General features: G+C 62.6%; 55 protein-coding genes (2 of these 55 only partly in view). 36 read left to right on the forward strand and 19 right to left on the reverse strand.

The window, feature by feature from the left end; genetic code table 11:
• The 3 genes from BC360_RS23965 to ubiE all read right to left on the reverse strand — a co-directional run.
• Window positions 1-361, reverse strand: the 5' portion of a protein-coding gene (locus BC360_RS23965) for a GNAT family N-acetyltransferase (protein WP_065783238.1). The gene continues 149 nt to the left of window position 1, outside the view; 361 of the gene's 510 nt are visible here — the first part of the coding sequence; it begins with the start codon at window positions 359-361; the stop codon falls past the left edge of the window.
• 224 nt (window positions 362-585) lie between these two features.
• Window positions 586-2,160 carry a 2-polyprenylphenol 6-hydroxylase gene (gene ubiB / locus BC360_RS23970; protein WP_065783239.1) on the reverse strand — a complete coding sequence of 525 codons (1,575 nt, stop codon included), beginning with the start codon at window positions 2,158-2,160 and terminating at the stop codon, window positions 586-588.
• 4 nt (window positions 2,161-2,164) lie between these two features.
• Window positions 2,165-2,941: a bifunctional demethylmenaquinone methyltransferase/2-methoxy-6-polyprenyl-1,4-benzoquinol methylase UbiE gene (gene ubiE, locus BC360_RS23975; RefSeq protein WP_065783240.1), complete on the reverse strand. Its 777-nt coding sequence runs from the start codon at window positions 2,939-2,941 to the stop codon at window positions 2,165-2,167.
• 173 nt (window positions 2,942-3,114) lie between these two features.
• Between ubiE and mutM the strand changes: the two genes are divergently transcribed.
• The 4 genes from mutM (at window position 3,115) to dnaA (ending at window position 7,777) form a co-directional block, all read left to right on the forward strand.
• On the forward strand, window positions 3,115-4,005 hold the full coding sequence (mutM, locus tag BC360_RS23980) for a bifunctional DNA-formamidopyrimidine glycosylase/DNA-(apurinic or apyrimidinic site) lyase (protein WP_065797136.1): 891 nt from the start codon (window positions 3,115-3,117) through the stop codon (window positions 4,003-4,005).
• A 53-nt stretch (window positions 4,006-4,058) separates the two neighbouring features.
• Window positions 4,059-4,832 (forward strand): enoyl-CoA hydratase, encoded by a 774-nt coding sequence (locus BC360_RS23985; protein ID WP_065797137.1) that lies wholly within the window; start codon window positions 4,059-4,061, stop codon window positions 4,830-4,832.
• A 192-nt stretch (window positions 4,833-5,024) separates the two neighbouring features.
• A complete protein-coding gene (gene rpsT, locus BC360_RS23990; RefSeq protein ID WP_053248916.1) occupies window positions 5,025-5,291 on the forward strand; it encodes a 30S ribosomal protein S20 in 267 nt (88 codons plus the stop codon).
• Between the two features lie 938 nt (window positions 5,292-6,229).
• Entirely contained in the window at window positions 6,230-7,777 is a 1,548-nt protein-coding gene (dnaA, locus tag BC360_RS23995) for a chromosomal replication initiator protein DnaA (RefSeq protein ID WP_083222711.1), read from the forward strand.
• 57 nt (window positions 7,778-7,834) lie between these two features.
• Here dnaA and gcvA read toward each other — a convergent pair whose 3' ends face one another.
• On the reverse strand, window positions 7,835-8,719 hold the full coding sequence (gene gcvA, locus BC360_RS24000) for a transcriptional regulator GcvA (protein ID WP_139110175.1): 885 nt from the start codon (window positions 8,717-8,719) through the stop codon (window positions 7,835-7,837).
• 143 nt (window positions 8,720-8,862) lie between these two features.
• On the opposite strand from gcvA, the gene BC360_RS24005 reads away from it, so the two are divergent.
• From BC360_RS24005 to BC360_RS24040, 8 genes are all read left to right on the forward strand, one after another.
• Window positions 8,863-9,825, forward strand: a complete 963-nt coding sequence (locus BC360_RS24005) for a DMT family transporter (RefSeq protein WP_065797138.1) — start codon at window positions 8,863-8,865, stop codon at window positions 9,823-9,825.
• A 199-nt stretch (window positions 9,826-10,024) separates the two neighbouring features.
• Complete coding sequence (locus BC360_RS24010) at window positions 10,025-10,399, forward strand: YciI family protein (RefSeq protein ID WP_065797139.1); 375 nt, start codon at window positions 10,025-10,027, stop codon at window positions 10,397-10,399.
• On the forward strand, window positions 10,396-11,670 hold the full coding sequence (locus tag BC360_RS24015) for an RNA polymerase sigma factor (RefSeq protein ID WP_065797140.1): 1,275 nt from the start codon (window positions 10,396-10,398) through the stop codon (window positions 11,668-11,670). The genes BC360_RS24010 and BC360_RS24015 overlap by 4 nt, the downstream gene beginning before the upstream one ends.
• Window positions 11,671-11,747: 77 nt before the next feature.
• Window positions 11,748-12,230, forward strand: a complete 483-nt coding sequence (locus BC360_RS24020; protein WP_065797141.1) for an SRPBCC family protein — start codon at window positions 11,748-11,750, stop codon at window positions 12,228-12,230.
• 63 nt (window positions 12,231-12,293) lie between these two features.
• Window positions 12,294-13,160 carry a nuclear transport factor 2 family protein gene (locus tag BC360_RS24025; RefSeq protein WP_065797142.1) on the forward strand — a complete coding sequence of 289 codons (867 nt, stop codon included), beginning with the start codon at window positions 12,294-12,296 and terminating at the stop codon, window positions 13,158-13,160.
• Window positions 13,161-13,201: 41 nt separating this feature from the next.
• Window positions 13,202-13,615, forward strand: a complete 414-nt coding sequence (locus BC360_RS24030) for a DoxX family protein (RefSeq protein WP_065797143.1) — start codon at window positions 13,202-13,204, stop codon at window positions 13,613-13,615.
• Window positions 13,616-13,642: 27 nt separating this feature from the next.
• On the forward strand, window positions 13,643-14,011 hold the full coding sequence (locus tag BC360_RS24035) for a DUF1801 domain-containing protein (RefSeq protein ID WP_065783249.1): 369 nt from the start codon (window positions 13,643-13,645) through the stop codon (window positions 14,009-14,011).
• Window positions 14,012-14,123: 112 nt separating this feature from the next.
• Window positions 14,124-14,738, forward strand: a complete 615-nt coding sequence (locus BC360_RS24040; protein ID WP_065797144.1) for a glutathione S-transferase family protein — start codon at window positions 14,124-14,126, stop codon at window positions 14,736-14,738.
• A 40-nt stretch (window positions 14,739-14,778) separates the two neighbouring features.
• On the opposite strand, the gene hemW is transcribed toward BC360_RS24040, so the two are convergent.
• From hemW to rph, 4 genes are all read right to left on the reverse strand, one after another.
• Window positions 14,779-15,960, reverse strand: a complete 1,182-nt coding sequence (gene hemW, locus BC360_RS24045; protein WP_065783251.1) for a radical SAM family heme chaperone HemW — start codon at window positions 15,958-15,960, stop codon at window positions 14,779-14,781.
• A gap of 119 nt (window positions 15,961-16,079) precedes the next feature.
• The gene (rdgB, locus tag BC360_RS24050; RefSeq protein WP_065797145.1) at window positions 16,080-16,727 is read right to left on the reverse strand and encodes an RdgB/HAM1 family non-canonical purine NTP pyrophosphatase; all 648 of its coding nucleotides are present in this window, start codon (window positions 16,725-16,727) and stop codon (window positions 16,080-16,082) included.
• Window positions 16,728-16,763: 36 nt separating this feature from the next.
• Window positions 16,764-17,183, reverse strand: coding sequence for a VOC family protein (locus BC360_RS24055; RefSeq protein ID WP_065783253.1), 420 nt, complete (start codon window positions 17,181-17,183; stop codon window positions 16,764-16,766).
• 17 nt (window positions 17,184-17,200) lie between these two features.
• Complete coding sequence (rph, locus tag BC360_RS24060; protein ID WP_065783254.1) at window positions 17,201-17,920, reverse strand: ribonuclease PH; 720 nt, start codon at window positions 17,918-17,920, stop codon at window positions 17,201-17,203.
• Between the two features lie 261 nt (window positions 17,921-18,181).
• Between rph and hrcA the strand changes: the two genes are divergently transcribed.
• Both hrcA and grpE read left to right on the forward strand, forming a co-directional pair.
• The gene (gene hrcA / locus BC360_RS24065; protein WP_065783255.1) at window positions 18,182-19,261 is read left to right on the forward strand and encodes a heat-inducible transcriptional repressor HrcA; all 1,080 of its coding nucleotides are present in this window, start codon (window positions 18,182-18,184) and stop codon (window positions 19,259-19,261) included.
• Between the two features lie 164 nt (window positions 19,262-19,425).
• Window positions 19,426-20,037: a nucleotide exchange factor GrpE gene (grpE, locus tag BC360_RS24070; protein ID WP_065783256.1), complete on the forward strand. Its 612-nt coding sequence runs from the start codon at window positions 19,426-19,428 to the stop codon at window positions 20,035-20,037.
• Window positions 20,038-20,102: 65 nt separating this feature from the next.
• Here grpE and BC360_RS24075 read toward each other — a convergent pair whose 3' ends face one another.
• Together BC360_RS24075 and BC360_RS24080 are read right to left on the reverse strand one after the other, a co-directional pair.
• Window positions 20,103-21,338 carry a D-arabinono-1,4-lactone oxidase gene (locus BC360_RS24075; RefSeq protein WP_065783257.1) on the reverse strand — a complete coding sequence of 412 codons (1,236 nt, stop codon included), beginning with the start codon at window positions 21,336-21,338 and terminating at the stop codon, window positions 20,103-20,105.
• 14 nt (window positions 21,339-21,352) lie between these two features.
• Entirely contained in the window at window positions 21,353-22,120 is a 768-nt protein-coding gene (locus BC360_RS24080; RefSeq protein ID WP_065783258.1) for an SDR family NAD(P)-dependent oxidoreductase, read from the reverse strand.
• Between the two features lie 239 nt (window positions 22,121-22,359).
• On the opposite strand from BC360_RS24080, the gene BC360_RS24085 reads away from it, so the two are divergent.
• On the forward strand, window positions 22,360-23,166 hold the full coding sequence (locus BC360_RS24085) for a helix-turn-helix transcriptional regulator (protein ID WP_065783259.1): 807 nt from the start codon (window positions 22,360-22,362) through the stop codon (window positions 23,164-23,166).
• Between the two features lie 19 nt (window positions 23,167-23,185).
• Here BC360_RS24085 and ptsN read toward each other — a convergent pair whose 3' ends face one another.
• From ptsN to lptC, 6 genes are all read right to left on the reverse strand, one after another.
• Window positions 23,186-23,650 carry a PTS IIA-like nitrogen regulatory protein PtsN gene (ptsN, locus tag BC360_RS24090; RefSeq protein WP_053248898.1) on the reverse strand — a complete coding sequence of 155 codons (465 nt, stop codon included), beginning with the start codon at window positions 23,648-23,650 and terminating at the stop codon, window positions 23,186-23,188.
• Window positions 23,651-23,822: 172 nt separating this feature from the next.
• Window positions 23,823-24,392, reverse strand: coding sequence for a ribosome hibernation-promoting factor, HPF/YfiA family (gene hpf / locus BC360_RS24095; protein ID WP_065783260.1), 570 nt, complete (start codon window positions 24,390-24,392; stop codon window positions 23,823-23,825).
• A 291-nt stretch (window positions 24,393-24,683) separates the two neighbouring features.
• Entirely contained in the window at window positions 24,684-26,243 is a 1,560-nt protein-coding gene (rpoN, locus tag BC360_RS24100; protein WP_065797146.1) for an RNA polymerase factor sigma-54, read from the reverse strand.
• A gap of 143 nt (window positions 26,244-26,386) precedes the next feature.
• Entirely contained in the window at window positions 26,387-27,205 is an 819-nt protein-coding gene (gene lptB, locus BC360_RS24105; protein WP_053248895.1) for an LPS export ABC transporter ATP-binding protein, read from the reverse strand.
• A gap of 13 nt (window positions 27,206-27,218) precedes the next feature.
• A complete protein-coding gene (locus BC360_RS24110; protein ID WP_065783263.1) occupies window positions 27,219-27,779 on the reverse strand; it encodes an LptA/OstA family protein in 561 nt (186 codons plus the stop codon).
• A gap of 14 nt (window positions 27,780-27,793) precedes the next feature.
• Complete coding sequence (gene lptC, locus BC360_RS24115; protein ID WP_065783264.1) at window positions 27,794-28,462, reverse strand: LPS export ABC transporter periplasmic protein LptC; 669 nt, start codon at window positions 28,460-28,462, stop codon at window positions 27,794-27,796.
• A 261-nt stretch (window positions 28,463-28,723) separates the two neighbouring features.
• On the opposite strand from lptC, the gene sppA reads away from it, so the two are divergent.
• The 3 genes from sppA to BC360_RS24130 all read left to right on the forward strand — a co-directional run bounded on the left by sppA (window position 28,724) and on the right by BC360_RS24130 (window position 30,544).
• A complete protein-coding gene (gene sppA, locus BC360_RS24120; protein WP_065797147.1) occupies window positions 28,724-29,683 on the forward strand; it encodes a signal peptide peptidase SppA in 960 nt (319 codons plus the stop codon).
• Between the two features lie 129 nt (window positions 29,684-29,812).
• Window positions 29,813-30,115 carry an integration host factor subunit beta gene (locus BC360_RS24125; RefSeq protein WP_025425688.1) on the forward strand — a complete coding sequence of 101 codons (303 nt, stop codon included), beginning with the start codon at window positions 29,813-29,815 and terminating at the stop codon, window positions 30,113-30,115.
• A gap of 84 nt (window positions 30,116-30,199) precedes the next feature.
• A complete protein-coding gene (locus BC360_RS24130; protein WP_065797148.1) occupies window positions 30,200-30,544 on the forward strand; it encodes a DUF1049 domain-containing protein in 345 nt (114 codons plus the stop codon).
• Window positions 30,545-30,671: 127 nt separating this feature from the next.
• Here the strand turns inward: BC360_RS24130 and BC360_RS24135 are convergent, their stop codons facing one another.
• Window positions 30,672-31,130, reverse strand: coding sequence for an SRPBCC family protein (locus BC360_RS24135; RefSeq protein WP_065797149.1), 459 nt, complete (start codon window positions 31,128-31,130; stop codon window positions 30,672-30,674).
• 316 nt (window positions 31,131-31,446) lie between these two features.
• On the opposite strand from BC360_RS24135, the gene BC360_RS24140 reads away from it, so the two are divergent.
• The 5 genes from BC360_RS24140 (at window position 31,447) to BC360_RS24160 (ending at window position 37,281) form a co-directional block, all read left to right on the forward strand.
• Window positions 31,447-32,601 carry a class I SAM-dependent rRNA methyltransferase gene (locus BC360_RS24140; protein ID WP_065797150.1) on the forward strand — a complete coding sequence of 385 codons (1,155 nt, stop codon included), beginning with the start codon at window positions 31,447-31,449 and terminating at the stop codon, window positions 32,599-32,601.
• Window positions 32,598-33,458 carry a TrmH family RNA methyltransferase gene (locus BC360_RS24145; RefSeq protein ID WP_025425692.1) on the forward strand — a complete coding sequence of 287 codons (861 nt, stop codon included), beginning with the start codon at window positions 32,598-32,600 and terminating at the stop codon, window positions 33,456-33,458. Before BC360_RS24140 ends, BC360_RS24145 begins: the two co-directional genes overlap by 4 nt.
• On the forward strand, window positions 33,455-33,946 hold the full coding sequence (gene lspA, locus BC360_RS24150) for a signal peptidase II (protein ID WP_065797151.1): 492 nt from the start codon (window positions 33,455-33,457) through the stop codon (window positions 33,944-33,946). Before BC360_RS24145 ends, lspA begins: the two co-directional genes overlap by 4 nt.
• A gap of 56 nt (window positions 33,947-34,002) precedes the next feature.
• Complete coding sequence (locus tag BC360_RS24155) at window positions 34,003-36,270, forward strand: hybrid sensor histidine kinase/response regulator (RefSeq protein WP_065797152.1); 2,268 nt, start codon at window positions 34,003-34,005, stop codon at window positions 36,268-36,270.
• A 120-nt stretch (window positions 36,271-36,390) separates the two neighbouring features.
• Complete coding sequence (locus BC360_RS24160; protein WP_065797197.1) at window positions 36,391-37,281, forward strand: GNAT family N-acetyltransferase; 891 nt, start codon at window positions 36,391-36,393, stop codon at window positions 37,279-37,281.
• A gap of 91 nt (window positions 37,282-37,372) precedes the next feature.
• On the opposite strand, the gene BC360_RS32235 is transcribed toward BC360_RS24160, so the two are convergent.
• Complete coding sequence (locus BC360_RS32235) at window positions 37,373-37,549, reverse strand: hypothetical protein (RefSeq protein WP_161491392.1); 177 nt, start codon at window positions 37,547-37,549, stop codon at window positions 37,373-37,375.
• Window positions 37,550-37,629: 80 nt separating this feature from the next.
• Window positions 37,630-39,915, reverse strand: a complete 2,286-nt coding sequence (locus BC360_RS24165) for an NADP-dependent malic enzyme (RefSeq protein ID WP_065797153.1) — start codon at window positions 39,913-39,915, stop codon at window positions 37,630-37,632.
• A 103-nt stretch (window positions 39,916-40,018) separates the two neighbouring features.
• On the opposite strand from BC360_RS24165, the gene mutS reads away from it, so the two are divergent.
• The 13 genes from mutS to BC360_RS24230 form a co-directional block, all read left to right on the forward strand.
• On the forward strand, window positions 40,019-42,763 hold the full coding sequence (gene mutS, locus BC360_RS24170) for a DNA mismatch repair protein MutS (protein ID WP_065797154.1): 2,745 nt from the start codon (window positions 40,019-40,021) through the stop codon (window positions 42,761-42,763).
• A 202-nt stretch (window positions 42,764-42,965) separates the two neighbouring features.
• Entirely contained in the window at window positions 42,966-45,809 is a 2,844-nt protein-coding gene (locus tag BC360_RS24175; RefSeq protein ID WP_083222713.1) for a [protein-PII] uridylyltransferase, read from the forward strand.
• Window positions 45,806-47,410, forward strand: a complete 1,605-nt coding sequence (murJ, locus tag BC360_RS24180) for a murein biosynthesis integral membrane protein MurJ (protein WP_065797155.1) — start codon at window positions 45,806-45,808, stop codon at window positions 47,408-47,410. The genes BC360_RS24175 and murJ overlap by 4 nt, the downstream gene beginning before the upstream one ends.
• Before the next feature lie 244 nt (window positions 47,411-47,654).
• Entirely contained in the window at window positions 47,655-48,719 is a 1,065-nt protein-coding gene (gene trpS, locus BC360_RS24185) for a tryptophan--tRNA ligase (protein ID WP_065797156.1), read from the forward strand.
• 52 nt (window positions 48,720-48,771) lie between these two features.
• Window positions 48,772-49,263: a universal stress protein gene (locus BC360_RS24190; RefSeq protein ID WP_065783276.1), complete on the forward strand. Its 492-nt coding sequence runs from the start codon at window positions 48,772-48,774 to the stop codon at window positions 49,261-49,263.
• A gap of 106 nt (window positions 49,264-49,369) precedes the next feature.
• A complete protein-coding gene (locus BC360_RS24195) occupies window positions 49,370-49,936 on the forward strand; it encodes a NifU family protein (RefSeq protein ID WP_065783277.1) in 567 nt (188 codons plus the stop codon).
• A gap of 122 nt (window positions 49,937-50,058) precedes the next feature.
• On the forward strand, window positions 50,059-50,718 hold the full coding sequence (gene tsaB, locus BC360_RS24200) for a tRNA (adenosine(37)-N6)-threonylcarbamoyltransferase complex dimerization subunit type 1 TsaB (protein WP_065797199.1): 660 nt from the start codon (window positions 50,059-50,061) through the stop codon (window positions 50,716-50,718).
• A gap of 6 nt (window positions 50,719-50,724) precedes the next feature.
• Window positions 50,725-51,222, forward strand: a complete 498-nt coding sequence (locus BC360_RS24205) for a GNAT family N-acetyltransferase (protein WP_065797157.1) — start codon at window positions 50,725-50,727, stop codon at window positions 51,220-51,222.
• A gap of 93 nt (window positions 51,223-51,315) precedes the next feature.
• Complete coding sequence (locus BC360_RS24210) at window positions 51,316-52,107, forward strand: lysophospholipid acyltransferase family protein (RefSeq protein ID WP_065797158.1); 792 nt, start codon at window positions 51,316-51,318, stop codon at window positions 52,105-52,107.
• 71 nt (window positions 52,108-52,178) lie between these two features.
• Entirely contained in the window at window positions 52,179-53,576 is a 1,398-nt protein-coding gene (gene miaB, locus BC360_RS24215) for a tRNA (N6-isopentenyl adenosine(37)-C2)-methylthiotransferase MiaB (protein ID WP_065797159.1), read from the forward strand.
• Window positions 53,577-53,602: 26 nt separating this feature from the next.
• Window positions 53,603-54,658 (forward strand): PhoH family protein, encoded by a 1,056-nt coding sequence (locus BC360_RS24220; RefSeq protein ID WP_065783281.1) that lies wholly within the window; start codon window positions 53,603-53,605, stop codon window positions 54,656-54,658.
• 18 nt (window positions 54,659-54,676) lie between these two features.
• Window positions 54,677-55,183 (forward strand): rRNA maturation RNase YbeY, encoded by a 507-nt coding sequence (gene ybeY, locus BC360_RS24225; protein ID WP_065797160.1) that lies wholly within the window; start codon window positions 54,677-54,679, stop codon window positions 55,181-55,183.
• A gap of 11 nt (window positions 55,184-55,194) precedes the next feature.
• Window positions 55,195-56,091, forward strand: partial view of a hemolysin family protein gene (locus BC360_RS24230; RefSeq protein ID WP_065797161.1) — the 5' portion only. The gene runs 267 nt beyond the window's last position; 897 of the gene's 1,164 nt are visible here — the first part of the coding sequence; the start codon lies at window positions 55,195-55,197; the stop codon falls past the right edge of the window.

A 56,091-nucleotide genomic window follows, 5' to 3' on the forward strand; every position in this document is an offset into this window, starting at 1 on the left:
GGCTGATGCCGAGCCAGTTGTCGGCAGCATCGATCAGCGATGTAAGCAACGCCTTACCGATGCCTTCGCCACGATGGTTGTCATCGACGCTGATCCCGAGCATGGCGGAGTGACGCCTGCGCCCCTTGTTGCGATGGAGACCGGCCATGCCGACAATTCGGCCGTCGCGCTCGGCAACGATCACCGTGTCGTCCTCCGACAGGCCCTCCATCCACTTGCGTGTCTGCTCCGGGGTCGAATAGGGCAGTCTGAGCGTGCCGGAGCGGATGCCCGGCTGGCTCATCAGCGCGGCGATCGCTTCCCAATCGACGATGCGCGCCGCTCGGATCTTGAGTATCGGGGAGGTGTTGGCTTCGGTCATTGTTTCCTCTCTGGCTCTTGGGCCTCCGAGGAAACAGGACCAAACCCTGCTCGCCTCGGCAGGGTTGGTCGGGGGACAGTCCGCTTAACGCACGTGGTCTCCCGCACACCCCAGGGTATGCGTGCAAAGCACCAATGCGAGCATCGAACGATTGTCCATGCCGGAACGATAACAAGCGGGAGTGGAATTGCAAGCCGGTTTCGCGACCCGAATGCAGATGGCGCTCAGGTGACCTGCCAGGCGATGTAGATCAGCGTGGCGGCGATCAACCACAGCGCCACACGGCCGGAACGCGTGTGGCGTGCCTCGGCCTTGCCGATGGCATGCGCCGTCTCGGCATCGAAGCGCAGGCCGTTTTCGCCCATGGCCATGATTTCGCTGGAGAATTTTTCCGTGCGGGCAGCGATTTCCGGCACCGCTTCCGCCAGCCGAAGCGCCGCATGCAGGCCGTCGCGCAGATCGGTGACGATGCGCTTCGGCCCGAGATTGTCGCGGATCCACTTGCCGACGACGGGCTCGGAGGCCTTCCACATGTTGAAACGCGGATTGAGCGTGCGGGCGACGCCCTCGACGACGACCATGGTCTTTTGCAGCATGACGAGCTCCGGCCGTGTCTGCATGTCGAAGAGTTCGGTCACTTCGAACAGCAGGGTCAGCAGCTTCGCCATCGAAATGGTTTCCGCCGGCTGGCCGTGGATCGGCTCGCCGATGGCGCGGATCGCCTGGGCGAAGCTTGCCGCGTCGTGATGCGCGGGCACGTAGCCCGCCTCGAAATGCACATCGGCGACGCGCTGGTAGTCCCGGGTGATGAAGCCGAACAGGATTTCCGCGAGGAAACGGCGTTCCTTCCTGCCGAGGCGGCCGACGATGCCCATGTCGACGGCAACGATATGGCCGGCATCGTCGACGAAAAGGTTGCCCTGGTGCATGTCGGCATGGAAAAAGCCGTCGCGTAGCGTGTGGCGCAGGAACGACTGGATGAGCGTTTCGGCCAGCGTATTGAGGTTGTGGCCGGCGGCTTTCAGTCCGTCGATGTCCGACATCTTGACGCCGTCGATCCATTCCATGGTGACGACATCGCGGCCGGTTCGTTCCCAGTCGACCTTCGGCACGCGGAAGCCGGAATCGTCCTTGGTGTTCTCGCCAAGCTCGGAAAGCGCTGCCGCCTCGAGCCGAAGATCCATTTCGACTTTGGTCGTCTGCTCGATCGTCTTGGTGACTTCGACCGGCTTCAGTCGCCGCGTATAGGGCAGGAAACGCTCCTGCATGTGGCTGACGAGATACATCGCCTCGATGTCGGAGGCGAAGCGCTGACGAATGCCGGGACGGATGACCTTGACTGCGACCTTCTCGGGCTTGCCGTCGCGCATGACGACGGCGGGATGCACCTGGGCGATCGAGGCGGCCGCCATCGGCTCGGAAAATTCAGCGTAGAGGTCGTCGACCTTACGGCCGAGCGACCCTTCGATCGCGGCCTTGGCCGCGCTTTGCGGGAAGGTCGCCATGCGGTCCTGCAGAAGCGACAGGTCGGCGGCAAACTCCGCGCCGACGACATCGGGACGGGTGGCCAGGAACTGGCCGATCTTCACATAGGAGGGCCCGAGACGGGCAACGGCGCGCGACAGCCGGTCGCTGCGCTCCTCGCCGGCCACCTTGCGGCGGGCGAAAAGTCCAGCTGCCTTCTGGGCGAAGCGGGCAAAGGGCGGCAGGTGTTCGGCCGGGATCGCGGAGACGACGCCTTCGCGCACAAGAACCCAGCCGATCCGCGTCAGGCGGACATATGCTCCAGCTGTACTCATAAGATCAGATTTTCCAGCCGGAATGCAGCGCTGCGATGCCGCCGGTGTAATTGGTGAAGGAGACACGGGAGAAGCCGGCCTCCTTGATCATGGCGGCAAAATCGCGCTGGTTCGGGAACTTGCGGATCGATTCCACCAGATACTGATAGGGCGCCTCGTCGCCGGTAATGAGCTTGCCGAACTTCGGGATCGCGTTGAACGACCAGGCGTCGTAGAAGCGGTCGAGAAGCGGCATCTCCACTTCGGAGAATTCGAGCACCAGCAGACGGCCGCCGCGCTTCAGCACACGATAGGCTTCCTTCAGCGCGACATCGATGCGCGGCACGTTGCGGATGCCGAAGGCGATGGTATAGGCGTCGAAGGAATTCGCCTCGAACGGCAGTTCTTCGGCATTGGCCTCGACGAAATCGAGGTTGGCCGAGAGCTTCTTCTTTTCTGCCCGCTCTGCACCGACGGCGAGCATCGAGCCGTTGATGTCGAGAACGGTCGAATGCGCCTTGCGGTCGGAGGCTTCGATGATGCGGAAGGCGATATCGCCGGTGCCGCCGGCAACGTCGAGCGTTCTGTAGCCCTCGCGGCGCGGCGGATTGAGTGCGGCGATCATCGCATCCTTCCAGGCGCGGTGCAGCCCGGCCGACATCACGTCGTTCATGATGTCGTAGCGCTTGGCCACCTTGTGGAAGACGTCGTTGACGAGCGGCTGCTTTTCGCCCGTACCGACGTTGCGGAAACCGAAGGAGGTTTCCATGCCGCCATTGGCCGATACCCGCTGATCCGTCATACGAAGAACTCCACCTGAACCAATTTTACCGGCACCATAGCGAAATCGCCCGGCCCGCGCTATCTCGGGGACGGGGCCATGGCTGCGGCATAGCGCACCCTATAGGATAAGTAGGCCGCCAAGGAAATGCCAACCGCCGGGCTTGTGGTGGTTAAGAAAGAAGGAGACGACGCATGCCGGAATTGCCGGAGGTCGAAACGGTCAAGCGGGGTCTGGCGCCGACGATGGAAGGGGCGTTTATCGTCAATGCCGAGCTGCGTCGGCCAGACCTGCGTTTTCCCTTTCCAGCCAATTTTACGGCAACCGTTACCGGCCAGCGCATCGTCTCGCTGTCGCGCCGAGCGAAATACCTGATGATCGATCTCGAAGCCGGCGACGTCATCATTGCCCATCTCGGCATGTCGGGCTCGTTCCGCATCGAACAGGGTGCGCTGCCGGCCACGCCGGGCGAGCTTCACCATCCGCGCGGCAAGGATGAAAAACACGATCATGTGATCTTCCATCTCGAAGGTGCCGCCGGCCCGGCCCGCGTCATCTATAACGATCCGCGCCGTTTCGGTTTCATGGATCTGGCCCGCCGCGACACGGTCGCCGCGCATGCCTTCTTCCGCGCGCTCGGCGAGGAGCCGACCGGCAATGCGCTCGACGCCGCCTATCTCGCCGGGCGCTTCGCCGGCAAGGCGCAGCCGCTGAAGGCAGCGCTGCTCGACCAGAAGAATATTGCCGGCCTCGGCAATATATATGTGTGCGAGGCGCTCTGGCGCTCGCGATTGTCGCCGCTGAAGCCGGCCGGCGCGCTGGTCGACAGCCAGGGTGGGGCCAAGCCGGAGCTGCAGGGCCTGACCGTCGCAATCCGCGAGGTCATTGCCGACGCCATCGCCGCGGGCGGCTCGTCGCTCAAGGATCATATCCAGGCCGACGGGTCGCTCGGCTATTTCCAGCATTCCTTTTCCGTCTACGACCGGGAAGGGGAGGCTTGCCGCACGCCGGGTTGCGGCGGTACGGTCGCCCGCATCGTGCAGGCGGGACGCTCGACGTTCCATTGCCCGCGCTGCCAGAAATGAACATCCGGGTCCTGCCGGGCCCGGTCGCTGACACGAATTCGGAGGAGACGAGAATGAGTTACGAGACGCTGCTGGTCGAGACGCATGGACGCGTGGGCCTGGTCACGCTCAATCGCCCGCAGGCGCTGAATGCGTTGAACTCGACCGTTATGCGCGAGCTCGCCGCTGTGCTGAAGGCATTCGATGCCGACAAGGCGATCGGCGCCGTCGTCATCACCGGTTCGCAGAAGGCCTTTGCTGCCGGCGCCGACATCAAGGAAATGCAGACGCTCGAATTCGTCGAAAGCTATCTCGGCGATTTCATCGGCGGCTGGGATCAGGTGGCGGCCGCCCGCAAGCCGGTCATTGCGGCCGTTTCCGGCTATGCGCTCGGCGGCGGGTGCGAATTGGCCATGATGTGCGACTTCATCATCGCCTCCGAGACGGCAAAGTTCGGTCAGCCGGAAATCACCCTCGGCGTCATCCCGGGCATGGGCGGGTCGCAGCGTCTCACCCGTGCCGTCGGCAAGGCGAAAGCGATGGATCTGGTGCTGACCGGACGGATGATGGACGCGACCGAGGCGGAACGCGCAGGACTCGTTTCGCGTGTGGTCGCGCCGGAGAAATTGATGGAGGAGGCGCTGGCCGCGGCCGAGAAGATCGCATCGTTCTCGCTGCCGGCGGTGATGATGGCCAAGGAGGCGGTCAATCGCTCGCTGGAGGTTACGCTTGCCGAAGGCCTGCGGTTCGAACGCCGGCTTTTCCATTCGCTCTTTGCCACTGAAGACCAGAAGGAAGGCATGGCCGCCTTTGCGGCGAAGCGCAAGGCGGAGTTCAAACACAGGTAGATCAAGGGGCGACGCGCAGTTTTCTCCAAATTGCGCGTTGACGGGGCGGCCGTTTCTCGCTATATGCCGCCCTCAGTTTGGAACGCCAAATCTGGGCTTTCCGATAATGCTCCCGAATTGCTTTGATGACAGGTCGCAGTGACCCGGCACGGCGAGGGCGGAGTTCATGTCAGTTTTCGAAGAGAGGCATCAATGGCCAATACAACTTCGGCGAAAAAGGCGACCCGCAAGATCGCACGCCGCACTGCAGTGAACAAAGCCCGTCGTTCGCGCGTCCGTAACTTCGTCCGCAAGGTCGAAGAAGCGATCGCAACCGGCGATCAGGCAGTCGCAGCCGCCGCTCTGAAGGCCGCTCAGCCCGAGCTGATGCGCGCTGCCACCAAGGGCGTGCTGCATTCCAACACCGCTTCGCGTAAGGTTTCGCGCCTTGCACAGCGCGTGAAGGCGCTGTCGGCCTAATCCGGCTAATAAAAATCTGTTAATTGAGAGCCCGGCCCTTGCGCCGGGCTTTTCCGATTCATACATGTGTCATGGCGATGGTTAACTTGCGCGACCTTTCTCGTGTCAATGCGATGACAGAGTTTCTCTAGCTATTTCAATCGCTTACGAGAGGTCCTTGGCAAAGGCACGTCTCTGGCTGGGGGTCTTCTGGGCCCGTAATGAGTCAAGCGAATTTTTATTTTTTTTCTTTTTCGCCAGCTAATCAAAGAGCTGAAAATCAAAACCCTTGATTCAAAAGCGATTCTTCCCGGACTCGGATTGCGGCAAGCAAAAGGCGGCATGAGAGTCAACGGGCAGCGCTTAAGGTTGCGTAAAAATCGCGATTGATCTTGCCCATCGATCCTGCCTAAATGCCCTCCACAGGGGACACGGACCATATCTGTAAAGGGAAGTGCGGAGGCCATTTCAACGAGATGGTTTCAGGCTTTCTGTTCCCTGTATCAGGGCGGCTCCACGTCGTTCAATCAGACAAGTCGAGAACGAAAAACCGGATGGATCAGCCATTCCGGACGAGGACCTTTCGACCTTTGGTTGCCGGCGGTGCCGCTCCTCAAAGTCAGGTGCAAGCGGTGCCTGACGAGAGGTGGAATCCAGCGCTCGGCTGTCCGCTTCGTACGAGGGTGCGAGACAGTTGTTGACGATGAGGAGGATCCGGCACGGTCCAGGGCGGACCGGGGGATTTGTTGACGATGAGGCGTGAGGGGACATCAGCCGGCCGATGAGGTCTGGCAGATGCGCGTAGCGCGCAGCCGGTCGGGAGATGAGGAGCCCGGTTGGACTGCGACTGTGACGTTCGGTGAAGCGGCATGTCCTCGATGAGGAAGCCGGGGGTGCCGGGCATACGAGATGGGGCCGGCAGAGATGACGGCGTCTGAACATAATTGGAAGGCGGCAACATGCAGATGAATTTGGCGACGGCGGCGGGCGCATTTCAAAAGGACGGCGATTCATTTCAAGCCGGAAGCAATCTATCTCAGGCGGCGGGAGATAAGCACGACATGAGGCATGACGCACTGTTCGAGCGGGTAAGTGCGCGTTTGAAAGCCCAGGTCGGTCCCGATGTCTTCGCTAGCTGGTTTGGGCGTCTGAAGCTGCATTCGGTATCCAAGAGCGTCGTGCGTCTCTCGGTGCCCACGACATTCCTGAAGTCCTGGATCAACAACCGCTATCTCGATCTCATCACCCAGATCTTCCAGCAGGAAGACGGCGAAATCTTGAAGGTGGAGATCCTGGTGCGTACCGCCACCCGTGGCGCCCGTCCGGCTTCACAGGAAGAGACGCTGCCGCAGGCGACTGAAACGGCTCCTGCAGCGCCGGCACGGCGCCCGGCCGCGGCTCAGTCCGTGGCCTCGGTCGCAGCCGCCACGGTCGCCAGCGTTCAACGGCCGACCCAGGCGCCGCTTTTCGGCTCTCCGCTTGATCAGCGCTATACCTTCGACAGCTTCGTCGAAGGTTCTTCCAACCGTGTTGCCCTTGCAGCCGCCCGCACGATCGCCGAGGCCGGCGCCGGTGCTGTGCGCTTCAACCCGCTTTTCATTCATTCGAGCGTCGGGCTCGGCAAGACCCACCTTCTGCAGGCGATCGCTATCCAGGCGCTGCAGAGCGCCCGGGCGCCGCGCGTCGTCTATCTGACGGCCGAATACTTCATGTGGCGCTTTGCTACCGCGATCCGCGACAATGACGCGCTGTCGCTGAAGGAATCGCTGCGCAACATCGATCTGCTTGTGATCGACGACATGCAGTTCCTGCAGGGCAAGTCGATCCAGCACGAGTTCTGCCACCTGCTCAACATGCTGCTCGACTCGGCCAAGCAGGTCGTCGTCGCCGCCGACCGCGCCCCTTGGGAGCTGGAATCGCTCGATAGCCGCGTTCGTTCGCGTCTCCAGGGTGGTGTCGCCATCGAAATGGACGGCCCGGACTACGACATGCGCCTCGAAATGCTGAAGCGTCGCCTCGACTCTGCCCGTCAGGACGACACCTCGCTTGACATTCCCGGCGATATCCTGAGCCATGTTGCGCGCAACATCACGGCCAGCGGCCGCGAACTCGAAGGCGCCTTCAACCAGCTGCTTTTCCGTCGGTCGTTCGAGCCGCAGCTGTCGATCGAACGGGTCGACGAACTGCTCGGCCATCTCGTCAACGCCGGCGAGCCGCGCCGCGTCCGCATCGAGGACATCCAGCGCGTCGTCGCCAAGCACTACAATGTTTCGCGCCAGGAACTGGTTTCGAACCGCCGTACCCGCGTCATCGTCAAGCCGCGCCAGATCGCCATGTATCTGTCGAAGACGCTGACGCCGCGGTCCTTCCCGGAAATCGGCCGTCGCTTCGGTGGCCGCGACCACACGACCGTTCTGCATGCCGTCCGCAAGATCGAGGAGTTGATCTCCGGCGATACCAAGCTCAGCCACGAGATCGAGCTTCTGAAGCGCCTGATCAACGAATAGGCGACGGATTTGCTCTCTGATTACGCGAAAGGCCCGGGAAACCGGGCTTTTTTCGTTTCAGGCGCTGCGTGCCTGCTCCACGATCCAGGCACGGAACGCGGCGACGGCCGGCCGGTCGAGCGCCGATGGCGGGTAGACCAGGTGATAGGCGAGGTCGGTGGCGATGCCGACCGGGAACGGCGCGATCAGCACGCCCTCGGCAAGCTCGCGTGAAACCAGCGACAGGCGAACGAGAGCGACACCATCGCCAGCCTTTGCAGCCTCGATGGCGCCATTGCTGTTGACGAAGACCGGGCCGCGCGTGGTCTCGACGCCTTCGGCGCCGACGGCCTCAAGCCAGAGCTGCCAGTCCAGCCTTTGAACGTCATGCAGCAACACATGGGCGGAAAGATCGGCCGGCGTGGAGAGCGGATGCTTGCGGGCGAGCGCCGCATTGACGACCGGCACCAGGTCGTCATCGATCAGCCGCTCGCTCGCCAGGCCCTCGTAGCGCCCGAAGCCGTGGCGGATGGCGATGTCGACGCCATCGGACACAAAGTCCGCCAGCCGGTTGGAGGCGCTGATGCGGATGTCGATGCCAGTGAGGCGCTGCTCGAAATCGCAAAGCCGTGGTACCAGCCATTGCGCCGCAAAGGTTGGGGTGCAGCTCACCGTCAGCACCGGCACGCGATTTCGCGCCGTCAGTTCCTCGGTCGCCTCCCGCATCATGCGGAAGGCGCGGCGCAGCGTCGAAAAATAACTGCTCCCTTCCTCGGTCAAAACGAGCTGCCGCGGCCGTCGTTCGAACAACGTGACGCCCAGCGTCTGCTCCAGTTCACGCACCTGCAGACTGACGGCACCTGGCGTGACGCTCAGTTCGCGCGCGGCCAGCGTCACGCTCAAATGCCGGGCGGCGGCTTCGAAGGCTCTGAGGGCCGCGAGGGAGGGAAGCGAGGTCATAATGATTTAGCTAGACTCAATCATTGAGAGAGAAATGCTCGTTTGAATAAATCATAACATACTGACAATATTAATGTAAATTCCGTGAGTGATTACAACATCACGGAGTGATGAGTGAAAAATTAAATCACCGAAGGGGTGCGAAGATGTCTGGACCGGCGAATGCAAAGGTGATGGGTGCCGGCGAGTGGGCCATGCTGATCGCCCTGTCCCTGCTGTGGGGCGGCTCGTTTTTCTTCGTCGGCGTCGCCGTCAAGGCGCTGCCGCCGTTCACCATCGTCGCATTGCGGGTCAGCCTCGCAGCCGCGGCACTTTTGATCTTCCTGCGTTTCACCGGGCGCTCGATGCCGCGCGATCCTCGCATCTGGCTTGCCTTCTTCGGCATGGGCCTGCTCAACAACCTGATCCCGTTTTCGCTGATCGTCTGGGGCCAGACCCATATCGCCAGCGGCCTTGCTTCCATTCTCAATGCGACGACACCGCTCTTCGGCGTCGTCGTCGCCCACCTGCTGACCGACGACGAAAAGCTGACCGTCAACAAGCTCTCCGGCGTGTTGATCGGCTTTCTCGGCGTGGCGGTGATGATCGGTCCGGCAGCGCTCGGTGGGCTTGGCTCGAACGTGCTGGCGCAGTTCGCCGTCCTGGGGGCCGCTCTTTCCTATGCCTTTGCCGGCGTTTTTGCCCGTCGTTTCAAGCGGATGGGTGTGGCGCCCATCGTCACCGCGACGGGGCAGGTCAGCGCATCGAGCCTCATGCTGGTGCCGATCGCGCTTCTCGTCGATCGCCCCTGGGCCTTGACCGTGCCGGGCCTTGAGGTATGGGCGGCGATCGTCGGCATCGCCTTGATCTCGACCGCGCTTGCCTATGTGCTCTTCTTCCGCATCCTCGAAACGGCGGGGGTCACCAATCTGATGCTGGTGACGTTTCTGATCCCGGTCAGCGCTATTCTGCTCGGCGCCCTGTTCCTCGGCGAAAGCCTCGAGCCGAAGCATTTCTTCGGCATGGCGCTGATCGCCGCCGGCCTTGCCGCCATCGACGGCCGCCTGCTCCGGCGTTTCCGTCGCAAGGCACCGGTCGACCCCGATCTCGCCTGCGGCGAGAACATCTGAAAACATGCAGCAATTCAAAATGCTACAGCGACCTTTGCGCGTCTGACAAGACGCGCGGCGCCAAAGGCGATCGCGGCGGTGCGCAGGCACCTGCCGCGGTCTTCCTATTTGAACCCGTGATTGCCAGCTATTTTTTTTGTCGGTCTCGTCGGCTATCTCTTCTTCAGATCGTCCTTGTGACAGGAGCAGGAGAGTTCCAATGCTTTACGCCGTGTTTTGCTACAACCAGGAAGACGTCACCAACAACTGGACGAAGGAGGAGGACGACAAGGTCATGCGCGACCTTGCGGCCGTCCAACGCAAATATGGCGATGCGGGAAAGCTCGGACCGGTGGCGCGGTTGCTGCCGACCACGGCAGCAACGACGCTCCGCCACAGCGTTGGCGAAACCGTCGTCATTGATGGTCCGTTCGCCGAAACGAAGGAACAACTACTCGGCTTCTATGTCGTCGATTGCGCTTCGCTGGACGAAGCGCTCGATTTCGCCCGCGAGCTGAGTGCAGCCAATCCGGCTGATGGTTCCTATGAAATTCGTCCCCTTGCCATCTACAAGCCAAGTGAGTTTCCCGCATGACAGACACGACCTGGATCGACCTCGCACTTGTTTCCGCTCGGCCGCAGGCAATGGGCGCGCTTCTGCGCTATTTCCGCAATCTGGATACGGCCGAGGAAGCATTTCAGGAGGCCTGTATCCGGGCATTGAAGACGTGGCCGAAAAGTGGCCCGCCGCGCGATGCCGCCGCCTGGCTGATCTTCGTCGGTCGCAACAGCGGCATCGACAAGGTGCGCCGCCAGTCCCGCGAGACCGCGCTGCCGCCGGAAGAGTTGCTCTCCGACCTCGAGGATCAGGAGAGCGATCTTGCCGAGCGGCTGGACGGCTCCCACTATCGCGACGATATCCTCAAGCTCTTGTTTGTCTGCAGCAATCCGGTTCTTCCGGCAACGCAGCAGATCGCACTGGCGCTGCGGATCGTTTCCGGCCTTTCGGTCAAGCAGATTGCCCGCGCCTTTCTCGTCGGCGAGGCGGCGATGGAGCAGCGCATCACGCGGGCAAAGGCCCGTGTCGCCGCCGCCGGCATCGCCTTCGAAACGCCTGACGCGGCCGATCGGTCGATGCGGCTGGCGGCGGTGGCAACCATGATCTACCTCGTTTTCAACGAGGGCTATTCGGCGATGAACGGGCCGGACAGCGTCTCGGCCGACCTTTGCGAGGAAGCGATCCGGCTCGCGCGGCTGCTCTTGCGGCTGTTTCCCTCCGAGCCGGAGATGATGGGGCTGACGGCCCTGCTTTTGCTGCAGCACTCGCGCTCGCGTGCACGCTTCGATGCGGATGGCGGCATCATCCTGCTCGATGATCAGGATCGCAGCCTTTGGAAGAAGCCGCTGATCATCGAGGCGCTGGCCATGATCGACAAGGCGGTGCGCCATCGCCAGCCGGGCCCCTATCAGATCCAGGCGGCGATCGCGGCACTGCATGCGCGCGCTACACGCCCCGAAGAAACCGACTGGGAAGAGATCGATCTGCTCTATCAGGCGCTGGAGCGGCTGCAGCCGTCGCCGGTCATCACCCTCAACCGCGCCGTCGCCGTGTCGAAGCGGGACGGACCGGAAGCAGCACTCGCGCTGATAGAGCCGCTTGCCGAAAAACTCGCCGGCTACTTCTACTTCCATGGGTTGAACGGGGCGCTGTTGAAGCAGGCGGGCCGGGTCCGCGAGGCGCGTATCGCCTTCGACCGTGCCATCGCCCTTGCCACCAATGCGGCGGAAGCTTCCCACATTCGCATGCAGCTCGATCATTTGAGCAAGGATGCGGGTGAAAAAGACCTGGCAAAAGAAGAAAGATAAAAAAACCTGTCGGCGGTTGTCGGAACCGTGGCTGCAGCTTCGTCCTTGGATTGAACCCGCTGACGGAGAAGCAAACAATGAGCGTTGTCACAGAAATCAAAGCTGCCGACGATCGTGAGCTGGTCATCACCCGCCTGATCGATGCGCCCCGCGAACTCGTCTACCGCTGCTGGACAGATGCCGAACTGCTGAAGAAGTGGTTCGCACCTTCGCCCTGGACGACGCCGGAGGCAAGGCTCGACGTTCGCGCCGGCGGCGCCAACCGCATCGTCATGCGCTCGCCCGAGGGCGAGGACTATCCCAATCTCGGCGTCTATCTCGAAGTGGTGCCGAACGAGAAGCTGGTCTTCACCGATGCCTTCACCGATGCGTGGGCGCCATCCGACAAGCCGTTCATGGTCGTGACCATTACCTTCGAGGATGTCGGGGCCAAGACCCGCTACACGGCCCGCGTTCGCCATTGGTCCGTCGAGGATCGCGAGGTCCACGAGAAGATGGGCTTTCATCAGGGCTGGGGCCAATGCGCCAGCCAGCTCGAAGGTACCGCCAGGCAACTCTGATCAAGCTCAGGACTCGAGGGCCGCCGCTCTCGTGCCCGCCACCATAGGGAAAGGAGACCCACCATGTCCGTGATCGACAACAAGAGTGCCGCCGTCGCCGAAATCCGTGCGGTGATTGACGATTGGGCGGATGCCATGCGGGCAAAGGATGCAAGGCGCGTCATCGGCCACGGGGCACCGGATTGTGTCCTCTTTTCGCTGGCGCCGCCGTTGAAGACGTCCGATGCCGGCGAAGGCGGGCTCGAACAGTGGTTTTCCACCTGGCGCGGACCGCTCGGTTACCGCTTCGAGGACCTCGATATCTCGGTTGGCGGCGACGTCGCCTTCGTCAACATGCTCACCGAGCTTTCCGGCGAGAAGATCGATGCCGGCAAAATATCGGTCTGGTTTCGCCAGACCCTTGGACTGAAACGCACTGCGGCCGGTTGGAAGATTGCACACCAGCATGAGTCCGTACCGTTCTACATGGATGGCAGCTTCAAGGCGGCTGTCGATCTCAACCCGAAATCGTCGGTCGACTGGCAAGCGCCGGCGCCGCCGCCGATGCCGGGCGCCATCGCCTATCTCTGCGTCGAGGACGCGAATGCGACCGCCGATTTCTACATCCGCGCCTTTGCCGCAATCGATGCCGGCCGCATGGTGGCCGAAGATGGCAAACGGCTGATGCATTGCCAGCTGACGATCAACGGCGGTGCCTTGATGCTCAACGATCCCTTCCCGGAACACGGCATGGCCTACGCCGCACCGCAGGGTGTCGTCCTGCATCTGGTGGTCGAGGACGCGCAATTCTGGTGGGACCGCGCGGTTGCCGCCGGCGCCGAGGTGACGATGCCGCTTGCGGTCGCCTTCTGGGGCGATCTCTACGGCCAGCTGCGCGACCCCTTCGGCATCCGCTGGGGCATCGTCGGCCCGGCCAAGAAGACAGACTGAAAAACGATTTGTGACAACGGAAAACGAGGAGACCTCCCCGAATGAACACTGCCCTTGTTATGACGGCTCCGGCCGGAAGAATGGTGATTCTCGGCCGCGTGTTGAGCGGTCTGGTTGTTGCGTTCCTGGCCTTCGACGGAGCAATCAAGCTTGTGCCATTGGAGGTGGTGACCGAGACGCTGGCGGTGCTCGGTTATCCCGCCGACGTCGGTCTTGCCCGTCTGCTCGGCGTACTCACGCTTCTGTGCGCCCTGCTTTATGCGATCCCGAGAACCTCGGTCCTCGGCGCCATTCTGCTGACCGGTTATCTCGGCGGCGCCATGGCGACCCATCTGCGTGCGGATAGCCCTCTTTTCACCCACTTGTTGTTCGGGTTCTATGTCGGCGTCATCGCCTGGGCCGGTCTGTGGCTGAGAGACCGTCGCGTGCGCGACCTGATCCCATTCAAGAACTAAACACGGCCGACAAGGAGACCTTGTACCATGAGTAAAACGGTTGACGATTACATTGCTGGTCTTTCCGGTGCTCCGGCTGATGTGGCGAAGGAGTTGCACGGCGCCATCCTCGCCGCCGGCGGCACCAGGGATAGCGTGAAATGGGGCCACCCGATCTACGAGGCCGGCGGACCGGTCTGCCTGATCAAGGCTGCCAAGGACCACGTGACGCTTGGCTTCTGGCGTGGGGCCGATATGCTCGATCTCGATCCGCGTCTGGCCAAGGGCGGCGGCAAGGGCGACATGGCCTATATCAAGGTGAAGGCGACCGGCGAGGTCGATGGCGTTCAGTTGGCGCGGCTTGTGGCCAGGGGCATAGCCCTCAACGCCGAGAAGGGCGATCCGTTCAAATCTTGAACGACGAAACAAACTTGCAAAGGGTGCTCAGAAACAGAGCGCCTTTCTCGTTCCGGATGCAATACATCTTCGCGGGATCGGATAATTTCCTTCCAACCCCCCGCGAGGCACGATGATCCTCTACTATCAAACCCATTCGCCCTTTGCCCGCAAGGCGCTCGTCTTCGCCCACGAGGTGGGGATCGCCGAGCGATTGCAGGTGATCCACCATGAGACCAGCCCGACGCTGCGCAATGATGAGGTTCATGCCGAAAATCCACTCGGCAAGGTGCCGGTGCTGCTGCGCCCCGGTGATGAGGCGATCTTCGATTCCGACGTCATCTGCGCCTATTTCGATACGCTGCATGGTGGCCGCCGGCTGATCCCCGAGAGCGGCGAGGCGCGCTGGTGCGCCTTGAGATTGCAAGCCGTGGCGCAAGGGTTGGCGCAGGCGGGGATCGGGCTGCGTTGGGAAACCGAACGACGCCCGGAAGCCCTGCGCTATCCGGCCCTTGCCGACGGCTATGCTGAAAAGATCGAGCAGACCTATGACTGGCTGGAGCAGACCCTTAATGTCGACGCGCCGCTCGACATCGGCCACATCGCTATCGCCACGGCGCTGTCCTGGATGGCGTTCCGTGACCTGCCGCCGTTCCGGGATAGGACGAAGCTGAGCGCCTGGTTCGATGCCTTCGAGCACCGGCCATCCATGCGCGCGACGCCGCTTTCCGGCGCGACCCACGATTGAGCCTCCGGCCACATCGCGCTTGATGTAAAATAGCAGGTTGCTAGCAGGCGAGGTCGGCGACGACGGCGTCGAGGATCAGCATGCCGGAAGGCGTGCAGCGCAGGCGCGAATTGCCGAGCCGCTCAATAAAGCCGTGGTCGATCAGGAACTGCTCGCGATCCGGATCGGGATCGCGGCCGGAGAGCGTCTGCCAGCGGGCGAGATCGACGCCTTCCTTCAGGCGCAGGCCCATCAGCAGCAATTCGTCCGACTGGGCCTCGAGATCGAGCACTTCGCGCTCGACCATGCCGTGGCCGTAGGTTTCGACCAGTCGCAGCCATTCCTCCGGCTTGCGTTCGGTTGCCGTCGCCACCTTGGCGCCGCCGACGCTGAGGCGGCCATGGGCGCCCGGCCCGATGCCGGCATAATCGCCATAGCGCCAATAGGTGAGGTTGTGCCGGCTTTCGGCGCCGGGGCGGGCATGGTTGGAGACCTCGTAGGCGGGCATGCCGATCGCCGCGGTGATGTCCTGGGTCGCCTCGTAGAGGACCGCCGATTGTTCACCGTCCGGAACGATCAGCTTGCCGGCCTTGTGCAGGCCGAAGAAGGGCGTGCCTTCCTCGATCGTCAGCTGGTAGAGCGACAGGTGATCGACGGCATAGGAGACAGCCTCCTTGAGTTCACGCTCCCATTCCTCGACGGTCTGGTTGGGGCGGGCATAGATCAGGTCGAAGGACATGCGGGGGAAGATGTCGCGCGCCAGCCGGATCGCTTTCAGCGCATCCTCGACATTGTGCAACCGGCCGAGAAATTTCAGGTCGCGGTCGTTCAGCGCCTGGACGCCGAGCGACACGCGGTTGACGCCGGCGGCGCGGTAGCCGTGGAAGCGCGTTGCCTCGACGCTCGAAGGGTTTGCCTCCATGGTAATCTCGATGCCATCGGGCACGTGCCATTCACCGGCGATGCCCGAGAGGATCGCGTCGACGGTGGCGGGATCCATCAGCGATGGCGTGCCGCCGCCCATGAAGATGCTGGTGACCGTGCGTGGACCGGAGAGTTCTCGGGCCTCCGCCATTTCCTTCAGGAAGGCGGCGACGAAACGCGGCTGGTCGATCGGCTGGTGGCGCACATGGCTGTTGAAGTCGCAATAGGGGCATTTGGCCGCGCAGAACGGCCAGTGCACATAGATCCCGAAGCCGGGATCCATGCCGTCACCGAGTGCCGATAGCGTGGCCGTCTGCATCGTTGCGTCTCTCATGCGGTAGAACACGATGACTTTAGGCCGATCGACCCGAAGTCACGAACGTGATCGCTTCTAATAAATTGGAGCGGGATGTTGCGGAAAACCCCATACACGTTTCCTCAGCCCGCTCCAAGGCAGGTTTCGGCGAACATTTTGAAGGCGCGGGCACGGTGCGACAGGGCTTGGGCGTCGCCCGGTTTCCAACCGTGTTTCTCGTCTGCGCTCATCTCGCCGAATGTGGTGTCGTAACCGAGCGGCTGGAAGACCGGATCGTAGCCAAATCCCTTGTCGCCGCGCGGCGGCCACACGACATGGCCTTCGACCTCACCGCGGAAGAGCTCGACATGGCCGTCTGGCCAGGCAAGGCAGAGCACGGAGACGAACCGGGCCGTGCGTTTTTCAGGGGCGCATGCGCCCTTGTCCTGAAGCGCGTCCTCGACTTTCTGCATCGCCATGGCAAAGTCGCGGCTGCCGTCTTCGCGCTCGGCCCAGTTGGCGGTGTAGACGCCCGGCGCGCCGCCAAGCGCGTCGATCGCCAGGCCGGAATCGTCAGAAAGCGCCGGCAGGCCCGAAGCCTTTGCGGAGGCAAGCGCCTTGATCGTCGCGTTTTCTTCAAAGGTCGTGCCGGTTTCGTCCGGCTCGACGAAGTTGAGGTCGGCTGCCGACCTGGCCTCGAAGCCGAGCGGTCCGATCAGGTCGCGGATCTCGCGGATCTTGCCGGCATTGTGGCTGGCGACGACGAGCGTCTTGTCATCCAGTGTGCGCATGATGTGTCGTCTCGTAAAGGGCGGCCAGGCCGCGGTTCATTCGATGGACCAGAGGCCCGGTTCCGCGCATTCGAGGCTGTTGCCGGCCGGATCGCGGAAGTAGAAGGAGCGCGCGCCGTTCGGCCAGCGAACATCGGCTTCGATCACGACACCTGCCGTTTCCAGCTTTTCCTTCCACACGCCGAGCGCCTCAGCGGAAACGCGAAAGCACATGTGTCCCTGGCCGGTGGAGCCATGCGGCGGCACCGGCAGGGGGGCATCCGGCGAAGGCGGCTTGACCGTTTCCGCCGGATTGAAAATCAGGAGAACGCCTGGGCCGCAGCGGAAGAACACATGCCGGTTGCCGGCGCGCGTGATCTTTTCCAGCCCGAGCACGCCGCCGTAGAAGGCCTCGGCGCCGTCGATATCTTCCGCATAGAGGGCGGTCTCAAGAATGCCTTCCAGCGCCGGGGCCATCGTCCGCGTCCTTCTCGTCAGCCGGCGATCGCCTGCTTCTGCAGCGCGACAAGATCGGCAATGCCGGTCTTTGCAAGTCCCAGCAGGCTTGCGAATTCTTCTTCCGAGAAGGGCTTGCCTTCGGCCGTGCCCTGGATCTCGACGATGCCGCCGGTTCCGGTCATGACGAAATTCGCGTCGGTCTCGGCGGCGGAATCCTCGAGGTAGTCGAGATCGATGATCGACTGGCTGGCGAAGATGCCGCAGGAGATGGCGGCGACATGGTCCTTCAGGACCTTCTCGACCTTCACCATGTTGCGGGCTTCCATCCACTTCAGACAGTCGTGCAGCGCCACCCAGGCGCCGGTGATCGAGGCCGTGCGCGTGCCGCCATCAGCCTGAATAACGTCGCAGTCGATCGAGATCTGGCGTTCGCCGAGTGCGGGCAGGTCGACGACGGCGCGCAGCGACCGGCCGATCAGACGCTGGATCTCCTGCGTACGGCCGCTCTGCTTGCCGCTTGAGGCTTCGCGACGCATGCGCTCGCCGGTGGCGCGGGGCAGCATGCCGTATTCCGCCGTCACCCAACCCTTGCCGCCATTGCGAAGCCAGGCCGGAACCTTCTCCTCAAGGCTGGCGGTGCACAGCACGTGCGTATCGCCGAACCGCACCAGACAGGAGCCTTCCGCATGCTTGGAGAAATTGCGCTCGAACGAAACCTTGCGCATTTGGTCGATTTTTCTGCCGGATGGCCGCATCATCAAACTCCTATCGTGTCTGGTGAGCCTTCTACTGCATAATTCCCTGAATCGGAATCGATTTAGGGACAAAATTATGCAGCAGTTCAAAGTGCTACAGCGACCTTTGCGCGCCTTAGGGACGCGCGGCGCTGTAGAGCATGGCGCAGCCAAGGGGAACCGGTGGATGGCGGGCGATCAGGGCGATTTTTCCCTTTTGCCATCGGGCGCCGGGATCACTATATTTCCGGCGGCAGGATTGGCCTGCGAACATGGAGCGACATGGTACTGCGCAATCCCGGAGTGACCGATATCGCGGCGGCGCTGGACGAGCGTTCCGGTGAAATCTTCCGTCGCATCGTCGAAACCTATTTGAACAGCGGAGAACCTCTCGGCTCACGCAACCTTTCGCGGTTGTTGCCGATGTCGTTGTCGCCGGCCTCCGTGCGCAATGTGATGAGCGACCTGGAAGATCTGGGGCTGATCTACTCGCCGCACATCAGCGCCGGCCGCCTGCCGACGCAGACGGGCCTGCGCTTCTTCGTCGACGCCTTCATGCAGGTCGGCAATCTCTCGCCGGAGGATCGTGCCTCGATCGATCGGCACGTGCGGCTGAGCGACCATGCCCAGCCGGTCGATGCGCTGCTGGCAGAGGCGAGCCAGATGCTGTCGGGCATGTCGCGCGGCGCCGGTCTCGTCATCACGGCCAAGAACGATCCGGTGCTCAAGCATGTGGAGTTCATCCGGCTGGCGCCCACCAAGGCGCTTGCCGTGCTCGTCGGCGAGCATGATCAGGTCGAAAACCGCATCATCGAGCTTCCCGCCGGTGTGACGAGCTCACAATTGACGGAAGCGGCGAATTTCCTGAACGCCCATCTGGCCGGCCAGACCATCGGCGAGGTGCGCTCGCAACTTGAAACGGTCAAGCAGACGGTCCGCAGCGAACTCGATGCCCTGTCGCAGGATCTGGTCGAGCGCGGGCTGGCGATCTGGTCCGGCAATGAGGGTGATGAAAAGCCGGCACGATTGATCGTTCGCGGTCGCGCGAACCTGCTCGAGGGTCTGGAGGGAACCGAAGATATCGACCGCCTGCGCATGCTCTTCGACGACCTGGAAAAAAAGGATAGCCTGATCGAACTGCTCGATCTCGCCGAGAGCGGCCCGGGTGTCAGGATCTTTATCGGTTCGGAGAACAAGTTGTTTTCATTGTCCGGTTCGTCGCTGATCGTTGCGCCCTATCGCGACAGCGAAGATCGGATCGTCGGCGCCGTCGGTGTCATCGGTCCGACGCGGCTCAATTACTCGCGCATCGTGCCGATGGTCGATTATACCGCGCAGTTGATGTCGCGGCTTTCGCGCTGAAGCAGCGCTTTTGGCCACAGACAGCATTGAACCCTTGATTTTTCGGCCCTAAACCTCGATATCGGCATCAAATCCAGTCACTGGCATTTTTACGCCATCCGGCCATCGTTGCGCGCGGGCGTGAAAATGCGAAAGAAAAGACAGACGATACACCGGAGAACGTCATGACCGACGAGACAAACAAGCACGGACACGAAGCTGCCGCGATCGACGAGGCAGTCAACGCTACGCCCGAGGCTGTGGAAGCGGCGCCGGTTGCCGAACCCGATCCGCTGGAACTTGCCAGGGCGGAGAACAACGACCTGCGCGACAAGTACCTCAGGCTCGCAGCCGAGATGGACAACCTGCGCCGCCGCACCGAGCGCGACGTCAAGGATGCCAAGTCCTATTCGGTTGCCGGTTTCGCCCGCGACATGCTCGCCGTCTCCGACAATCTGCGCCGTGCGCTCGATGCGATCCCGGCCGAAGCGAAGGAGGCCGGCGAAGCGGGCCTCACCACGCTAATCGAAGGCGTCGAGATGACCGAGCGCGCCATGCTGTCGGCGCTGGAGCGTCATGGCGTGAAGAAGCTGGAGCCGGAAGGCCAGAAGTTCGACCCGAACTTCCACCAGGCAATGTTCGAGATCCCGAACGCCGATGTGCCGAACAACACAGTGCTGCAGGTCGTTCAGGCCGGTTACACCATCGGCGATCGCGTCCTGCGCCCGGCCATGGTCGGCGTTTCCAAGGGCGGCCCGAAGGCGGCCGTTGCGGAAGGCGATAGCCCCGCCGCCTGAGTAGCGGTCTGATCCATTTCAACGCCGCGCGTCCATCCGGACGCGCGGCGTTTTCGTTTAGCTGATCAACCGAACAGCTGCCGCAGGTGATCGTTGAGGAAGCGCCCTTCCGGATCCACCTTTGCCCTCAATGCCCGGAAGTCGCCGGACCGTGGATAAAGCGCGGTCACGTCCTCGGCGCCGAGGAAATGCAGCTTTCCCCAATGCGGCCGCGAGCCGTACTGGCGCAGGATCGTATCGACATCCCTGAGATACTCCCAGTAGTCCGTGCCCGGCTCACCGGAGACGGAAAGCGTGATCGAATCCTGCTCGTAGAACGGGCTGATCCAGCCGGTGTCGCCGGCCGTGAAGCGGTATTCGATCGGGTAGATGCAGGTGGGGTGCTTTTCCAGCATCAGCTTGCGCACCGCTCTCACGGCATCCTTGCCATGGGCGACGGGCACCGCATATTCGAGCTCGTGGAAGTTCGGCACATATTCGATCGGATAGATTTCGGAGGAATAGGCGATCTTCTCGAAGCCCTGTTCCATCGGCGGCCGGTCGGTGATGTCGATCACCTTCATCTCGCAGACATCGGCGATCTTCGTTGTCGTGGAGACCGAGGACGTGTCCGGCAGGCAGTAGCAGTGCCGGCTTTCGGGAACCGGGCACCAGAAGAAGCCGAAATGCCGGTGTTTGGCGGCGAGTTCGTCGTGCTGCTCCATGCATTCGTCGAAGTCGCAGCGCCACAGCTTTTCGTGCAGATTGTAGCTATCCATCGCCTGCAGCGTGATCTCGGAGATGACGCCGAGCATGCCGACCGAAACGCGGGCCGCCTCCAGCAGATCCGGCGTCGTCTCATCGACGACGAGAATGCTGCCGTCCGGCTCTACCAGCCGCATGCCGACGATCTGCGAGGCCATGTTGCCGAGCGCGGCACCGGTGCCGTGCGTGCCGGTGGTCAGCGCCCCCGCCAGCGCCTGGCTGTCGATATCGCCCTGGTTGATCAGGGAGAGGCCGTTCGACTTCAGCACCTTGCCCAATTGGTTGATCGTCGTTCCCGCCCGGACCGCGACGCGCTTGCGCGCCTGGTCGATGTCGACCACGCCCTGCATGCTGGAGAGCGTCAGCTGCAGCCCGCTGGTCAGCGCCACCGGCGTGAAGGAATGGCCAGAGCCGGCGCAGCGCACATTGAGCCCCTGCGACGTCGCCTCGCGGACCATCTCGGCGAGCGCCGCTTCGCTCTCGGGCGCGCCGCGATGGCGCACGATGCAGGATTGGTTTCCGACCCAGTTGCGCCAGTGGCCGCCCGCCTGAAGCATATCTTTCCCCTCTCTCAGACCGCTGTGAAGCAATTGTCGACGAACAGATGCGTGCCGTTGACGAAGCTTGCCTCGTCGCTGGCGAGAAACAGCGCGGCATTGGCGACCTCTTTCGGGTCGCACATCCGTCCCTGCTGGGCGGCGATCGCCGCTTCCGACACGTCGACGCCGTATTTGCTGAGACCGACGAGCTCGCGCTTGCCGTGGTCGGTGGCGATGAAGCCGGGGCAGACGGCGTTGCAGCGGATGCCCCGGTCGCGGAATTCGACGGCGATCGCCCGGGCGAACATATGGCAGGCGCCCTTGGTCGTGTCGTAGAGCACCTCCATCGGTGTCGCCGCCACCGCCGAGATCGACGAGGTGCAGACGATGCTGCCGCCGCCGGCGGCCAGCATGCCCGGAAGCACCGCCTTGGTCATCAGGAACATGCTGCGCACGTTGACGGCCATCAGCCGGTCCCACTCGTCCTCTTCCGTTTCGAGGAAGGGCCCGACCGCCAGGATGCCGGCGTGGTTGAAGAGTACGGTGATGGCGCCGAAGGCCGCCTCGACCGCCTTGACGGCCGCGCTTACCTCCGCAGAAATCGAGACGTCGGCGGGCGCAAAGACTGCCTCGCCACCGTTTGCACGGATGGCGGCGGCAACTTCTTCGCCCTTGCTGCGCGGCAGATCGACGATGCCGACCTTCGCCCCCTCACGGGCAAAGAGTTCGGATGCGGCAAGCCCACAGCCGCCGGCGCCACCGCTGATCAAAGCCACTTTTCCGGAAAGCCTGCCTGCCATCGCATCCTCCTGCGCTCAAGCGCCGCGCCTACCGCACAATTCCTTAAATCGGAATCGATTTAAGGAGAAAATCATGCAGCAGGTTTAAGCGTTACAGCGTCCTTTACGCGTCATATTTGACGCGCGGCGCTGTAATGCGGTGCGACGATCTCGGTCCCTCATCGGATGAATTATTGTTGACGAAGTGGCGGCTGTCGATATCCCATGGGGGATACGGGGAAGGGGAGAGTTCGACGCGGATGCTGGCTCGGGAATCGGCCGATATTTCGGCCATGATCGGATTGATCGGAACGCAGGATTTCGGCGGAGCGCTCGACCGCATGCTGCGCTCGGTCGCAAGCTTCGACCTTTCGGTCGCCTTCGCCTATCCCTATGACAACAGGCCGATCGTGCTGCATGACGGCTATACCGCCAAGGTGTCCGCCAGCGCGCTTTCCGCCTATCTCGGCGGTGCCTATCTGCTCGACCCGTTCTATGTCGCCTGCAGCGGCGATCAGCCGCCGGGACTGTGGCGCATGCGTGAGCTGGCGCCCGACCAGTTCTTCCATTCGGATTTTTCAAGCTCGGCCGAGGTGCATCCCTGCGTCTCGATGGAAAGCGGGGTCCTGGTCGAGGAGATCGGCTTCGTCATTCCGCTCGATGACGGCGTGCAGGCCACCTATTCCCTGATGCGCGGCCGCGGCGGCTCGCCGTTCAGCGACGAGGAACTGGAACGCCTGAGGATCTACGAGCCGATCGTGCGAGAGGCCGTGCGCTCGAACTGGCGCCAGCAAAACCACGCCGCCCCGGCACCACCGAGGGATGACGACGCGATCGAGACCGCGTTCGACAGCCTCTGTGCCGATCGCCTGACCCGGCAGCAACGCAACATCGTGCGGCTGATCCTGCGGGGACACAGCAATCTGTCGATCGGCAAGACGATGAACATCGCCGAAGGAACCGTCCGCATTCACCGCAAGAACATCTATCGCCGGCTCGACATTTCGAGCCAGGGCGCACTGTTTCGGATTTTCATTGATCATTTGAACCGGCGTCAGCTCTACTGACAGCCGGTTGAGGGCCGCTTCAGGCGGCGTGAGAGGTCGTGTCCTCGTTGAGCAGCGTGTAGATCGCGCTGGCGGAATCGCTCGATCGGATCTTTACCACCATGTCGTGGTCGCGCAATACGCGGGCGATGCGCGACAATGCCTTGAGATGGTCGGCGCCGGCGCCTTCGGGCGCGAGCAGCAGGAAGACGAGATCAACCGGCTGGTCGTCGAGGGCTTCGAAATCGACCGGCGTGTCCAGTCGCGCAAAGATCCCGATGATCGAAGGCAGGTTGTTCAGCTTGCCGTGCGGGATGGCAATGCCATTGCCCACGCCCGTGGAGCCCAGCCGTTCACGCTGCAGGATGACATCGAAGATTTCGCGTTCCGGAAGCCCGGTGATCTTTGCCGCTTTAGCCGCCAATTCCTGAAGGAGCTGTTTTTTCGAGTTGGCCCTCATGGCCGGGATGATCGCATTTTGGTGCAGTAAACCTGCCAATGCCATTCTTTTGTCCTCGTTCGCCGGTTAGAGCCGGACAACATCATCACAAATGCGTCGCAATGGCTCTAACCATCTTTGTCTTGGCGGGTGCCATGCACAGAAAAGTCGTATTTTCCGGCCTGTCCGCTGATCCAAGTGGAGGGAGCGCTGGCACGCCGGCACTCCCCTTTTCCACTCATCCCTTGATATTGGCAGCGTCAATCCAGCCAATATTTCCGTCGTTGCGTCTGTAGACGATATTCAGCTCTGCCTTGCCGGGAGTCCGGAACATGAGGACGGGCTCATCCGTCATGTCGAGCGCCATCACAGCGCCTGCGACAGACATCGTCCTCAATTGTTTCGAGCTTTCGGCGACGATCGTCGGTGCGTAATCCTCGGGGACCTCGTCATCCTCGAATGGCACCGAGTCCATCACTGTGTAAGCCACCTCGGTACCTTGACCGTTACCGTTGTGGTGGTCCTTGAGCTTGCGCTTGTAGCGGCGAAGGCGCTTTTCGATGCGCTCCGACGCTGCGTCAAAGGCAGCCTGAGGGTCGTTGGCCTGTCCGCTCGCCTGCATAACCACGCCCGTATCGAGATGAAGCTTGCAGTCGGCGCTAAAGCGCGGCCCAGACTTTTCCACAGTGACCTGGCTTGAATATCCTCCGTCGAAATATTTGGTAACGGCCTGCTCGATCTGGTCGCCAATGCGGGCGCGGAACGAATCGCCGATTTCCATCTGTTTACCGGATACACGCACACTCATGGAGTTTCCTCTCTCGTTCGTGATTTGCGTAGCCAGTCTATTCCAAGCGGTCCCGTCATCCAAGCCTTTCACGCTTGCAGGAACCTCTCTGTCGCACCTACCGGCCGTGCCGGCCGCCCGAGGAAGACCGTGTCCTCGGCAATTGCGGCGGGCTCATATCCCCTGCGTCGCGGAGAGTCAATCACAGGTCGCAAAAAAGTTAACGTGTCTTAATCTGACGCGCCGCTTTTGGCTCTTTTTCCTTCGCATGTCGTTATCGCAAAACCGCTGAACATTTTTGCGCGACAGGCTTTAGAAGCCCGATGCCTTGGCCAGTGCCCGCTTTTCGCGGCGTCGCTGCACCGAGGAGGGGATGTTCATCGCCTCGCGATATTTCGCTACCGTGCGCCGCGCGATATCGATGCCGGCCTGCTTGAGGCTGTCGACGATATCGTCGTCGGAAAGCACCGCGTCGGCCCTTTCCTGCTGGATCATCGTGCGGATGCGATGACGCACGGACTCGGCGGAATGGCTGTCGCCGCCCTCGGCCGAACCGATCGAAACGGTGAAGAAATACTTCAGTTCAAACAGCCCGCGCGGGGTCAGCATGTACTTGTTCGAGGTGACGCGGCTCACCGTCGACTCGTGCATCTTGATCGCATCGGCAACGGTTTTCAGGTTCAGCGGCCGCAGATGCCCGACGCCATGGACGAGGAAGGCGTCCTGCTGGCGAACGATTTCGGTCGCGACCTTCATGATCGTCCTGGCGCGCTGATCAAGGCTGCGGGTCAGCCAGTTGGCGTTCTGCAGGCATTCGTTGAGAAACGCCTGGTCGGCGCTGTTCTTCTCGGTGCCGCGTGACACCGTGGTGAAATAGGCCTGATTGACGAGGACGCGCGGCAGGGCGTCGGGGTTGAGCTCGATGAGCCAGGTTCCGTCAGGCGCCGCCCGCACGACGATATCGGGAACGATCGCCTCGCTGACGCTGGTCTCGAAGCTCGTTCCCGGTTTCGGGTCGAGCTTGCGGATCTCGGCGAGCATGTCGATCAGGTCTTCTTCGTCGACGCCGCAGATCTTCTTGAGGCTGGCGAAATCGCGCCGCGCCAGCAGCTCGAGATTGGCGACGAGGGCCTCCATCGCCGGATCGAGGCGATCGCGAAGGCGCAGTTGAATGGCAAGACATTCGCTGAGGGTGCGTGCAAAGACGCCCGGCGGATCGAACTGCTGCAGGGTGAGCAGGACGCGCGTAACGTCGGCACCGGATGCGCCGAGGCGTTCGGCGACCTCGTCCAGATCGGCGTGAAGATAGCCTGCCTCATCGAGCTGGTCGATCAGGTTCTGGGCAATCAGCCGGTCGGATGCGGCCGTCAGCGCAAAGGGCAATTGCTCCAGAAGCGTCTCGCGCAGGCTCTTGCGGCCGGCAACGAAGTCATCGAAATCGTAGTCGCCGCCTTCGCCGCTGCCCGGCATCGATTTCCATTGGCCGAGCAGCTCCGGCGCGTCGGCGCGTTGCGGCGCCGTGTCGTCCTGGTAGACATTGCCGAAATCCGCATCGAGCTGTTCGTTGAGCCGCTCGCCGCCGGTCGCCATGGCGTTGTCGTAGAGATCGCGCTGGCCGGGCGTGTCATCCGTTCCGCCCAAGTCTTCACCGGATGTTTGTCCCGCTTCGTCGCGGCTGCCGTCCTCGGAGCTCGCACCGAACTCGTCGTCATTGCCGTGAAGCTCGAGCAGCGGATTCTTCTCGACTTCCTGCGCGATGAACTGATTGAGTTCGAGATGCGTCATCTGCAGCAGCTGAATCGATTGCATCAGCTGCGGGGTCATGACCAGCGACTGTGACTGGCGCAGATGAAGGCTGGCCGACAATGCCATGCGGACGTCAAACTCCCGATGAGATCTCCACCGGTCGCGTCATTGCACGGGCCGGTTTTTCATTTGGCCCAAAAATTGCTTATTGCAGGGGTTTGGTCAAGCGCGACCGCGGGGCGAGGTGCCGGATTCGCCCGCGGATCGCGTCAAAGGCTGAAATTATCGCCGAGATAGAGCCGGCGCACGTCCGGATTGGTCACGATATCGTTGGCGCGGCCGTGGGTCAGCACCTCGCCGGCATGGATGATATAGGCCCGGTCGATCAGGCCGAGGGTCTCGCGCACGTTGTGGTCGGTGATGAGTACGCCGATGCCGCGGGACGTCAGGTGCCGCACCAGTGCCTGAATGTCGGCGACGGAAATGGGGTCGACGCCGGCAAAGGGCTCGTCGAGCAGCATGAAGGTCGGGTCGGTGGCAAGCGCACGGGCAATTTCGAGACGTCGCCGCTCGCCGCCGGAAAGGGCAATCGCCGGCGATTTGCGCAGGTGCGTGATGTTGAACTCGCCGAGCAGGTCGTTGAGCTTGCTCTCGCGCCGTTCGAGGTTCTTGTCGTGCACTTCGAGCACGGCGCGGATGTTTTCTTCCACCGTCAGGCCACGAAAGATCGAGGCTTCCTGCGGCAGGTATCCGACGCCGAGGCGGGCACGGCGATACATCGGCATCGTCGTCACGTCGTTGCCGTTGATCTCGATCGAGCCTTCGTCGACCGGCACCAGGCCGGTGATCATGTAGAAGCAGGTGGTCTTGCCGGCGCCGTTCGGTCCGAGCAGGCCAACGGCTTCGCCCCGGCGAACGACCAGCGACACGCCGTTGACCACACGCCGCTCACGGTAGGCCTTGGTAAGGCCGCGGGCGATCAGCGTGCCGTCATAGCGCGCCTTGTCGACCGCGTGACCGGCTGCGGCAGGTGTGGCCGCCGACGGCTTGCGGACGCGCTTGCGCTTGTGAAGGAAGGGGAGTTGCACGAGCGGGTCTACGTCAGTTCTTTTTCTGCGACTTCGGGTCGAGCTGGATCTGCACCCGACCGCCACAGGCTTCGAGCTGCGCTTCGCCCGTGTTCATCTGCACATTCAACTGGCAGCCGACGAACACGTTCTTGCCTTCCGACAGAACGACCTTGTCGCCCTTCAGCACGAAGGTCTGCTTGGTCATGTCGAACTCGCCGCTGTCGGCGGTCGCCTGCTGGGTGCCGGAGCTGAGGAAGACGCGCTGGCTGACTTCGATGCGGTCGATGTCGGCGTCGCCGCTCGAAACCGAGCCGGCGCCTGACTTGTAGAAGACCGTCATGCTGCCGGCCTGGAGCGTCGTCGTGCCTTGCACGACCTTGACGTTGCCGGTGAAGATCGCCTTGCTTTCCGGATCCTTGATTTCAAGCTTGTCGCTTTCGATCTGGATCGGCTTGTCGTTCGACAATTCGAGGCCCTTCATCTTGCTCGATGTGGCCTGGGCGGCAGCGCCCGAAACAATCATCAATGCGCCGATGCCGGCAACGGCCAGGCTGGCTGAAATCCTGAAAAAAATAGCGGGTCTAACCGACATGGATGCACCAGATCCTAATTCGTGTTCTTGCGAATGGCGGTGGGTTCGAGATTGACCCTCACCATGCCCTCAAATGTTACTATGCGTCCCTTATCCGTCATTCGCAGCCGCTGCGCAATGATCGAACCGCCCTTCATGCTGATCGCAATCGGTTGTTTCGTTTCCATTTCGCCGGCATTGATGTCCAGATAGGCCGACTGGAAGTCGGCGTTGACGCCATTATTCATTGTAATCGTGAACGGGGCGTTCATATCGAGCGTGTTGGCGCCGCGGTCGTAGATGCCATTGGTCGCATCCACCGTGGCGATCAGCTTTTCGTTCACCGGCATTTCCGCATGGATCGTCTGCAGCGTGATGAGATCGGGATTGGCGATATCCTGCAGCGCGCGCTGCGCCTTCATCGAATAGCTGATGCCCTGCTTGTTGCGCCCGGCAATCGCAGGGTTCTGCATGACGATCTTGCCGTCCTCGATCGTTGCGCTATCGAGTTGCAGATCGACCGGCATGAAGGCGCGCACGAAGGAAATGACCGCAAAGACTGCTGCGATGATACCGGCGACCACAGGCAGGATGATCTTCAGCCGTTTGACGCGCGCCGAATGCCGCGCGGCGAGCGCATAGGCGTCCGACGAGCTCGCACCCGTATCGGCAAAGAAGCCGGGGGCTGGCGCATGATCTAGCATGTGAAGACCTGTTGGTTCCGTTGCTTTCCCGCGGACCCGCGAGAACCGCATTTTACATACATTCGTGTAAGTCGTCGCAAATATGGATATTTTTTGCCGCTGCACAATGGCGCCGCAAAAAACTTGATGAAGACACGAAAACGGCGGTCACGGCTTTTAACCGTGACCGGCCGCGTCTATTGAATATGCCGCTTGCCGCGCAGATAGCATGTTCCATCGGAAACTGACAGGAGCTGCGCCAACAAATTCGGGAGAACCCACATGGATGAACTTGCCATCGCCGATCGTCGCAGCCTGCGCAGGAAGCTGAGCTTCTGGCGCTGGATCGTCGCCGGCCTGCTCGCAGTCGTGGCTCTGGTCATCCTGTCCTGGTCGGGTTGGGCCGATGCCGCAGGGCGCGCCCGTGATCATGTCGCCCGCGTGAAGATCTCCGGATTGATCCAGGACGATCGCGAGCTGCTGGAGCGGCTGCAGCGGATCGAGGATAACGATGCCGTCAAGGCGCTGGTGGTCACTATCTCGTCGCCCGGCGGCACCACCTATGGCGGCGAGGTTATCTACAAGGCGATCCGCAAGGTCGCTGCCAAGAAGCCGGTCGTTTCTGATATGCGCACGCTGGCCGCCTCAGCCGGTTACATGATCGCGCTTGCCGGCGATACGATCATTGCCGGCGAAAGCTCGATCACCGGCTCGATCGGCGTCATCTTCCAGTATCCCCAGGTCAAGGAGCTGATGGACAAGCTTGGCGTTTCGCTGGAATCAATCAAGTCCAAACCGCTGAAGGCCGAGCCGTCCCCCTTCCATCCGCCGAGCGATGACGCCAAGGCGATGATCCAGGCGATGATCGACGACAGCTACAGCTGGTTCGTCGATCTGGTGGCCGAGCGCCGCAAGCTGCCGCGCGCCGAAGCGCTCCTGCTTGCCGACGGGCGGATTTTCACCGGCCGCCAGGCGCTGGGCCTCAAGCTTGTCGACAAGCTTGGTGGCGATGACGAGATCCGCACCTTCCTCGCCGACAAGAAAGTGTCGAAGGACCTTCCTGTGGTTGATTGGGAGGCGCCGCGCCACACCCTGCCTTTCGGCCTCGGATCGGCCGTCTCCGAGTGGGTCAAGATGTTGGGATATGACGCTTTTCCGGCCATGAAAGGCCTCGAAAAAATCGCGGGTGACAAGTTGTTTCTTGACGGTCTTGTTTCGGTTTGGCAGGTTGATGCTCAATGAGGATGGCAGCATATGCCCAGCCTGATCCGTGACATGACCGCCTGCGCCCGGTGAGCGTCGGCCATATTCTTGCGGCAATCACAATGCAGACCGAAAAAGCAAAACAAACAAGAATTTAAGGGGGCGATAGTGATCAAGTCAGAACTGGTGCAGATTGTTGCAGCTCGCAATCCGCATCTCTACCACCGCGACGTCGAAAACATCGTCAACGCGGTGCTCGATGAGATCACAGACGCGCTGGCTGCCGGAAACCGTGTCGAACTGCGCGGTTTTGGCGCTTTCTCGGTCAAGAACCGACCGTCGCGCTCCGGTCGCAACCCGCGCACCGGCGATTCCGTTTTCGTCGAGGAAAAGTGGGTGCCGTTCTTCAAGACCGGCAAGGAGTTGCGCGAGCGGCTGAACCCGGGCATGAACGGGGACGATGAAGACTGATCATCCCGCCCGATCGTCATGAATCCGGATTGTCCTCATCGCCGCCATGGCCTGTGCGATGATCCGGAAAACTGGAGCGGCTGAATGCTCAAGAAACTGGTCAACATCGTTGTTCTCATTCCGGTCGGCGTCATCCTGATCGTGCTCAGCGTCGCCAATCGCCAGAGCGTCACGTTGGCCCTCAATCCGTTCCGTCCCGAAGACAGCGTCCTGTCCGTCAGCGCGCCGTTCTTTGTTTTCCTGTTTCTCGCGGTTGTCGTTGGTTTGATCCTCGGGGCCGCCGCCACTTGGTTCAGCCAGGGAAAATACCGTCGCCGCGCCCGCAGTGAGGCGACCGAGGCGCTGAAATGGCACCGCGAAGCTGAAAAGCACCGCAGCCAGGCGGAGAAGCTGGCCACTCAGGCAACACTCACCGCTCCGCAGAACTAAAGCATTTCCAAGAAAAGTGTGAAGCGGTTTTCCGTCAGGAAATGCGTAGAAACAAAGAGATAGAGCGTTTCTGTGGCTTTGTGTAGGCTGGAAACGCTCTAACTGAAGGCCAGGGCGGCTATGCTCTTCAGCCGGCCGCTTCCGCCGGGCCGCCGACGGCGGCGCCGAAATCCGTAAAGAACTGCTGCGCCAGCTTCTTGGCGGTCGAATCGATCAGCCGCGAGCCGAGCTGCGCCAGCTTTCCACCGATCTGCGCCTTGACGTCGTAGCGCAGCACGGTCTCCGCACCGTCGTCGACCAGGGATACATCCGCACCGCCCTTGGCAAATCCGGCAATGCCGCCCTTGCCCTCTCCGGAGATCGTGTAGCTCTCGGGCGGATTGAGGTTCGACAGGATGACGTCGCCGGTAAACGAGGCCGAGACCGGGCCGATCTTGATCTTGACCACGGCCGAAAGCTCGGTCGGAGATTTCATCTCGATCGACTGACAGCCCGGGATGCATCGCTTCAAGATTTCCGGGTCGTTGAGACCACGCCAAACGGCATCGCGCGGTGCCGAGATGCGTTCTTCGCCGGTCATGTCCATGCGCATTCCTCCCCTTGACGGTGCCGCGCGTCGACCTGGACGCGCAACGGTCGATGTAACACTTTAAACTGACTGCATAATTTTATTCTGAAGTCACTTCCGACCGATGCAATTTTGCCAGTGTCGCTCCCGCACTGATCTTGGCAAATCGGAAACGGCTTTGCCAAGAGCATGAGCGGTGCTATTTGCACCAACAGAAGACGCCACGCCTCGAAATCCGGGGTGCGGCGGCATACCTCATGGTGCCGGCTCATTCATATCCGATATTCGGGGAGGGCGGGCGCCTCGTGACAAAACTAAGCCCAGGGATCTCAGCGTGAAGGAAAAGGATCGGCGGTCGAAGAATGCCTCCGTGACGACGGCTAAGGGCCGTGGAGCCGAGGCGCGCGGCGGTGGCCGCCATGAAAAGAAGCGTCCGCCTTTTGCCAAGTCAGGCGAATTCAAAGAACGCGCCGCCGGCCAGGCGACGGCGAGAGCTGCAGTGCCGCGCGAGAAGGCCCCACGCGTGCAACCCGAAAGCGAGGCTCCGGTTCGTGTCATCCCGCGGCGCTCCGGCGACAAGCCGGGCGAACGCGTCCCGCTCATTCTCGAGACTTCAGGCGTTTCCGGATATCATCTGATCGACAGCGGTGCCGGCGAAAAGCTCGAGCAGTACGGACCCTATCGCATCGTGCGCCCTGAGGCGCAGGCGCTCTGGCCGCGAAACTTGCCCGACAGCGTCTGGGAGAACGCCGACGCGATCTTCACCGGCGATACCGACGAGGACGGCATGGGACGCTGGCGCTTTCCCGGTGCCGTTCTTGGCGAGACCTGGCCGATGCAGCTTCTGGGGACGGACTTCCACGGCCGTTTCACCTCCTTCCGCCATGTCGGCGTGTTCCCCGAGCAGCTTGCCCACTGGAGCTGGGTGAAGGATCAGGTGGAGGCGTCCCGCCGCCCCCTGAAGGTCCTCAACCTCTTCGGTTACACCGGGGTCGCCTCGCTGATCGCGGCCAAGGCCGGCGCCGAGGTCACGCATGTCGACGCCTCGAAGAAGGCGATCGGCTGGGCCCGGGAAAACCAGGCGTTGGCGCGCGCGGAAAAACTGCCGATCCGCTGGATCTGCGACGACGCCATGAAGTTCATCCAGCGCGAGGAACGTCGCGGCAGCCGCTATGACATCATCCTGACCGATCCGCCGAAGTTCGGACGCGGCCCGAACGGCGAGGTCTGGCAGCTTTTCGATCACCTGGCCGCGATGCTCGACATCTGCCGCGAAATCCTGTCGCCCGAGGCACGGGGCCTGGTGCTGACGGCCTATTCGATCCGTGCCAGCTTCTATTCGATCCATGAACTGATGCGCGAGACGATGCGCGGCCGCGGTGGCCGGGTGGAATCGGGCGAACTCATCATCCGCGAAGGCGGCCTTGACGGCAGGGAGCCGGGAAGGGCGCTTTCGACATCTCTCTTCAGCCGCTGGGTGCCGCAATGAGCAATGACAGAAGCGAACACGGCGCAGGCCGGGTCGGGCAGGTGAAGGAAGTCACCAGCCTCACCAATCCGATCATCAAGGACATCAAGTTGCTGGCGCAGAAGAAGCACCGCGACGAGACACGGTCCTTCATGGCCGAAGGCTTGAAGCTGGTGATCGATGCGCTCGATCTCGGCTGGAAGATCAAGACGCTGATCTACGCCAAGGCAGCCAAGGGCAAGCCGCATGTGGAGCAGGTGGCGGCAAAGACCTTTGCCCGCGGCGGACTGGTGCTGGAAGTCAGCGAAAAGGTGCTTTCGACGATCACCCGGCGAGATAATCCGCAGATGGTCGTCGGCATCTTCGAACAGCGCTATCGGGCGCTGAAGGAGATCCGCCCGCAGCTCGGCGAGACCTATGTGGCGCTCGATCGCGTGCGCGATCCGGGCAATCTCGGCACGATCATCCGCACGGCTGACGCGGCCGGTGCCTCCGGCATCATTCTCGTCGGCGAAACCACGGATCCGTTCTCGCTCGAGACGGTGCGTGCGACCATGGGTTCGGTTTTCGCCATGCCGGTCGTGCGCGCCAGCGCCGACGATTTCGTCAAATGGCAGAAGCAGGCCGGCGTCAAGGTCGTGGCCACGCATCTGGCCGGTTCGGTCGACTACCGGACGATCGACTACAAGTCGAAGCCGGTCGTGCTTCTGATGGGTAACGAGCAGGCCGGCCTTCCCGAAGAGCTTGCCCGTGAAGCCGGAGCGCTTGCCCGCATTCCGCAGGCAGGCCGCGCCGATTCCCTCAATCTGGCGATCGCCACCGGCATCATGCTGTTTGAGGCGCGACGCCATCTGCTGGCGCTGGATGCCGGCGCATGACCGAAAAGCAGGTGTTGTTTTCCCGGCCGCTGCCGATCGCGGTGTTCATCGTCCTCGCGCTCGCCGCCGACCAACTGATCAAGTACCTGGTCGAAGCCTATCTACCGTTCAATGAAGCGGTTGCTGTCGTGCCGATGCTGGCGCTCTACCGCACCTATAATTACGGCGTTGCCTTCTCGATGCTGTCGGGCATGGAAGGCTGGTTCATCGTCGGCATGCGCCTTGTCGTCGTTGCCTTCGTTCTGTGGCTATGGCGGCGTACGCCGAAGGACAGGTTCTTCGCGCATTTCGGCTATGCCTTGATCATAGCCGGCGCGCTCGGCAACCTCGTCGACCGGCTGATCTTCGGTTACGTCATCGACTACATCCTCTTCCATACGCAGACGTGGTCCTTCGCCGTCTTCAACCTGGCCGACAGTTTCATCACCGTTGGCGCCGGCGCGATAATTCTCGACGAGCTTTTGCAGGCGAAAAAGGCCGACGCTTAAGATTTTATCGATGCGCTGAAGCCATTCGGAACGCTTGCCATGTTAGCCCGGATGGCATGAGCGAGCCGTCACGATTGCTAGAGCAGATCGAATCCGGTTTCGGTGCGGGAGCCCGAGCCAGTGGTGCGATACCTGTCGCCGGCATGGCGGATGGCACAACGGCGATGTCGAAGCCCGCGGTGTCGGCATACTCCTTGCGCCGCCTGTCGCTGGCATCTCTCGGCGTAATCGCCTCCGGCCTCGTGCTTGCGCTCGGTATTGCCGCCGGTCTCTACCTGTTTTCCGCGGCGGTTGCGGCGGCCGGCCTTGCGGGCGTGCTGCTCCTGATTGCCGATGGCATCAGGGCGGTCGACGGCGACAGGCTGAGCGTGGAAGCCAGGCAGGACGGCGACTGGGATCGCCTGGAAACCTCGACCCTGCTTTCGACCATTCATGATGCGCTCGGAGACCTTGCGATCATGCGTGGCATGGATGGCAAGATTGTCCATGCCAATGCGGCCTTTCATCGGGCCTGCGGCCTCGACGATGCCAGGGGGCTCACCTGCGCCGCCATCGGCCTGAACTTTGAGCCGAAGATCGAACCCAATCACTACCTCGTGCGGATCACCGCGCCCGAGGGCCTCCGCCTCTACGATTGGCACGACGTCATCGCCCGGGATCCGGCCAGCGGACGACTGATGCGCCACAGCATCGCGCGCGACGTGACGGAGGAGGCCCGTGCCGCGCGTGAACGCGAAGACGCGCGGCGCCGCGCCGAAGAGGCAAGCCAGGCGAAATCGCGCTTGCTCGCAACCGTCAGCCATGAGATCCGCACACCGCTTTCCGGCATTCTCGGCATGAGCCACCTGCTCGGCCAGACCCGGCTGTCGAGCGAGCAGAAGAACTATCTGGCCGGCATGCAGCAATCCGGCCATGCCCTGGTACAGCTTGTCGAGGACCTGATCGATTTCTCGTCGCTGTCGGCCGGGCGGTTCCAGTTCCGTCCTTCGCGACAGGATCCGCGCGGCGTCATCGAGAGCGTCGTCGAGATGCTCTCCAATCGCGCGCATGAGAAGGGCATCGAGATCGGGGCAACCGTGACGGCCGACGTGCCGGCGTTGATGGAGTTCGACGCGGCGCGCCTGCGCCAGGTGCTATTCAATGTCATCGGCAATGCGGTGAAGTTCACGGAGGTAGGCGGCGTCTTCGTCAGTGCCGACATCATCGAGGATTGTGTGCGCATCCTCATCGACGACACCGGTCCGGGCATGTCGGGCGACGAACTGAAGCGCATCTTCGACGAGTTCGAGCAGGCCGGCAATGACGAGCAGCGCGCCAAGGGCACCGGGCTCGGACTGGCGATCTCGCGCCGGATCATGCAGGCCTGCGGCGGCAGCCTGACGGCGTCGAGCGCGCCCGGCCGCGGCAGCCGCTTCGAGATTCGCCTGCCGCTTGCCGAAGTCGAGCGGGTAACGCCGGAACGACGCCTGAGGCTCGCCCGATCGCACGTGCTGGTGATGGCGCCGGATGGGCCGGCGTCCGCAGCGCTCTCTGCCACCATCGCCACGCTCGGCGGACGCTGCCACCGGGCAACGACGCTGGCGGCCGCGCAGAATGTCATCTCGGATGTTCTCTCCGGCGGTGCGCCATTGACCGACATCATTGTGGACCATCGCCACGCCGACCAGTTCAAGCAGCTTCTCGCCCTGCAGCCGGCCGTCGCCCGCCTCGACGTCCGCCGGACCTATCTGATCAACCCGGAGGAGCGGAACACCCATCCGGTCGACCAGATGGACGGTTACGAGGCCTGGCTGATCCGCCCCTTGCGCGAGAAGTCGCTGGTCGAAGTGCTGCTGGGGCGATTGAAGGGCATCGAGAAGCGCGACGCCATCAATGACAACCGGCCGATCCTTCGCGAAGAGCCGACGATTGCTCCGGTCAAGTCGAGCCCGCGCGGCATCCTGTTGGCGGAGGACGATCCGGTGAATGCGCTGATCGTACGCACCGTCTTGGAGCGCGCGGGACAGACCGTCCGGTTGGTGACCGATTTTGGCGCCGTCGATCAGATCCTTTCCGGGGCCGGCGATCAGGCCCAGCCGATACCGGAACTGATCGTCACCGATCTCAACATGCCGGGCGGCGACGGATTTTCGATGCTGAAACGCCTGCGTGAGAACGAGGCGAGGGGATCGGAACGACGTCTTCCGGTGGTCGTGCTGACATCGGATGCGCGCCTGGAGATCAAAGACAGGCTCGTCGCGGCCGGTGCTGATGTCGTGTTGCCGAAGCCGGCCGATCCGCAGCGGCTGATGGCGGAAATCGGCCGCCTGCTTGAGATACGCTAAGCGCTCAAGTCGTAACGGTGTCAACGCCAGAGCAGGGGTTGTATGCCGTTTTCATGTCACTATGTTGTTGCAGAAACGTGGTCTAAGCCCGGCAGATATGAATGATTCGGGATGACGCGGATGACGATCGAGCTTCTGGATTCGACGAGCGTGGTAGACACTTCTCAGGCTTGCGTCGGCAAGACAATGACCGCTCCGGCGACCGACGTTCTCGGCCGAATAGCCAATCTTGAGACCCGGCTTGCACGCACCGCATCGGAGATCGATGCGGCGCAGGCGGTGCGTTACAAGGTCTTCGTCGAGGAAATGCAGGCGCAGGTCGGCCCTGACCTTGATCGCCGCAAGCGCGATGTCGACAGCTGGGATGCGATCTGCGACCATCTGCTTGTGCTGGACACGGCGATCGAGGGTGATCCGGAGGACCAGATCGTCGGCACCTATCGCCTGCTGCGCCAGGATGTGGCCGAGCGCGCCGGCGGCTTCTACTCCGCTTCGGAATTCGATGTCGGCGCACTTCTTTCCCGCCATCCGAGCAAGCGCTTCATGGAGCTCGGTCGCTCCTGCGTGCTGCCGGATTACCGCACGAAGCGCACGGTGGAGCTGCTTTGGCAGGGCAACTGGGCCTACGCGCTCAGATACGGCGTCGATGCCATGTTTGGCTGCGGCTCGTTCCCGGGCGTCGTGCCGGCCGAGCATGCGCTGGCGCTTTCCTTCCTTCACCACAATATCCGGGCGCGCGACGAATGGGCCGTCAGCGCCCGCCCCGAACTGCACCGGACCATGGACATGATGCCGGTCGAGGCCATCAATCCGAAGAAGGCGCTGGCTGCCTTGCCGCCGCTGATCAAGGGCTACATGCGTCTCGGGGCCATGGTCGGCGACGGCGCCGTGGTCGACCATGCATTCCGCACCACCGACGTTCTCATCGTTCTGCCGATCAGCAATATCTCCGGCCGCTACCTCAATTACTACGGTGCGGATGCCGGGCGGTTTGCCACATCGGTATCCTGACAGGCGCTCGACGCAGTTAACCAGATATTAAGGATGGGTTTGACTTTCGATCCTGAAAGAGCGGATAGTCTTGCCAAGAAGTATTTTGGTTTCATGACGAAAGAGTAGAATAAATAACGGAGAGAACCGCCAGCTTCATATGAGATTGGCGTATATTGCGCTCTATCTCCATATTGTTTTCATCGCAGTGGAAGTAATTCTTCCATTGTGTATTGAGCTCGCCCCCTTTCCCAAGGGTGTCGAGCTCTTCTTTTGTGCGCAGATCCATGCGGTTTCTGCATCGACTCGACACACCCTGTTCGCCGATGGAGCAGGGTGTGTCCCGAAATCGGACAGCGGCTGCCGAATTTACATTCCGGCGTTGTAGGCGGCGATTGCCGCCATGTTGACGATGTCGGAATCCTTCGCCGACATCGAAACGATCTGCACCGATTTGTCGAAGCCGACGAGCAGTGGCCCGATAACGGTCGAGCCGCCGAGCTCCTGCAGCATCTTGGTCGAGATCGACGCGGAGTGGAACGCCGGCATGACGAGCACGTTGGCCGTGCCCGAAAGCCGGCAGAACGGATACTGTTCCATTACCCGCGAATTGAGCGCCACGTCGGCGGCCATCTCGCCGTCATATTCGAAGTCGACGCGGCGCTTGTCGAGAATGTTGACCGCCTCGCGGACCCGCTCGGAGCGTTCGCCCGAGGGGTGGCCGAAGGTCGAATAGGCCAGCATCGCCACCCGCGGCACGTAGCCGAGGCGCTTGGCGAGACCGGCTGCTTCCTCGGCGATATCGGCGAGTTCTTCGGAAGACGGCATGTCGTGTACGGCCGTGTCGGCCACCAGCACGGTGCGGCCGCGGCAGAGCGCGATTGACACGCCGATGACCCGGTGGCCCGGCTTCGGATCGATGCAGCGGCGCACGTCCTCGAGCGCCGTCGAATAGTTGCGGGTGATGCCCGTGACCATGCCGTCGGCATCCCCAAGCGCGACCATGCAGGCGGCGAAGTGGTTGCGGTCGTTGTTGATCAGGCGCTGGGCATCGCGGAACAGGTAGCCCTTTCGCTGCAGCCTTGCGTAGAGATAGTCGGTATAGGCGCCGACCCGCTTGGAAAGCCGGGCGTTGACGATCTGGATGCCGGGGCGGTCGAGATCGATGCCCTCGCGCTCCGCTGTGTCGCGCATCCGCTCCTCGCGGCCGAGCAGGATCGCGGTGCCGAGCTGCTGGTTGGCATAGGAGATCGCCGAGCGCATGACCTGCACTTCTTCGCCTTCGGCAAAGACGATGCGCTTCGGCTGGCGCCGCACGCGCTCATAGATCCGCTGCAGGGTCGAGGCGATCGGGTCGCGGCGGGCGGAGAGCTGGCGGCCATAGGCTTCGAGATCGGTGATCGGCTTGCGCGCGACGCCGGTTTCCATCGCCGCCTTGGCGACAGCCATCGGGATCGCCGAGATCAGCCGCGGATCGAAGGGAACCGGGATGATGTACTGCGCCCCGAAGCGCGGCCGGTTGCCCTGGTAGGCCGCCGCGACATCGTCCGGCACGTCTTCCTTGGCAAGGCTTGCGAGCGCTTCTGCCGCGGCGATCTTCATCGCATCGTTGATCGTCGAGGCGCGCACGTCGAGCGCGCCGCGGAAGATGTAGGGGAAGCCGAGCACGTTGTTGACCTGGTTCGGGTAGTCCGAACGGCCGGTCGCGACGATTGCGTCGTCACGGATGCGGGCGACCTCCTCAGGGGTGATTTCCGGGTCCGGGTTGGCCATGGCGAAGATGATCGGCCGCGGCGCCATCGAGCGGACCATGTCCTCGGACAGCGCGCCCTTGGCAGAAAGGCCAAAGACCACGTCGGCGCCGTCGAGCGCTTCGGCAAGCGTGCGCCGGTCGGTCTCGACGGCATGCGCCGATTTCCACTGGTTCATGCCTTCGGTGCGGCCCTGGAAGATCACGCCCTTGGTGTCGCACAGGATGACGTTTTCCGGGTTGAAGCCCATCGCCTTGATGAGTTCGATGCAGGCGATGGCCGCAGCCCCGGCACCGTTGCAGACGAGCTTGGTGGTCTTGAAGTCGCGGCCGGTCAGCGCCAGCGCGTTGATGAGGCCGGCAGCGGCGATGATCGCGGTGCCGTGCTGGTCGTCATGGAACACCGGAATGTCCATGACCTCGCGCAGTTTCTGCTCGATGATGAAACAGTCCGGTGCCTTGATGTCCTCGAGATTGATGCCGCCGAAGGAGGGGCCGAGGAAGCGCACGCAGTTGACGAACTCGTCGACATTTTCGGTGTCGACCTCAAGGTCGATCGAGTCGACGTCGGCAAAGCGCTTGAACAGCACCGCCTTGCCTTCCATGACCGGCTTGGAGGCGAGCGCCCCGAGATTGCCGAGGCCGAGGATGGCGGTGCCGTTGGAAATGACCGCGACCATGTTGCCGCGCGTCGTGTAGTCGTAAGCGGTGGCGGGGTCGTCGGCGATCGCCTTGACCGGTACGGCAACGCCGGGCGAATAGGCAAGCGACAGGTCGCGCTGCGTGGCCATGGCCTTGGTGGGGGAAATCTCCAGCTTTCCGGGACGACCCTGCGAGTGAAAATCGAGTGCTTCCTGCGCGGTGACGCTCGTCATTGTGCGATCGGTCTTGTCGGTGGCCGGCATGTTTCCTCTATCCTCCTGTGGGCGACCCTATCGGGGCGCCTCTTTATGGTTGTCGTCTATAATTGCTTGCGGATAGTGTGCCATCTCTTTTTTCGGGACAATCATGAATTTCGTCACAGACCAATCGAGCCGCTCCGGCGAGGTGTTTTCTGCAGCCGATCTGGCGACCGAGGAGAGCCGTTCCTCGGCGACGCCGATGATGGAGCAGTTCATCGAGATCAAGGCGAACAACCCGGATTCGCTGCTTTTCTACCGCATGGGCGACTTCTACGAGCTGTTCTTCCAGGACGCCGTCGAAGCCTCGCGGGCGCTCGGCATCACGCTGACGAAGCGCGGCCAGCACATGGGGCAGGAAATCCCGATGTGCGGCGTGCCGGTCCATGCGGCCGACGATTATCTGCAGAAACTGATCGGTCTCGGCTTTCGCGTCGCGGTCTGCGAGCAGGTCGAGGATCCGGCCGAAGCCAAGAAGCGCGGCAGCAAATCGGTCGTGCGCCGCGACGTCGTCCGGCTGGTGACGCCAGGGACGATCACCGAGGAGAAGCTGCTTTCACCATCGGAGACCAACTATCTGATGGCGCTCGCCCGCATCAAGAGCGGCTCCGAACCGGCCTATGCGCTCGCCTGGATCGATATCTCGACCGGCATCTTCAGGCTTGCCGAAACGGGCGAGAGCCGGTTGCTTGCCGATATCCTGCGCATCGAGCCGCGCGAACTGATCCTCGCCGACACCGTTTTCCATGATCCGGAACTTCGCGCCGTGTTCGACGTACTCGGCCGCGTGGCGGTGCCGCAGCCGGCCGTGTTGTTCGACAGCGCCACCGCCGAAGGCCGCATCGCCCGCTATTTCGGCGTCAAGACGCTCGATGGCTTCGGCAGCTTTTCGCGCGCCGAACTGGCGGCGGCATCCGCTGCCATCTCCTATGTCGAAAAGACCCAGCTTGCCGAACGCCCGGCGCTCGGCACGCCCGAGCGCGAGAGCGCGGCCTCGACATTGTTCATCGACCCGGCGACTCGCGCCAATCTCGAACTCGTCAAGACGCTGTCGGGTGTCCGCGAAGGCACGTTGTTGAAAGCGCTCGACCGAACCGTGACGAGCGGCGGTGCGCGGCTCTTGGCCGAGCGGCTGATGTCGCCGTTGACCGATCCCGATCGCATCAACCAGCGGCTGGATTCGATCGAACTTCTGGCCGGCCAGCCGTCCTTTGCCGGCGACCTGCGCGATTCGCTGCGGCGCGCACCCGATATGCCGCGCGCGCTGTCGCGACTGGCGCTCGGCCGCGGCGGCCCGCGCGATCTCGGCGCCATCCAGGCGGGCCTGAGGGCAGCGGCAACGATCTCGCGGCTGATGGCCTCGGGCAATCTTTCGCAGGAGCTTGTCGAGGCACGCGCGGCGATCGACGCCTTGCCTTCGGCCGTCCTCGACCACCTCGATACGATGCTCGCCGACGAGCTGCCGCTGCTCAGGCGCGATGGTGGCTTCCTGCGTGAGGGGGCAAATGCCGACCTCGACGAGGTGCGGGGGCTGCGCGACCAGTCCCGCCGGGTGATCGCCGGGCTGCAGCTGCAATATTCCGAAGAGACCGGCATCAAGTCGCTGAAGATCAAGCACAACAATGTGCTCGGCTATTTCATCGAGGTGACGGCGGGCAATGCCGGCTCTATGACCGACACGGACGCCGGCCGCGCGCGCTTCATCCACCGCCAGACGATGGCGAATGCGATGCGCTTCACCACGACAGCGCTTGCCGAGCTTGAGAGCAAGATCGCCAATGCCGCCGATCGGGCGCTGTCGATCGAACTCGCCGCCTTTGAGGCGATGACGGCGGACGTCGTGGCGGCGGCCGAGGTCATCAAGGCGGCGGCGCTGGCGCTGGCGACCGTCGACGTTTCGGCTGGCCTCGCGACGCTTGCCGAAGAGCAGAACTATGCCCGCCCCGTCGTCGACCACACGCGCATGTTCGCCATCGAAGGCGGCCGCCATCCCGTCGTGGAACAAGCCTTGAAGCGTCAGGCGGCCAACGCCTTCGTCGCCAATGGCTGTGATCTCTCGCCGCCGGCGGGCGAAGAGGGTGGGGCGATCTGGCTTCTGACCGGTCCGAACATGGGCGGTAAGTCGACCTTCCTCAGGCAGAACGCGCTGATCGCGATCATGGCGCAGATGGGCACTTTCGTTCCCGCCGCAAGCGCCCATATCGGCATTGTCGATCGCCTCTTTTCCCGCGTCGGCGCCTCCGACGATCTCGCCCGCGGTCGCTCGACCTTTATGGTCGAGATGGTCGAAACGGCGGCGATCCTCAATCAGGCGACCGATCGCTCGCTGGTGATCCTCGACGAGATCGGTCGCGGCACCGCCACCTTCGACGGTCTCTCCATCGCCTGGGCAGCCGTTGAGCACCTGCACGAGGCGAACCGCTGCCGCGGACTGTTCGCGACCCATTTCCACGAGCTGACCGTACTTTCGGAGAAACTCGGCCGGCTCTCGAATGCGACCATGCGCGTCAAGGAGTGGCACGGCGACGTGATCTTCCTGCACGAGGTCGGGCCGGGGGCTGCCGACCGGTCCTATGGCATTCAGGTCGCCCGTCTCGCCGGCCTGCCGGCTTCGGTGGTCGCCCGTGCCAAGGACGTGCTGGCCAAGCTCGAGGATGCCGATCGCAAGAATCCGGCAAGCCAGCTGATCGACGATTTGCCGTTGTTCCAGGTGGCGATCCGGCGCGAAGAGGCCAAACCCGCTGGGAACTCCAGGGTTGACGAGGCGCTGAAGGCGCTCAACCCGGATGATATGACGCCGCGCGAGGCGCTGGATGCACTTTACGCTTTGAAGAAGGAACTGAGTGCCCGTTGACGGGCGTTCCGTTTTTCCTGTGCATGTGCCGGCGAAAAAGGCTATACAGCGCCGCGCGCCTTCAAAGGGCGTGGCGATGAGCCGGTAGTAATTTGAAATGCTGCACGGTCCCGGTTCGGCCTTGATCGGATGGGAGCATGCAGGAGCGCTCTTCATGCAGCGGACCACGCAACCAGTCGGACAGGACGCCCCTCGGCACTTCATGGGCAGACAAGAAACTTCCTTTCCCGAAATTCTCGATGTCGCAGCGCTCCGGGCGAAATGCGATTTCATTGCTGCGGCGCATGCCGAGCAACGCGATCCGATGCGCCAGGCCCTGCTTGCCGCCTTCAAGCAGGCAAATCTTGCCGGCCGGGCCAAGGCGCGCGAGCTGCTTTCGGGCGACGGCGGCGGGATTCTCTGCGCCGAACGCATTTCCTGGCTGCAGGATCAGCTGATCACCGTGCTGCATGATTTCGTGCTGAACGAAGTCTTCGACGCGGCCAATGCACCGCCGGCAAGCCGCATCGCCGTGACGGCCGTCGGCGGCTACGGACGTGGCACGTTGGCACCGGGCTCGGACATCGACCTGCTCTTTCTGCTTCCGGTGAAGAAGGCCGTCTGGGCAGAGCCGGCGATCGAATTCATGCTCTACATTCTGTGGGATCTGGGCTTCAAGGTCGGCCACGCCACGCGCACGATCGAGGAGTGCATCCGGCTCTCGCGCGCCGACATGACGATCCGTACCGCAATCCTTGAAACCCGCTACATCTGCGGTTCCGAAACGCTGGCCGCCGAACTCGAGACCCGTTTCGACCACGAGATCGTGCGCAACACCGGACCGGATTTCATTGCCGCCAAGCTGGCCGAGCGCGACGAGCGCCATCGCAAGGCCGGCGACACGCGCTATCTCGTCGAGCCCAACGTCAAGGAAGGCAAGGGCGGGCTTCGCGACCTGCACACGCTGTTCTGGATCGCCAAGTATTTCTATCGGGTCAAGGATTCGGCCGACCTTGTGAAGCTCGGCGTTCTCTCAAGGCAGGAGTACAAGCTGTTCCAGAAGGCCGAGGATTTCCTCTGGACCGTCCGCTGCCACATGCATTTCCTGACCGGCAAGGCCGAGGAACGCCTGTCCTTCGATATCCAGCGCGAGATCGCCGAAGCGCTCGGCTATCACGACCACCCCGGCCTTTCGGCGGTCGAGCGCTTCATGAAGCACTACTTCCTGGTGGCCAAGGACGTCGGCGATCTCACCCGCATCTTCTGTGCCGCGCTCGAAGATCAGCAGGCCAAGGACGCGCCGGGCCTTTCCGGCATCATCGGCCGTTTCACCCATCGCAGCCGCAAGATCGCCGGCACGCTCGATTTCGTCGATGACGGCGGGCGCATCGCGCTGGCGAGCCCCGATGTGTTCAAGCGCGATCCGGTCAACCTTCTGCGCTTCTTCCATATCGCCGACATCAACAATCTCGAGTTCCACCCGGCAGCCCTGCGCCAGGTGACGCGCTCGCTCGGCTTGATCAAGCCGCAGTTGCGCGAGAACGAGGAGGCGAACAGGCTGTTCCTGTCGATCCTGACCTCGCGCCGCAAGCCGGAACTCATCCTTCGCCGCATGAACGAAGCGGGCGTGCTCGGCCGCTTCATTCCGGATTTCGGCAAGATCGTCTCAATGATGCAGTTCAACATGTACCACCACTACACGGTGGACGAGCATCTGCTGCGGGCGGTCGATGTTCTCTCGCGCGTCGAACGCGGCATCGAGGAGGACGCCCATCCGCTGGTCGCCAAGCTGATGCCCGGCATCGAGGACCGCGAGGTGCTCTATGTCGCCGTGCTTCTGCACGACATCGCCAAGGGGCGGCCGGAGGACCATTCGGCCGCCGGTGCCAAGGTGGCGCGCCGGCTCTGCCCGCGTTTCGGCCTGACGCCGAAGCAGACCGAGCTTGTCGCCTGGTTGATCGACGAGCACCTGACAATGTCGATGGTCGCCCAGACCCGCGACCTCAACGATCGCAAGACCATCGTCGATTTCGCCGAGCGGGTGCAATCGCTCGACCGGTTGAAGATGCTGCTGATCCTCACCGTATGCGACATCCGCGCCGTCGGCCCGGGTGTGTGGAACGGCTGGAAGGGGCAACTGCTCCGCACGCTCTATTATGAAACGGAGCTCCTGCTTTCGGGCGGCTTCTCCGAACTGTCGCGCAAGGAGCGTGCGGCGCATGCGGCGACGATGCTGTGTGACGCGCTGACCGACTGGCCGGCAAGCGAGCGCGAGGCCTATGTGCGGCTGCACTATCAGCCCTATCTCTTGACCGTGGCGCTTGAGGATCAGGTCCGTCATGCCCGCTTCATCCGCGAGGCCGATGTCGCCGGCAAGGCGCTGTCGACCATGGTGCGCACGCACCAGTTCCATGCGATCACCGAAATCACCGTCTTGTCGCCCGACCATCCGCGGCTGTTGACCGTCATCGCCGGCGCCTGTGCGGCGGCCGGCGCCAACATCGTCGACGCACAGATCTTCACCACCTCGGACGGCCGGGCGCTCGATACGATCCTGGTCAATCGCGAGTTTTCCGTCGACGGCGACGAGACGCGCCGGGCGGCCAGCATCGGCAAGCTGATCGAGGATGTGCTGTCCGGCCGCAAGCGTCTGCCCGAGGTGATTGCCAGCCGTACCAAGGTCAAGAAGCGCAACAAGGCCTTCACCGTCACGCCGGAAGTGACGATCAGCAACACGCTGTCGAACAAGTTCACGGTCATCGAGGTCGAGGGCCTCGACCGCCCCGGCCTGTTGTCGGAGATCACCGCCGTCCTGTCGGATCTTTCGCTCGACATTGCCTCGGCGCACATCACCACCTTCGGCGAGAAGGTCATCGACACCTTCTACATCACCGATCTCGTCGGCCAGAAGGTCACCAGCGAGAACCGCCAGATGAACATCGCCGCCCGCCTCAAGGCCGTCATGGCCGACGAGGCCGACGAGGTTCGAGATCGGATGCCATCGGGCATCATCGCGCCTGCCGCGGGCACGCCCTCCGCTCAAAGAACGACAAAAGCCGAAACATGAGTCTGGTCAAGAAATTTGCAACCGTCGGCGGCGCCACGCTCGGCAGCCGTCTGTTCGGCTTCATCCGCGAAACCTTCATGGCCGCAGCAGTTGGCACCGGCCCGGTCGCCGATGCCTTCAACACCGCATTCCGCCTGCCCAACACCTTTCGCCGGCTCTTTGCCGAGGGCGCCTTCAATTCCGCCTTCGTGCCGCTCTTTGCCAAGGAGATCGAGGCGAGCGGCATGGAAGGGGCGCGGCGCTTCTCCGAGGAAGTCTTCGGCGTTCTCTTCACCGTGCTTTTGTTCCTGACGGTGGCGATGGAACTGACGATGCCCTTCATCGTCAGCAACCTGATCGCGCCCGGCTTTGCCAACGATCCGGCAAAGCTCGGCAATACCATCGTCTTCGCGACGATCATGTTCCCCTATCTCGCCTGCATGTCGCTCGCCGCGATGATGGCCGGCATGCTGAATTCGCTGCACCGCTACTTCGCCGCGGCGATCGCGCCGGTGTTCCTCAACATCATCCTGATCGGCATCCTCGGCTATGCCTGGTATATCGGCCAGGATCCGATCGCCGTCGGCTACGGCCTCTCCTGGGGCGTGATGGCCGCCGGCCTCGTGCAACTGGCGATCGTCTGGCTCGCAGTGCGCGATGCCGGTATCAAGATCGGCTTCCGCCGCCCGCGGCTGACGGCCAATGTCAGGCGGCTGCTGGTGCTGGCGCTGCCGGCAGCGATCACCGGCGGCATCACCCAGATCAACCTCCTGATCAACACCAACATCGCCTCGGCGCAGGAAGGCGCGGTATCGTCGCTCGTCTATGCCGATCGTATCTACCAGCTTCCCCTCGGCGTCGTCGGCATTGCGGTGGCGACGGTGCTGCTGCCGGAACTGGCGCGTGCACTGCGCTCCGGCAACGTCAACGAGGCGTCGAACCTGCAGAACCGTTCGGTTGAGTTCACCCTGTTCCTGACATTGCCGGCGGCGGCAGCATTGCTCGTGATGTCGGAGCCGATCGTCCGGCTCCTGTTCGAGCGTGGCGAGTTCCAGGCGTCGTCGACGGTGGTCGTCGGCCATATCCTGGCAATCTACGGGCTCGGTCTTCCGGCCTTCGTGCTGATCAAGGCGTTCATCCCCGGCTTCTTTGCCCGCGAGGATACCCGCACGCCGATGATCTTTGCCGGTATTTCGGTTGCCGTGAACGTGTCACTGGCCCTGACGCTGTTTCCGCGGCTGGGCGCAAGCGGCATCGCAACCGCGGAAATCGTTGCCGGCTGGGTGAATGCCGTCCTCCTGTTCGGCATGCTCGTCTGGCGCGGCCATTGGGGCCGTGACATCCCGCTGCTGACCCGTATTCCCCGACTCGTCATCGCCGCGGCCGGCATGGCCGCCGCACTGCATTTCGCCCTTCAATGGCTGACTTACGAAGTGTCGTCGGCAGCACCGCTGATCGTGCGCGCAACCACGCTTTGCGGTCTGGTGGTCGTTGCCATGGTAATCTATTTCGCGATCGCCTTCGGTATCGGCGGCGCCAACCTCGGCATGATCCGCCGCAATCTGAAGCGCAAGGCAAAGGCCAAAGCTGAACCGTCGACGATGCCGGACGCGGACGCCTGATCGAAGCCGCTACGCCGATTTCAATCGGCGTTGCGAACTCGCCGTCGCGCTACTTGATTGCGCCCCGCCCGCCGTGCATAAGCCATGCCGTTAGCAACATGGGCGATCAGCCCGACAGCGCCGCGCGTCCTGTCGGACGCGCCAAGGTCGCTGTCACTTTGAATGGCTGCATGTTTTTATCCTTAAGTTGGTCCCGATTTAAGGAAACATGCAGTAGGCCCTCCACCAGCCTATTGAGGACGACATGAACGAATTCAAGCCGCTCGTATTTTCCGGCGTTCAGCCGACGGGCAACCTCCATCTTGGCAATTATCTCGGCGCGATCCGCAAGTTCGTGGCTCTGCAGGAAAACAACGATTGCATCTATTGCGTCGTCGACCTGCATTCGCTCACCGCGCAGCTCGTGCACGAGGACCTGAAGGGGCAGATCCGCTCGATCGCCGCCGCCTTCATCGCGTCCGGCATCGATCCGGAAAAGCATATCGTCTTCAACCAGTCGGCCGTGCCGCAGCATGCGGAACTCGCCTGGATCTTCAACTGCGTCGCCCGCATCGGCTGGATGAACCGGATGACCCAGTTCAAGGATAAGGCCGGCAAGGACCGCGAGAACGCCTCGCTGGGCCTGCTTGCCTATCCGAGTCTGATGGCCGCCGACATCCTCGTCTATCGCGCCACCCATGTTCCGGTCGGCGACGATCAGAAGCAGCATCTCGAATTGACGCGTGACATCGCCCAGAAGTTCAACATCGACTTCATGGAGCACATCCGTCGTGGTGGATACGGCGTCGATATGGTCGTCGGCGAAGAGCCGATCCATGCCTATTTCCCGCCGGTGGAGCCGCTGATCGGTGGCGCAACGCCGCGCGTCATGTCGCTGCGTGATGGCACCAAGAAGATGTCGAAGTCCGATCCGTCGGATCTTTCGCGCATCAACCTGATGGATGACGCCGAGACGATCTCGAAGAAGATCCGCAAGGCCAAGACCGACCCGGATGCGCTTCCGAGCGAACTCGACGGCCTCAAGGGACGCCCCGAGGCGGAAAACCTCGTCGGCATCTATGCAGCACTTTCCGACAAGACCAAGGAAGCGGTGCTGGGCGAATTCGGTGGCCAGCAGTTCTCGGTGTTCAAGCCGGCGCTGGTGGACCTGGCGGTCGAAGTTCTGTCGCCGATCACCGGCGAAATGCGCCGCCTGATGGGCGACACGGCTCACATCGACGCGATCCTTCGCAACGGCGGCGAGCGTGCCCGGGCGCGTGCGGAAAAGACGATGGGCGAGGTTCGCGAAATCATCGGGTTTCTGCAGTAAAAGGCGAAAATGAGACCTTGCGGCGGCTTATCTGGAATGTAATGTTCGCCGTATGGTCTCGACCCGACTCTCACGACTTGAAGGTCACCGCCGCAAATTCATGGCGGTGATCGACGATACCCCGGAATGCGGCCGCGCTGTGCACTATGCTGGCATGCGCGCCAAGAATTCCAATGGCGGTCTCGTCCTGCTCTATGTCATCGCCGACGGCGACTTCCAGCAATGGCTGGGGGTCGAGGAAATCATGCGTGCCGAAGCGCGCGAAGAGGCGGAAGCGACGCTTGCCAAGGTGGCGCAATCCGTCCGCGAACGCATCGGGATTGAACCCGAAATCGTCATCCGCGAAGGGGCTGCAACCGAGCAGATCCATTTGGCGATCGAAGAGGATCGCGACATCGCCATCCTGGTTCTGGCCGCAGGGTCGGCAAAGGAAGGTCCCGGTCCGCTGGTCTCATCGATCGCCGGCAAGGCGGCCGCTTTCCCGATCCCCGTTACGGTCATCCCGGACCTCCTGACCGACGAGGAAATCGACGCGCTCAGCTGAGCTGCGTCTCTTTGCGCCCTTGCGAGGGCGGAACGAAGCCCTTATATTCTTTTGAATTATTCTAAAGAGCCGGTTGAGAACCGATCCCGGCAAGACGGAGAGAGACATGTTCATCCAGACCGAAGCCACGCCGAACCCGGCCACGCTCAAGTTCCTGCCGGGCAAGGTGGTTCTGGAAAACGGCACTGCCGAGTTCCGTGACGAAGAAGAAGCGCGCGCCGGTTCGCCGCTTGCTGCCCGCCTGTTCTCGATCCCCGGTGTCAGCGGCGTCTACTTCGGCTACGACTTCATCACCGTCAGCAAGGAAGGGCAGGAGTGGCAGCACCTGAAGCCCGCGATCCTCGGCTCGATCATGGAGCACTTCATGTCCGGCGCGCCGATCATGGCCGGAGCCGGCCGTGCCGAGCAGCTGGATCAGCAAGACGAATTCTTCGAGCCGGGCGACGAGACTATTGTCGCTACCATCAAGGAACTGCTCGAAACCCGGGTTCGACCGGCCGTGGCGCAGGACGGCGGCGATATCACCTTCCGCGGCTTCAAGGACGGCACCGTGTTCCTGAACATGAAGGGTGCCTGCTCGGGCTGCCCGTCGTCGACGGCGACCCTGAAGCATGGCGTGCAGAACCTGCTGCGGCATTTCGTTCCCGAAGTAGAAGCCGTCGAAGCCGTCTGATATCGCGATGGCGAGCGGCTGCGCCTTTCGGAGGTTGCAGCCGATCTCTTGGCTGAGTAAGCGTAACCGCGAAGCCGATCCGGCCTCGCGGGATGATGCGTCTGGAAATCGCTGCAACTGAAATGATCGTACTTGCCATCGACACATCAGGGTCCGGCTGTTCCGCTGCCATTTATGACAGCGGTTCGATGTCCATTCTCGGACAGTCCGGAGCCGATATCGGCCGCGGCCACGCCGAACGGCTGATGGAGTTCGTTGACGAGGCGCTCGAAGCCGCCGATCGCCCGCTTGGCGATATCGATCGCATCGCCGTGACCATTGGTCCGGGGTCGTTCACCGGCATCCGTGTCGGGGTCGCGACGGCGCGCGGCTTGGCGCTCGCGCTCGGCAAGCCCACGGTCGGTGTTTCCTCGCTTCACGTTATTGCTGAGGAAGCCCGCGCCGCGGCACCGGGCAAATCGGTGCTGGTCGCAATCGACGCCAAGCGCGACGAGGTCTACGTCCAGGCATTCGACGCAGCAGGCCATCCCGTCACCGAGCCGGAGGCGCTGTCGGTCACGGCCGCCCGCGACCGGTTTGCCGGCTTCGAGGGGTGCATCGCCGGTTCGGGCGCTGGGTTCGTCACCGCGGCAACGCCGGTCAAGACTTCCGATCTCGCCGATATCGCCGTTGTCGCGCGGCTTGGCGCCGTCGCAGATCCAGCCTCGGCCAAGCCGAAGCCGCTATACCTTCGAGGGCCCGATGCCAAGCCGCAAGCGGGCTTTGCCGTTGCCCGAGCATAGACACCGATGAGCTTCACCGACTACTTCACGCGCCGCACCGAATTCGACATCTTCCCGCTTGAAGAGCCGGATCTCATCGCTGCCGCCGCTCTCCATCGCCAGCGTTTCGCGGCCCCCTGGAGCGATGGCGAAATCCACGCGCTTCTCGTCCAGGAAACGGTGTTCGGTTTTGTCGCTCGCCAGACCAACGGATCGTTTCGGCCTGCCTTTGGCGGCTTCGTGCTGTCGCGTGCCGTGGCCGGCGAGGCCGAAATCCTGACGATCGGCGTCGATCCGCGTTATGCCCGTTCCGGCCTCGGCTGGCGGCTGATGCAGGCCGCGATGCGCGAAGCTTCGGTCAAGGGATCGGACACGCTTTTCCTCGAAGTGGACGAGACCAATCAGGCTGCAATCGGGCTTTACCGCAAGCTCGGCTTCCTCAAGGTCGGCGAACGCCGTGCCTATTACCAGGACAAGGCAGGACAGCGCACTGCCGCGCTTGTCATGCGGCTCGATCTTCGCTAGTCCGAACCGGATTGGTTTGGCACGCCCCGGATGAGCCGGACCCTCGCGCAACCATGCGGAGTGGCGGGTGACCGGCGCAGGAAATCCTTTTCGATGATCAATTGGCTGCGGATCGCATTGTTCGCGTTGGTGCTGGCGCTGGCCTCGCTCGTGCTGATGCCGATCCAGATTGTCTGCCTCTGGCTGGATCTGAAGCTGCGGCGCCTGTTGCCGCGCTACTGGCACCGCATGGCCTGCTACCTGCTCGGCATCAAGGTGCGCGTCCATGGCATGCCGGAACGCCGCCGACCGCTGCTTCTGTGCGCCAATCACGCGTCGTGGAAAGATATCCTGGTATTGTCTTCGGTCGCCGACGTCGTCTTCGTCGCCAAGTCCGAGGTCAAGCAGTGGCCGGTCTTCGGCATTCTGGCGCGGTTGCAGGCGTCGATCTTCGTCGTGCGCGAGCAGAAGCGCGCGACCGGAAAGCAGGTCAGCGAGATCGGTCAGCGGCTCGCCGACGGCGAGATCGTCGTGCTCTTTCCGGAAGGTACGACCTCGGACGGCAACCGCCTGCTCGAGATCAAGACGTCGCTGTTCGGCGCAGCCGCGTCTGCCGTGCCGCATTCGCCGACGGGCATGGTTCACGTCCAGCCGGTCGCGATCTCCTATACGGGTATCCACGGAATGCCGATGGGACGCTTCAACCGGCCGATCGCCGCCTGGCCGGGCGATACCGGCCTGGCGCCGCATCTGCTCGGTATCCTGCGGGAAGGCGCGATCGAGGTCGATGTCGATTTCGGCGAGGCCGTTGATTACGACCACCATACCAACCGCAAGGAAGTCAGCCGCGTGATCGAGCAACGGATACGGTCGATGCTGTCGGACCGCCTGCGCGGACGGGCCTGACGCTGTCGGCGCGTGAAAGCCAACAGGCGAAAATACTTCAACTTTGGGCCGCTTTGCACTAAAGAACCGGCATGACCCAGGAAACAGCTCTTCTGACGACGCCCGCAACGGGCGACGAACGCACGCCGGCCCGCAAGGTTTTCGTAAAAACCTATGGCTGTCAGATGAACGTCTACGATTCCGACCGCATGTCGGATGCGTTGACGCGTGACGGCTATGTCTCGACGGATGTGCTGGAGGATGCCGATTTCGTCTTGCTCAACACCTGTCATATCCGCGAAAAGGCGGCAGAGAAGGTCTATTCCGAGCTCGGCCGGCTGCGCGATCTGAAGAAGGCAAAGGCGCTCGAGGGCCGCGAGATGGTGATCGGCGTCGCCGGCTGCGTTGCCCAGGCGGAGGGCAACGAGATCCTGCGCCGCGCGCCGGCCGTCGACCTCGTCATCGGACCGACCACCTATCACCGGCTGCCGGAAGCGCTGAAGCGCGCGCGCAACGGCGAGCGCGTCGTCCAGACCGACTACGCCGTCGAGGACAAGTTCGAGCATCTGCCGGCACCCGACAAGGCCAGGACCCGTGCGCGCGGCGTCACGGCGTTCCTGACCGTGCAGGAAGGCTGCGACAAGTTCTGCACCTTCTGTGTCGTTCCCTATACGCGCGGATCGGAAGTCTCCCGTCCCGTCGCACAGATCGTTTCGGAAGCGGAGAAGCTGGTCGAGGCCGGCGTGCGCGAGATCACCCTGCTCGGCCAGAACGTCAACGCCTGGCATGGCCTCGGTCCCGACGGCCGCGAATGGGGGCTTGGTGACCTCCTGCAGTGTCTCGGCGACATCGAGGGGTTGGCGCGGCTGCGTTACACCACCAGCCATCCGCGCGACATGGACGACAGCCTCATCGAGGCGCATCGATCGATGCCGAAGCTGATGCCCTATCTGCACCTGCCGGTCCAGGCAGGCTCCGACCGCATCCTCAAGGCGATGAACAGGCGGCATACGGCCGCCGAGTATCTGGCGCTGATCGAGCGCATCCGCGCCGTGCAGCCGGACCTCGCTTTGTCGGGCGATTTCATCGTCGGCTTCCCCGGCGAGACCGACGAGGACTTCGAAGCGACCATGAGGTTGGTCGAGGCCGTGGGTTATGCACAGGCATTTTCGTTCAAATATTCGACCCGTCCGGGCACGCCCGGCGCGGAGCTCGACGATCAGGTTCCCGAGGACGTCAAGGCCAAGCGTCTGGAAAGATTGCAGGCTTTGCTGATTTCGCAGCAGCGCGCCTTTGCCGAATCCTGTGTCGGGCGCGAAATCGACCTGCTTTTGGAGAAGCCGGGCCGCATGCCCGGGCAGCTCGTCGGCCGGTCCCCCTGGCTTCAGCCTGTGAATGTTGATGCAAAAGCATCGCAAATCGGTGACATTATCAAGGTGCGAATCATCAAGGCCGGGCCGAACAGTCTGTTTGCCGAGATGATCGGGTAAGGACCGAAAACAGGAGCCTGAACCGCTTGAACGGACACGAACTGATTTCTTCATCATCGCGCCAGTCGAAAACAACTGCGACAGACGCCAATCACTTCGTGCTCACTTTCGAGAACAACCGGTTCGCCAGCGAACTCTTCGGGCAGTTCGACCAGAATCTGAAGCTCCTTGAGGAGCGGCTCCGGATCGAAGCGCACCCCCGCGGCAATTCCGTTGCGATCTCCGGCGATGTCGTCGCCACCAATCAGGCGCGTCGCGCACTCGATTTTCTATATGGACGGTTGCAGAGCGGCGGAACGATCGATACGTCGGATGTGGAAGGCGCGATCCGCATGGCGGTCGCAGCCGACGACCAACTGCAATTGCCGACCATGGAGCGCAAAGCCAAATTGACGATGGCGCAGATTTCAACGCGCAAGAAGACGATCGTCGCCCGCACGCCGACGCAGGATGCCTATATCCGCGCGCTGGAGCGTGCCGAACTCGTCTTCGGCGTCGGCCCGGCCGGTACCGGCAAGACCTATCTCGCCGTTGCGCATGCGGCACAGCTTCTGGAGCGTGGCGCGGTTGACCGCATCGTGCTCTCCCGTCCGGCCGTCGAAGCCGGCGAACGCCTTGGCTTCCTGCCGGGCGACATGAAGGAGAAGGTCGATCCCTATCTGAGGCCCCTCTACGATGCGCTCTATGACATGATGCCGGGCGACAAGGTCGAGCGCGCCATCACGGCAGGCGTCATCGAAATCGCGCCGCTGGCCTTCATGCGCGGTCGGACGCTCGCCAATGCCGCCGTCATCCTCGACGAGGCCCAGAACACCACATCGATGCAGATGAAGATGTTCCTGACCCGTCTCGGCGAAAACGGCCGGATGATCGTGACGGGTGACCCGAGCCAGGTCGACCTGCCGCGCGGCGTCAAATCCGGGCTGGTCGAAGCCTTGCAGATCCTGCGCGGCGTCGAGGGCGTCTCGGTCGTCCGGTTCAAGGACGTCGACGTCGTGCGCCACCCGATGGTGGCGCGTATCGTCCGGGCCTACGAGGCGCAGACGGCCGTGCACGATGAAAGCGAGCAGGGCGACCGCTGATCGGCGGTTGTCGCGATCATGACCGCATTGGATATCCAGATCAGCGTCGAAGAGGGCGATTGGCCCGACGAAGAGACGCTTCTCGCCCTTTCGTCGCCGGTGCTCGAGGCTGCGGCCGCTTTCCTCGTCGCGCAAGAAGGCCAGCCGCTTCCGAAGATGCCGCCCGAAGTGTCCCTGGTTTTCACCGACGATGCTTCCATGCGGTCGATCAATGCCGAGTGGCGCAAGCAGGACAAGCCGACCAACGTTCTGTCCTTCCCGGCCTTTCCCGTGACCCCCGGCAAGATGCCGGGGCCGATGCTTGGCGACATCATCGTGGCGCGCGAGACGCTGGAGCGGGAAGCGCAGGAATTGGAGAAGTCGTTCGACGCGCATCTGACGCATCTTCTCGTGCATGGATTCCTGCATCTTTTCGGTTATGATCATATGGTAGATGATGAAGCCGAAAGAATGGAAAGCCTGGAGACTCGCATTTTGGCGCGTCTTGGCTTATCTGATCCCTACGGGGACCGATCCCCGGATTAACAGTTGGACCAATGAGCGACTTTAAAACACAGCCCGTCGCACTGGCGACCGAGGAGGCCGATGCCTCCGGAGAGGCGGAGGCGGGCAGTAGTAGCACCGCCACTCGACAAGAGGGCACCAAATCCACATCGTCCTTCTGGAGCCGAGCCGCGCGCATTCTGCGCGGCGCAAATCCTTCGAGCTTACGCGAGGACCTTGCTGACGCGCTGCTGACGGACGCCGACAGCAACACGGCATTTTCCCCCGAAGAACGGGCGATGCTCAACAACATCCTGCGCTTCCGCGAAGTCCGCGTCGAAGACGTGATGGTTCCGCGCGCCGATATCGAGGCGGTCGACCAGAGCATCACCATCGGCGAGCTGATGGTGATCTTCGAGGAGTCCGGCCGCTCGCGCATGCCGGTGTACAACGAAGGCCTCGATGATCCGCGCGGCATGGTCCATATTCGCGACCTGCTCGCCTATGTGACCAAGCAGGCCCGCAACCGCCGCCGCACCGGCAAGGCGCAGGCAGCCAGCGCGTCCACCTCGACTGAGAAGGCCCAAAGGTCGCCGAAGGCGACCTTTGATCTGTCGCGTGTCGATCTCGGCAAGTCGCTGGAGGAAGCGGGCATTATCCGCCAGCTCCTGTTCGTGCCGCCGTCGATGCTCGCCTCGGACCTGATGCAGCGCATGCAGGCCGCCCGCATCCAGATGGCGCTTGTCATCGACGAGTATGGCGGCACGGATGGTCTCGTTTCGCTGGAAGACATCGTCGAGATGGTCGTCGGCGACATCGAGGACGAGCACGACGACGACGAGGTCATGTTCGCCAAGACCTCCGAGGATGTTTTTGTCGCCGATGCCCGTGTTGAACTGGAGGAGATCGCCGCGGCGATCGGCTCCGATTTCGACGTCCGCGAACAGCTT

Origin of the sequence: Ensifer sp. LC163 (assembly GCF_001695855.1) — a bacterium.
Classification (GTDB): domain Bacteria; phylum Pseudomonadota; class Alphaproteobacteria; order Rhizobiales; family Rhizobiaceae; genus Ensifer.

Excerpts from the sequence above, each read along its gene's own strand:
- BC360_RS24195 (WP_065783277.1), top strand. The coding sequence starts at position 49,370 with ATGTTCATCCAGACCGAAGCCACGCCGAACCCGGCCACGCTCAAGTTC.
- BC360_RS24075 (WP_065783257.1), bottom strand. The coding sequence starts at position 21,338 with ATGCTTCAGGCGGGCGGCCACTGGCGCAACTGGGTCGGAAACCAATCC.
- BC360_RS24020 (WP_065797141.1), top strand. The coding sequence starts at position 11,748 with ATGAGCGTTGTCACAGAAATCAAAGCTGCCGACGATCGTGAGCTGGTC.
- BC360_RS24055 (WP_065783253.1), bottom strand. The coding sequence starts at position 17,183 with ATGGCCCCGGCGCTGGAAGGCATTCTTGAGACCGCCCTCTATGCGGAA.
- BC360_RS24085 (WP_065783259.1), top strand. The coding sequence starts at position 22,360 with ATGCTGGCTCGGGAATCGGCCGATATTTCGGCCATGATCGGATTGATC.
- lspA (WP_065797151.1), top strand. The coding sequence starts at position 33,455 with ATGACCGAAAAGCAGGTGTTGTTTTCCCGGCCGCTGCCGATCGCGGTG.
- BC360_RS24210 (WP_065797158.1), top strand. The coding sequence starts at position 51,316 with ATGATCAATTGGCTGCGGATCGCATTGTTCGCGTTGGTGCTGGCGCTG.
- rph (WP_065783254.1), bottom strand. The coding sequence starts at position 17,920 with ATGCGGCCATCCGGCAGAAAAATCGACCAAATGCGCAAGGTTTCGTTC.
- hrcA (WP_065783255.1), top strand. The coding sequence starts at position 18,182 with ATGGTACTGCGCAATCCCGGAGTGACCGATATCGCGGCGGCGCTGGAC.
- grpE (WP_065783256.1), top strand. The coding sequence starts at position 19,426 with ATGACCGACGAGACAAACAAGCACGGACACGAAGCTGCCGCGATCGAC.
- hpf (WP_065783260.1), bottom strand. The coding sequence starts at position 24,392 with ATGAGTGTGCGTGTATCCGGTAAACAGATGGAAATCGGCGATTCGTTC.
- tsaB (WP_065797199.1), top strand. The coding sequence starts at position 50,059 with ATGATCGTACTTGCCATCGACACATCAGGGTCCGGCTGTTCCGCTGCC.
- sppA (WP_065797147.1), top strand. The coding sequence starts at position 28,724 with ATGGATGAACTTGCCATCGCCGATCGTCGCAGCCTGCGCAGGAAGCTG.
- trpS (WP_065797156.1), top strand. The coding sequence starts at position 47,655 with ATGAACGAATTCAAGCCGCTCGTATTTTCCGGCGTTCAGCCGACGGGC.
- hemW (WP_065783251.1), bottom strand. The coding sequence starts at position 15,960 with ATGCAGACGGCCACGCTATCGGCACTCGGTGACGGCATGGATCCCGGC.
- BC360_RS24175 (WP_083222713.1), top strand. The coding sequence starts at position 42,966 with ATGGGCAGACAAGAAACTTCCTTTCCCGAAATTCTCGATGTCGCAGCG.
- BC360_RS24130 (WP_065797148.1), top strand. The coding sequence starts at position 30,200 with ATGCTCAAGAAACTGGTCAACATCGTTGTTCTCATTCCGGTCGGCGTC.
- BC360_RS23985 (WP_065797137.1), top strand. The coding sequence starts at position 4,059 with ATGAGTTACGAGACGCTGCTGGTCGAGACGCATGGACGCGTGGGCCTG.
- BC360_RS24025 (WP_065797142.1), top strand. The coding sequence starts at position 12,294 with ATGTCCGTGATCGACAACAAGAGTGCCGCCGTCGCCGAAATCCGTGCG.
- BC360_RS24110 (WP_065783263.1), bottom strand. The coding sequence starts at position 27,779 with ATGTCGGTTAGACCCGCTATTTTTTTCAGGATTTCAGCCAGCCTGGCC.
- BC360_RS24160 (WP_065797197.1), top strand. The coding sequence starts at position 36,391 with ATGACGATCGAGCTTCTGGATTCGACGAGCGTGGTAGACACTTCTCAG.
- BC360_RS24165 (WP_065797153.1), bottom strand. The coding sequence starts at position 39,915 with ATGCCGGCCACCGACAAGACCGATCGCACAATGACGAGCGTCACCGCG.
- rpsT (WP_053248916.1), top strand. The coding sequence starts at position 5,025 with ATGGCCAATACAACTTCGGCGAAAAAGGCGACCCGCAAGATCGCACGC.
- dnaA (WP_083222711.1), top strand. The coding sequence starts at position 6,230 with ATGCAGATGAATTTGGCGACGGCGGCGGGCGCATTTCAAAAGGACGGC.
- rdgB (WP_065797145.1), bottom strand. The coding sequence starts at position 16,727 with ATGCGCACACTGGATGACAAGACGCTCGTCGTCGCCAGCCACAATGCC.
- BC360_RS24035 (WP_065783249.1), top strand. The coding sequence starts at position 13,643 with ATGAGTAAAACGGTTGACGATTACATTGCTGGTCTTTCCGGTGCTCCG.
- miaB (WP_065797159.1), top strand. The coding sequence starts at position 52,179 with ATGACCCAGGAAACAGCTCTTCTGACGACGCCCGCAACGGGCGACGAA.
- mutM (WP_065797136.1), top strand. The coding sequence starts at position 3,115 with ATGCCGGAATTGCCGGAGGTCGAAACGGTCAAGCGGGGTCTGGCGCCG.
- lptC (WP_065783264.1), bottom strand. The coding sequence starts at position 28,462 with ATGCTAGATCATGCGCCAGCCCCCGGCTTCTTTGCCGATACGGGTGCG.
- rpoN (WP_065797146.1), bottom strand. The coding sequence starts at position 26,243 with ATGGCATTGTCGGCCAGCCTTCATCTGCGCCAGTCACAGTCGCTGGTC.
- BC360_RS24010 (WP_065797139.1), top strand. The coding sequence starts at position 10,025 with ATGCTTTACGCCGTGTTTTGCTACAACCAGGAAGACGTCACCAACAAC.
- ubiB (WP_065783239.1), bottom strand. The coding sequence starts at position 2,160 with ATGAGTACAGCTGGAGCATATGTCCGCCTGACGCGGATCGGCTGGGTT.
- BC360_RS24190 (WP_065783276.1), top strand. The coding sequence starts at position 48,772 with ATGGTCTCGACCCGACTCTCACGACTTGAAGGTCACCGCCGCAAATTC.
- BC360_RS24155 (WP_065797152.1), top strand. The coding sequence starts at position 34,003 with ATGAGCGAGCCGTCACGATTGCTAGAGCAGATCGAATCCGGTTTCGGT.
- BC360_RS24145 (WP_025425692.1), top strand. The coding sequence starts at position 32,598 with ATGAGCAATGACAGAAGCGAACACGGCGCAGGCCGGGTCGGGCAGGTG.
- BC360_RS24080 (WP_065783258.1), bottom strand. The coding sequence starts at position 22,120 with ATGGCAGGCAGGCTTTCCGGAAAAGTGGCTTTGATCAGCGGTGGCGCC.
- murJ (WP_065797155.1), top strand. The coding sequence starts at position 45,806 with ATGAGTCTGGTCAAGAAATTTGCAACCGTCGGCGGCGCCACGCTCGGC.
- mutS (WP_065797154.1), top strand. The coding sequence starts at position 40,019 with ATGAATTTCGTCACAGACCAATCGAGCCGCTCCGGCGAGGTGTTTTCT.
- ubiE (WP_065783240.1), bottom strand. The coding sequence starts at position 2,941 with ATGACGGATCAGCGGGTATCGGCCAATGGCGGCATGGAAACCTCCTTC.
- BC360_RS24015 (WP_065797140.1), top strand. The coding sequence starts at position 10,396 with ATGACAGACACGACCTGGATCGACCTCGCACTTGTTTCCGCTCGGCCG.
- ptsN (WP_053248898.1), bottom strand. The coding sequence starts at position 23,650 with ATGGCATTGGCAGGTTTACTGCACCAAAATGCGATCATCCCGGCCATG.
- BC360_RS24205 (WP_065797157.1), top strand. The coding sequence starts at position 50,725 with ATGAGCTTCACCGACTACTTCACGCGCCGCACCGAATTCGACATCTTC.
- BC360_RS32235 (WP_161491392.1), bottom strand. The coding sequence starts at position 37,549 with ATGGATCTGCGCACAAAAGAAGAGCTCGACACCCTTGGGAAAGGGGGC.
- BC360_RS24005 (WP_065797138.1), top strand. The coding sequence starts at position 8,863 with ATGTCTGGACCGGCGAATGCAAAGGTGATGGGTGCCGGCGAGTGGGCC.
- BC360_RS24135 (WP_065797149.1), bottom strand. The coding sequence starts at position 31,130 with ATGGACATGACCGGCGAAGAACGCATCTCGGCACCGCGCGATGCCGTT.
- ybeY (WP_065797160.1), top strand. The coding sequence starts at position 54,677 with ATGACCGCATTGGATATCCAGATCAGCGTCGAAGAGGGCGATTGGCCC.
- BC360_RS24040 (WP_065797144.1), top strand. The coding sequence starts at position 14,124 with ATGATCCTCTACTATCAAACCCATTCGCCCTTTGCCCGCAAGGCGCTC.
- BC360_RS24030 (WP_065797143.1), top strand. The coding sequence starts at position 13,202 with ATGAACACTGCCCTTGTTATGACGGCTCCGGCCGGAAGAATGGTGATT.